The sequence below is a fragment of the Streptomyces sp. ATexAB-D23 genome, from assembly GCF_000373645.1.
Taxonomy (GTDB): Bacteria; Actinomycetota; Actinomycetes; order Streptomycetales; family Streptomycetaceae; genus Streptomyces; species Streptomyces castrisilvae.
The window spans coordinates 149,060-205,576 of sequence record NZ_KB892024.1 but is presented as its reverse complement, the minus strand read 5'-3'; the positions used below and the strand labels follow the sequence as shown (position 1 = coordinate 205,576).

53 protein-coding genes and 3 tRNA genes are annotated in these 56,517 nt (G+C 69.5%); 29 read left to right on the top strand and 27 right to left on the bottom strand.

Annotated elements, in window-relative coordinates:
- Positions 1-58 precede the first annotated feature (58 nt).
- The 9 genes from B082_RS0121530 to rpmH form a co-directional block, all read right to left on the bottom strand.
- The gene (locus tag B082_RS0121530; RefSeq protein ID WP_018553885.1) at positions 59-676 is read right to left on the bottom strand and encodes a GNAT family N-acetyltransferase; all 618 of its coding nucleotides are present in this window, start codon (positions 674-676) and stop codon (positions 59-61) included.
- 165 nt (positions 677-841) lie between these two features.
- On the bottom strand, positions 842-1,924 hold the full coding sequence (locus tag B082_RS0121525; RefSeq protein ID WP_026250038.1) for a ParB/RepB/Spo0J family partition protein: 1,083 nt from the start codon (positions 1,922-1,924) through the stop codon (positions 842-844).
- Complete coding sequence (locus B082_RS0121520; protein ID WP_078622633.1) at positions 1,921-2,997, bottom strand: ParA family protein; 1,077 nt, start codon at positions 2,995-2,997, stop codon at positions 1,921-1,923. Before B082_RS0121520 ends, B082_RS0121525 begins: the two co-directional genes overlap by 4 nt.
- 289 nt (positions 2,998-3,286) lie before the next feature.
- Entirely contained in the window at positions 3,287-4,003 is a 717-nt protein-coding gene (gene rsmG, locus B082_RS0121515) for a 16S rRNA (guanine(527)-N(7))-methyltransferase RsmG (RefSeq protein WP_026250037.1), read from the bottom strand.
- 108 nt (positions 4,004-4,111) lie between these two features.
- The gene (locus B082_RS0121510) at positions 4,112-4,621 is read right to left on the bottom strand and encodes a protein jag (protein WP_018553881.1); all 510 of its coding nucleotides are present in this window, start codon (positions 4,619-4,621) and stop codon (positions 4,112-4,114) included.
- Positions 4,622-4,636: 15 nt separating this feature from the next.
- Complete coding sequence (gene yidC, locus B082_RS0121505) at positions 4,637-5,899, bottom strand: membrane protein insertase YidC (protein WP_018553880.1); 1,263 nt, start codon at positions 5,897-5,899, stop codon at positions 4,637-4,639.
- A gap of 3 nt (positions 5,900-5,902) precedes the next feature.
- On the bottom strand, positions 5,903-6,262 hold the full coding sequence (gene yidD, locus B082_RS38145) for a membrane protein insertion efficiency factor YidD (RefSeq protein WP_078622620.1): 360 nt from the start codon (positions 6,260-6,262) through the stop codon (positions 5,903-5,905).
- A complete protein-coding gene (gene rnpA / locus B082_RS38140) occupies positions 6,259-6,630 on the bottom strand; it encodes a ribonuclease P protein component (protein WP_078622619.1) in 372 nt (123 codons plus the stop codon). Before rnpA ends, yidD begins: the two co-directional genes overlap by 4 nt.
- Before the next feature lie 21 nt (positions 6,631-6,651).
- Positions 6,652-6,789: a 50S ribosomal protein L34 gene (rpmH, locus tag B082_RS38135; protein WP_006348049.1), complete on the bottom strand. Its 138-nt coding sequence runs from the start codon at positions 6,787-6,789 to the stop codon at positions 6,652-6,654.
- Positions 6,790-7,169: 380 nt separating this feature from the next.
- On the opposite strand from rpmH, the gene dnaA reads away from it, so the two are divergent.
- The 9 genes from dnaA (at position 7,170) to B082_RS0121460 (ending at position 19,910) form a co-directional block, all read left to right on the top strand.
- A complete protein-coding gene (gene dnaA, locus B082_RS0121500; protein ID WP_078622618.1) occupies positions 7,170-8,987 on the top strand; it encodes a chromosomal replication initiator protein DnaA in 1,818 nt (605 codons plus the stop codon).
- 958 nt (positions 8,988-9,945) lie between these two features.
- Positions 9,946-11,076 carry a DNA polymerase III subunit beta gene (gene dnaN, locus B082_RS0121495; protein ID WP_018553878.1) on the top strand — a complete coding sequence of 377 codons (1,131 nt, stop codon included), beginning with the start codon at positions 9,946-9,948 and terminating at the stop codon, positions 11,074-11,076.
- Between the two features lie 131 nt (positions 11,077-11,207).
- Positions 11,208-12,086: a phosphogluconate dehydrogenase (NAD(+)-dependent, decarboxylating) gene (gnd, locus tag B082_RS0121490; RefSeq protein ID WP_018553877.1), complete on the top strand. Its 879-nt coding sequence runs from the start codon at positions 11,208-11,210 to the stop codon at positions 12,084-12,086.
- Positions 12,087-12,171: 85 nt separating this feature from the next.
- Positions 12,172-13,302 (top strand): DNA replication/repair protein RecF, encoded by a 1,131-nt coding sequence (gene recF / locus B082_RS0121485; RefSeq protein ID WP_018553876.1) that lies wholly within the window; start codon positions 12,172-12,174, stop codon positions 13,300-13,302.
- Complete coding sequence (locus B082_RS0121480; protein ID WP_018553875.1) at positions 13,299-13,859, top strand: DUF721 domain-containing protein; 561 nt, start codon at positions 13,299-13,301, stop codon at positions 13,857-13,859. The genes recF and B082_RS0121480 overlap by 4 nt, the downstream gene beginning before the upstream one ends.
- Before the next feature lie 400 nt (positions 13,860-14,259).
- Complete coding sequence (gyrB, locus tag B082_RS0121475) at positions 14,260-16,347, top strand: DNA topoisomerase (ATP-hydrolyzing) subunit B (RefSeq protein ID WP_018553874.1); 2,088 nt, start codon at positions 14,260-14,262, stop codon at positions 16,345-16,347.
- Positions 16,348-16,393: 46 nt separating this feature from the next.
- On the top strand, positions 16,394-19,057 hold the full coding sequence (gene gyrA, locus B082_RS0121470) for a DNA gyrase subunit A (protein ID WP_018553873.1): 2,664 nt from the start codon (positions 16,394-16,396) through the stop codon (positions 19,055-19,057).
- A 93-nt stretch (positions 19,058-19,150) separates the two neighbouring features.
- On the top strand, positions 19,151-19,765 hold the full coding sequence (locus tag B082_RS0121465) for a DUF3566 domain-containing protein (protein ID WP_026250036.1): 615 nt from the start codon (positions 19,151-19,153) through the stop codon (positions 19,763-19,765).
- Positions 19,766-19,836: 71 nt separating this feature from the next.
- Positions 19,837-19,910: transfer RNA gene (locus B082_RS0121460), tRNA-Ile, on the top strand.
- Between the two features lie 367 nt (positions 19,911-20,277).
- Here B082_RS0121460 and B082_RS0121455 read toward each other — a convergent pair.
- On the bottom strand, positions 20,278-20,649 hold the full coding sequence (locus B082_RS0121455; protein WP_018553871.1) for a DUF6344 domain-containing protein: 372 nt from the start codon (positions 20,647-20,649) through the stop codon (positions 20,278-20,280).
- 318 nt (positions 20,650-20,967) lie between these two features.
- On the opposite strand from B082_RS0121455, the gene B082_RS39965 reads away from it, so the two are divergent.
- From B082_RS39965 to B082_RS0121440, 3 genes are all read left to right on the top strand, one after another.
- Positions 20,968-21,102 carry a DLW-39 family protein gene (locus B082_RS39965; RefSeq protein WP_003958712.1) on the top strand — a complete coding sequence of 45 codons (135 nt, stop codon included), beginning with the start codon at positions 20,968-20,970 and terminating at the stop codon, positions 21,100-21,102.
- Between the two features lie 151 nt (positions 21,103-21,253).
- Entirely contained in the window at positions 21,254-23,215 is a 1,962-nt protein-coding gene (locus B082_RS0121445) for a VWA domain-containing protein (protein WP_018553870.1), read from the top strand.
- Positions 23,215-24,573, top strand: coding sequence for a hypothetical protein (locus B082_RS0121440; protein WP_202453842.1), 1,359 nt, complete (start codon positions 23,215-23,217; stop codon positions 24,571-24,573). Before B082_RS0121445 ends, B082_RS0121440 begins: the two co-directional genes overlap by 1 nt.
- Positions 24,574-24,595: 22 nt before the next feature.
- Here the strand turns inward: B082_RS0121440 and B082_RS0121435 are convergent, their stop codons facing one another.
- Both B082_RS0121435 and B082_RS0121430 read right to left on the bottom strand, forming a co-directional pair.
- Positions 24,596-26,002: a serine/threonine protein kinase gene (locus B082_RS0121435; RefSeq protein WP_018553868.1), complete on the bottom strand. Its 1,407-nt coding sequence runs from the start codon at positions 26,000-26,002 to the stop codon at positions 24,596-24,598.
- 49 nt (positions 26,003-26,051) lie between these two features.
- Positions 26,052-26,600, bottom strand: a complete 549-nt coding sequence (locus B082_RS0121430; protein WP_026250033.1) for a DNA-binding protein — start codon at positions 26,598-26,600, stop codon at positions 26,052-26,054.
- A gap of 169 nt (positions 26,601-26,769) precedes the next feature.
- On the opposite strand from B082_RS0121430, the gene B082_RS0121425 reads away from it, so the two are divergent.
- Positions 26,770-26,842 (top strand) — tRNA-Ala (locus tag B082_RS0121425).
- A 76-nt stretch (positions 26,843-26,918) separates the two neighbouring features.
- Here the strand turns inward: B082_RS0121425 and B082_RS0121420 are convergent.
- Positions 26,919-27,656, bottom strand: coding sequence for a DUF5324 family protein (locus B082_RS0121420; RefSeq protein WP_018553866.1), 738 nt, complete (start codon positions 27,654-27,656; stop codon positions 26,919-26,921).
- Positions 27,657-28,048: 392 nt separating this feature from the next.
- Between B082_RS0121420 and B082_RS0121415 the strand changes: the two genes are divergently transcribed.
- Together B082_RS0121415 and B082_RS0121410 are read left to right on the top strand one after the other, a co-directional pair.
- The gene (locus B082_RS0121415) at positions 28,049-28,576 is read left to right on the top strand and encodes a peptidylprolyl isomerase (RefSeq protein ID WP_026250032.1); all 528 of its coding nucleotides are present in this window, start codon (positions 28,049-28,051) and stop codon (positions 28,574-28,576) included.
- 167 nt (positions 28,577-28,743) lie between these two features.
- The gene (locus B082_RS0121410; RefSeq protein WP_018553864.1) at positions 28,744-29,643 is read left to right on the top strand and encodes a rhomboid family intramembrane serine protease; all 900 of its coding nucleotides are present in this window, start codon (positions 28,744-28,746) and stop codon (positions 29,641-29,643) included.
- Between the two features lie 319 nt (positions 29,644-29,962).
- On the opposite strand, the gene crgA is transcribed toward B082_RS0121410, so the two are convergent.
- Positions 29,963-30,217 carry a cell division protein CrgA gene (crgA, locus tag B082_RS0121405; protein ID WP_018553863.1) on the bottom strand — a complete coding sequence of 85 codons (255 nt, stop codon included), beginning with the start codon at positions 30,215-30,217 and terminating at the stop codon, positions 29,963-29,965.
- A 141-nt stretch (positions 30,218-30,358) separates the two neighbouring features.
- Here crgA and B082_RS0121400 point away from each other — a divergent pair, with 141 nt between their 5' ends.
- From B082_RS0121400 to B082_RS0121375, 6 genes are all read left to right on the top strand, one after another.
- A complete protein-coding gene (locus B082_RS0121400; protein WP_026250031.1) occupies positions 30,359-31,126 on the top strand; it encodes a DUF881 domain-containing protein in 768 nt (255 codons plus the stop codon).
- 25 nt (positions 31,127-31,151) lie between these two features.
- A complete protein-coding gene (locus tag B082_RS0121395; RefSeq protein ID WP_018553861.1) occupies positions 31,152-31,856 on the top strand; it encodes a class E sortase in 705 nt (234 codons plus the stop codon).
- A 70-nt stretch (positions 31,857-31,926) separates the two neighbouring features.
- Positions 31,927-32,112, top strand: a complete 186-nt coding sequence (locus B082_RS0121390) for a hypothetical protein (protein ID WP_018553860.1) — start codon at positions 31,927-31,929, stop codon at positions 32,110-32,112.
- Complete coding sequence (locus B082_RS0121385) at positions 32,109-32,747, top strand: aminodeoxychorismate/anthranilate synthase component II (protein WP_018553859.1); 639 nt, start codon at positions 32,109-32,111, stop codon at positions 32,745-32,747. Before B082_RS0121390 ends, B082_RS0121385 begins: the two co-directional genes overlap by 4 nt.
- Positions 32,744-34,042: a class E sortase gene (locus tag B082_RS0121380; RefSeq protein WP_018553858.1), complete on the top strand. Its 1,299-nt coding sequence runs from the start codon at positions 32,744-32,746 to the stop codon at positions 34,040-34,042. Before B082_RS0121385 ends, B082_RS0121380 begins: the two co-directional genes overlap by 4 nt.
- Positions 34,043-34,076: 34 nt before the next feature.
- Positions 34,077-34,805 (top strand): class E sortase, encoded by a 729-nt coding sequence (locus B082_RS0121375; protein ID WP_018553857.1) that lies wholly within the window; start codon positions 34,077-34,079, stop codon positions 34,803-34,805.
- Between the two features lie 88 nt (positions 34,806-34,893).
- Here B082_RS0121375 and pknB read toward each other — a convergent pair whose 3' ends face one another.
- The 6 genes from pknB to B082_RS0121345 form a co-directional block, all read right to left on the bottom strand.
- Positions 34,894-36,888 carry a Stk1 family PASTA domain-containing Ser/Thr kinase gene (gene pknB / locus B082_RS0121370; protein WP_018553856.1) on the bottom strand — a complete coding sequence of 665 codons (1,995 nt, stop codon included), beginning with the start codon at positions 36,886-36,888 and terminating at the stop codon, positions 34,894-34,896.
- A gap of 182 nt (positions 36,889-37,070) precedes the next feature.
- Complete coding sequence (locus B082_RS0121365) at positions 37,071-38,531, bottom strand: peptidoglycan D,D-transpeptidase FtsI family protein (protein WP_018553855.1); 1,461 nt, start codon at positions 38,529-38,531, stop codon at positions 37,071-37,073.
- A complete protein-coding gene (locus B082_RS0121360; protein WP_018553854.1) occupies positions 38,528-39,946 on the bottom strand; it encodes an FtsW/RodA/SpoVE family cell cycle protein in 1,419 nt (472 codons plus the stop codon). The genes B082_RS0121365 and B082_RS0121360 overlap by 4 nt, the downstream gene beginning before the upstream one ends.
- A gap of 23 nt (positions 39,947-39,969) precedes the next feature.
- A complete protein-coding gene (locus B082_RS0121355; protein ID WP_026250030.1) occupies positions 39,970-41,478 on the bottom strand; it encodes a Stp1/IreP family PP2C-type Ser/Thr phosphatase in 1,509 nt (502 codons plus the stop codon).
- Between the two features lie 129 nt (positions 41,479-41,607).
- Positions 41,608-42,126 carry an FHA domain-containing protein FhaB/FipA gene (locus B082_RS0121350; protein WP_018553852.1) on the bottom strand — a complete coding sequence of 173 codons (519 nt, stop codon included), beginning with the start codon at positions 42,124-42,126 and terminating at the stop codon, positions 41,608-41,610.
- Between the two features lie 10 nt (positions 42,127-42,136).
- Positions 42,137-43,030, bottom strand: coding sequence for an FhaA domain-containing protein (locus B082_RS0121345; RefSeq protein WP_018553851.1), 894 nt, complete (start codon positions 43,028-43,030; stop codon positions 42,137-42,139).
- Between the two features lie 360 nt (positions 43,031-43,390).
- Between B082_RS0121345 and B082_RS0121340 the strand changes: the two genes are divergently transcribed.
- Positions 43,391-43,473 (top strand) — tRNA-Leu (locus B082_RS0121340).
- Between the two features lie 204 nt (positions 43,474-43,677).
- Here B082_RS0121340 and B082_RS0121335 read toward each other — a convergent pair.
- Positions 43,678-44,127 (bottom strand): MarR family winged helix-turn-helix transcriptional regulator, encoded by a 450-nt coding sequence (locus tag B082_RS0121335; protein ID WP_018553850.1) that lies wholly within the window; start codon positions 44,125-44,127, stop codon positions 43,678-43,680.
- Positions 44,128-44,215: 88 nt separating this feature from the next.
- On the opposite strand from B082_RS0121335, the gene B082_RS0121330 reads away from it, so the two are divergent.
- From B082_RS0121330 to B082_RS0121315, 4 genes are all read left to right on the top strand, one after another.
- Positions 44,216-45,334 carry a membrane protein gene (locus B082_RS0121330; RefSeq protein WP_018553849.1) on the top strand — a complete coding sequence of 373 codons (1,119 nt, stop codon included), beginning with the start codon at positions 44,216-44,218 and terminating at the stop codon, positions 45,332-45,334.
- A gap of 152 nt (positions 45,335-45,486) precedes the next feature.
- Entirely contained in the window at positions 45,487-47,022 is a 1,536-nt protein-coding gene (locus B082_RS0121325; RefSeq protein WP_018553848.1) for a DUF2252 domain-containing protein, read from the top strand.
- A gap of 58 nt (positions 47,023-47,080) precedes the next feature.
- Positions 47,081-48,037, top strand: a complete 957-nt coding sequence (locus B082_RS0121320) for a J domain-containing protein (RefSeq protein ID WP_026250029.1) — start codon at positions 47,081-47,083, stop codon at positions 48,035-48,037.
- Between the two features lie 46 nt (positions 48,038-48,083).
- Positions 48,084-48,428, top strand: a complete 345-nt coding sequence (locus B082_RS0121315; protein WP_018553846.1) for a rhodanese-like domain-containing protein — start codon at positions 48,084-48,086, stop codon at positions 48,426-48,428.
- Between the two features lie 139 nt (positions 48,429-48,567).
- Here the strand turns inward: B082_RS0121315 and B082_RS0121310 are convergent, their stop codons facing one another.
- The 6 genes from B082_RS0121310 to paaA form a co-directional block, all read right to left on the bottom strand.
- Positions 48,568-49,797, bottom strand: a complete 1,230-nt coding sequence (locus B082_RS0121310) for an acyl-CoA dehydrogenase family protein (RefSeq protein ID WP_018553845.1) — start codon at positions 49,795-49,797, stop codon at positions 48,568-48,570.
- A 115-nt stretch (positions 49,798-49,912) separates the two neighbouring features.
- Complete coding sequence (locus B082_RS0121305; protein WP_018553844.1) at positions 49,913-50,971, bottom strand: 2Fe-2S iron-sulfur cluster-binding protein; 1,059 nt, start codon at positions 50,969-50,971, stop codon at positions 49,913-49,915.
- Positions 50,972-51,472 carry a 1,2-phenylacetyl-CoA epoxidase subunit PaaD gene (gene paaD, locus B082_RS0121300; protein ID WP_018553843.1) on the bottom strand — a complete coding sequence of 167 codons (501 nt, stop codon included), beginning with the start codon at positions 51,470-51,472 and terminating at the stop codon, positions 50,972-50,974. It abuts the gene before it with no gap.
- The gene (paaC, locus tag B082_RS0121295) at positions 51,466-52,167 is read right to left on the bottom strand and encodes a 1,2-phenylacetyl-CoA epoxidase subunit PaaC (protein ID WP_018553842.1); all 702 of its coding nucleotides are present in this window, start codon (positions 52,165-52,167) and stop codon (positions 51,466-51,468) included. The genes paaD and paaC overlap by 7 nt, the downstream gene beginning before the upstream one ends.
- The gene (paaB, locus tag B082_RS0121290) at positions 52,164-52,454 is read right to left on the bottom strand and encodes a 1,2-phenylacetyl-CoA epoxidase subunit PaaB (RefSeq protein WP_018101933.1); all 291 of its coding nucleotides are present in this window, start codon (positions 52,452-52,454) and stop codon (positions 52,164-52,166) included. Before paaB ends, paaC begins: the two co-directional genes overlap by 4 nt.
- Positions 52,451-53,455 (bottom strand): 1,2-phenylacetyl-CoA epoxidase subunit PaaA, encoded by a 1,005-nt coding sequence (gene paaA / locus B082_RS0121285; protein WP_026250028.1) that lies wholly within the window; start codon positions 53,453-53,455, stop codon positions 52,451-52,453. The genes paaB and paaA overlap by 4 nt, the downstream gene beginning before the upstream one ends.
- 118 nt (positions 53,456-53,573) lie before the next feature.
- Between paaA and B082_RS0121280 the strand changes: the two genes are divergently transcribed.
- The 3 genes from B082_RS0121280 to B082_RS0121270 all read left to right on the top strand — a co-directional run bounded on the left by B082_RS0121280 (position 53,574) and on the right by B082_RS0121270 (position 56,421).
- Positions 53,574-54,407: a DUF5819 family protein gene (locus tag B082_RS0121280; protein ID WP_018553840.1), complete on the top strand. Its 834-nt coding sequence runs from the start codon at positions 53,574-53,576 to the stop codon at positions 54,405-54,407.
- Between the two features lie 2 nt (positions 54,408-54,409).
- The gene (locus tag B082_RS0121275) at positions 54,410-55,654 is read left to right on the top strand and encodes an HTTM domain-containing protein (RefSeq protein WP_018553839.1); all 1,245 of its coding nucleotides are present in this window, start codon (positions 54,410-54,412) and stop codon (positions 55,652-55,654) included.
- 71 nt (positions 55,655-55,725) lie between these two features.
- Positions 55,726-56,421, top strand: coding sequence for a TrmH family RNA methyltransferase (locus tag B082_RS0121270; RefSeq protein WP_420707692.1), 696 nt, complete (start codon positions 55,726-55,728; stop codon positions 56,419-56,421).
- Positions 56,422-56,517: the final 96 nt, after the last annotated feature.

The following is a 56,517-nucleotide window of genomic DNA, read 5'->3' as shown; positions in this document are numbered from 1 at the left end:
GTGAAACGGGCCCGTCCTTTCGAGGACGGGCCCGTTTCACGCTCGCGGACAAGGACCGCTACAGCGGCCGCAGCGCAGGCTCCTTCTGTACAGCGCCCAGCAGGCGGTCCAGGGCCATCTCGACGTCCTCCTTCCAGGAGAGCGTCGTGCGCAGCTCCAGCCGCAACCGCGGGTGCACCGGGTGCGGCCGCACCGTCTTGAACCCCACTGCCAGCAGGTGGTCGGCCGGCAACAGACAGGCCGGCTCCTTCCACCGGGCATCCCCGAAAGCTTCGATCGCCTTGAAGCCCCGCCGGATCAGGTCCTTGGCAACGGTCTGCACCATGACCCGGCCCAGCCCCTGCCCCTGAAAGCCCGGCATGATCAATGCGGTCATCAGCTGGACCGCGTCGGGGGAGACGGGGCTCGTCGGAAACGCAGTCGCTCGTGGGACGTATGCGGGCGGCGCGTAGAGCACAAAGCCCGCCGGCACGTCATCGACGTAGACCACCCGCCCACAGGAGCCCCACTCCAGCAGCACCGCGGAGATCCAGGCCTCCTTCTCCCGCTCAGCTCTGCCGCTCTTGACCGCGGCTTCCCCGCTGACCGGATCGAGCTCCCAGAACACACAGGAACGGCAGCGCCGGGGCAGGTCGGGAAGGTTGTCCAGCGTGAGCGGTACGAGCCGACGCCCCATGAAGGCTGTTCCTCACTTCTCTCGCCCACTGCGTCATGGGCGGAAATGCCCTGCCAGAACGCATCGTATCCACCCCCGAATCAAGCGGACACCGTGAGCAAGCAAAGGGGCGGGCTGTGTTCCGTGACCCACCGGAAACAGCCCGCCCTCATCGCTCGGCGTATGTCAGCTCTCGTCGTCCTCGGCCGATTCCTCAGCCGTCCGGTCCAACACCCGGCCCTCGCCCGGGGCAAGACTTCCGAGGATCCTGTCCAGGTCCTCCATCGAGGCGAACTCGACGACGATCTTGCCCTTCTTCTGCCCGAGGTCGACCTTCACCCGGGTCTCGAACCGGTCGGACAGCCGGGACGCCAAGTCGGTCAGCGCCGGTGACAGCCGGGCCCCCGCCCGCGGCCCCTTGGTCTTCGAGGCGTTGGTGGGCCTGGAACCCATGAGCGTCACGATCTCCTCCACCGCACGCACCGAGAGCCCCTCGGCAACGATGCGGTGGGCCAGCTTGTCCTGCTCATCGGAGTCGTCCACCGACAACAGTGCACGCGCATGGCCCGCCGACAGCACGCCGGCCGCGACCCTTCGCTGCACCGGCGGCGACAACCGCAGCAGGCGCAGCGTGTTGGAGACCTGGGGGCGCGAACGCCCGATGCGGTCGGCCAGCTGGTCATGCGTGCACTTGAAGTCCTTGAGCAGCTGGTCGTAGGCCGCTGCCTCCTCCAGCGGGTTCAGCTGAGCCCGGTGGAGGTTCTCCAGGAGGGCGTCCAGGAGCAGCTTCTCGTCGTCGGTGGCGCGGACGATGGCCGGGATGCGTTCCAGGCCCGCCTCCCGGCATGCCCTCCAGCGGCGCTCGCCCATGATGAGCTCGAAACGGTCGGTCCCCGTCTTCCGCACCACCACGGGCTGGAGAAGACCGACCTCCTTGATCGAGGTCACCAGCTCCGCCAGCGCGTCCTCGTCGAAGACCTCGCGCGGCTGACGCGGGTTCGGCGTGATGGAGTCGATCGGCACCTCGGCGAAGTACGCACCCGCCACGTCCCCAGCGTCCGCCGGCTCCCGCAGCGACACGGGACCGCTTGGCTCCGGCACCACGGGGGCGGACCCGAGCGTGGTCACCTTCGCGGCGGCCACACCCCGCTCCGAGGTCAGGACGGGGGAGGAAGACCCCTGCCCGCCGGACGGTAGCTGCTTCTCCTGCGGAGCGGCTGGGATCAAGGCACCGAGCCCTCGCCCCAACCCTCGACGACGCTCACTCACTGGATCCCCTCCGGATTGCTCTGCTGACTGATCGAACCGCCCGTGTGGGCGTGCTGGCCCTCGTACTGCACCCCGACCCCGCGTAGCGCGATCTCCCGGGCTGCTTCGAGGTACGACAGCGACCCGCTGGAACCGGGGTCGTAGGTGAGCACGGTCTGCCCGTAACTCGGCGCCTCGGAGATGCGGACCGAACGAGGAATGCTGGTCCGCAGCACCTCCTTGCCGAAGTGGCTGCGCACCTCCTCCGCGACCTGCGACGCCAGCCTTGTCCGGCCGTCGTACATGGTGAGCAGGATCGTGGACACATGGAGGTCGGGATTCAGGTGGCCGCGGACCAGATCGACGTTTCGCAGCAGCTGCCCCAGGCCCTCCAGCGCGTAGTACTCGCACTGGATGGGGATCAGCACCTCCGCACCGGCCACCAGTGCGTTGACCGTCAGCAGGCCCAGCGAGGGCGGGCAGTCGATCAGGATGTAATCCAGCGGCTGCTCATACGCCTGGATGGCCCGCTGGAGTCGACTCTCCCGCGCCACCAGCGACACCAGCTCGATCTCCGCACCGGCGAGATCGATGGTGGCCGGGGCGCAGAAGAGACCTTCGACGTCCGGGACGGGCTGAACCACGTCGGAGAGCGGCTTGCTCTCCACCAGGACGTCATAGATCGAGGGAACTTCGGCGTGGTGATCGATACCCAGAGCCGTGGAGGCGTTGCCCTGCGGGTCGAGGTCAACCACCAGGACCCGCGCACCGTGAAGTGCCAGCGACGCGGCAAGGTTGACCGTCGAGGTGGTCTTTCCCACCCCGCCCTTCTGGTTGGCCACCACCATGACGCGCGTCTGCTCAGGTCGCGGCAGCCCCTCGCCGGCTCGGCCGAGGGCCTCCACCGCCAGCTGGGCCGCGCGCCCGATGGGTGTGTCGTCCATCGGCGGCGGTGTTTCACGTGAAACACCGTCCCCCGCCGATTCGGTTCGGGGACCGGGGACCGGGTCGGTCATCGGTCCCGCGATGTTGGCGTCGGACCGCAAGGATTCACTCTCCTCGGCTTCAGGCTCGCAATGAACAGAGCCTGCCATGGTTTCGGGGTCGTGAACCAGCGAGGCCCGCTCTTCTGTGGAGGAATCCACTTCTGTGGACAACTCCGTAGCCCTAACGGGCCTGCGATGGGAAGGGGCGGCGACCGCACCGCGGCCGATGATTCCATGCAGCAGAGAACGACGTTTCACGTGAAACACGATGCCTTCGCAGCGTAGCTACAGAGGCACGACACTCCGCGCGGGGCACGTACGGCTCCATGACGGACGGAATCCCGGATGCCGGGACCACATCGCACGTAAGAGCCACTGGCTCGGTGTGACCGGGTGATCAGCGGCGGCGGCGCGTCCGGCTGGTCCTGGCGGCCTTGGCCCGCTTCGCGGCGAACCTCACACCTCCGGGGCTCTCGCCGACCATCACGCGCACCACAGTGGACATCGGGTCGACCACACCTTCACCAACGTGCAGCACCTCGGTGTCCACCACCCCGAGCTTGCTGAGCGCCGCCCGAGCGCCGTTGATCTCCTCCTCGGCGGTATCGCCCTTGAGCGCGAGCATCTCGCCGTACGGGCGCAGCAGAGGCACCCCCCAGCCGGCCAGCCGGTCCAGTGGGGCCACTGCCCTGGCCGTCACCACGTGTACGGGCTGCAGGCTGCCCAGGACCTCCTCGGCCCGGCCGCGGACGACCGTCACATGGTCCAGCCCGAGCAGCTCCACAACCTCCTGGAGGAAATTCGTCCGCCGCAGCAACGGCTCCAGCAGGGTGATCTTCAGGTCCGGGCGCACCAGCGCCAGCGGGATGCCCGGAAGCCCCGCCCCCGAGCCCACATCGCAGACCGTGACCCCCTCGGGAACGACCTCGGAGAGCACCGCACAGTTCAGCAGATGTCTTTCCCACAGGCGCGGCACCTCACGCGGACCGATCAGCCCGCGCGTGACCCCCGCGTCCGCCAGCAGTTCCGCGTACCGGACAGCCTCGGGAAAGCTCTCGCCGAACACCGTCCGAGCCTCGTCGGGGGCCTGGGGAAGTGATACTTCCTCCGTCACGGGGGACCGTCCTTCCATACCGCACTACCGCGCATTGGCGGCTGTCTATCAGGCTGACAAAGATCGGCCCCGTCTGCGAACAGACGGGGCCGACAGGAGAAGGGCCGGTCAGGCCGGCAGGACGACGACGAAGCGCTGGGGCTCCTCGCCCTCCGATTCACTGCGCAGGCCTGCGGCGGCGACCGCGTCATGCACGACCTTGCGCTCGAACGGTGTCATCGGGTCCAGCTTCACCGGCTCCCCGGTGCTCTTGACCTCGTCCGCCGCCTTGGCACCCAGCTCGGCGAGCTCCGTGCGCTTCTTGGCCCGGAAGCCGGCGATGTCCAGCATCAGACGGCTCCGGTCACCGGTCTCCCGGTGCACGGCCAGCCGCGTCAGCTCCTGGAGCGCCTCCAGGACCTCGCCGTCGCGCCCCACGAGCTTCTGCAATTCGCGTGCGGACTCGCTGATGATCGAGACCGCGGCCCGGTCCGCCTCGACGTCCATGTCGATGTCGCCGTCGAGGTCGGCGATGTCGAGCAGGCCCTCAAGGTAGTCCGCTGCGATCTCACCTTCCTGCTCAAGGCGGGTCAAGGTGTCGCTGCCCTCAGCGGCCGTGGAGGTGATGCCTTCCGTCACGGGATGGACTCCTTCTTACTTCTTGGACGGGTGCTTGGGCCGCTGCGGGCCCTTGCGCTGCCCGGACTTGGCTTGGCGTGAGGAGCCGGACGCGGACTTGCCCGCCGGCTTGGGCTTTTCGTCCTGCGGGGTCTTCTTGTTCAGAGAGGTCTTGGGCGCCGACTCGGAGGAGTCGCCGTCCTTGCCCCCGCCCTGATGGCCCGTACCGGTCTGGCGCTTCGCCTTGGTCTGCCGCTTGGGCTGCTGGCGCCGCTGTGCGGCTCCGCCCTCGGCGTCGGCCACAGCGGTGTCGCTCTTGACCACCGTGCCGTCCTCCTGCGGAGCGAGGCCGAGCTTGGCCAGTCCCGTGACGAACTTCCGCTCGATGTCGTTGCGGTCCGGTCCCTTGGCCACGATCCGCTTGACGGTGTTGCGCCGGGTTCGGCCACGGACCTCACCGTGCGCGGTGACGCCCTTCAGCAGCCGCCCGAGGTACTGCTCCTGGGCCTTGCTGCCCGGCGTCGGGTTCTGGTTGATCACGTACATCTGCTGACCCATGGTCCAGACGTTGGTGGTCAGCCAGTAGACGAGGACACCGACGGGGAAGTTGATGCCCATGACGGCGAAGATCAGCGGGAAGATGTACATCAGCATCTTCTGCTGCTGCATGTACGGCGTCTTGACCGTGAGGTCGACGTTCTTCGTCATGAGCTGGCGCTGCGTGAAGAACTGCGAGGCCGACATCATCACGATCATGACCGCGGTGACGACCCGGACATCGGTCAGCGAGGCGCCGAGCGCGTCGACCTTGTCCGCGCTGTCCATGAACTTGGCGGCCAGCGGGGCACCGAAGATGTGGGCCTGACGGGCGCTGTCCAGCAGCGACTGGTCGATGACGCCGATCTTCTTGTTCGACGCGATCGCGGACAGCACGTGGTACAGCGCGAAGAAGAACGGCGACTGCGCGATGATCGGCAGGCACGAGGAGAGCGGGTTGGTACCCGTCTCCTTGTACAGCTTCATCATCTCTTCGGACTGACGCTGCTTGTCGCTCTTGTAGCGCTCCTGGATCGCCTTCATCTTCGGCTGGAGCACCTGCATGTTCCGCGTCGACTTGATCTGCTTGACGAACAGCGGGATCAGACAGATGCGGATCAGCACCACGAGGGACACGATGGACAGGCCCCAGGCCCATCCCGTGTCAGGGCCGAAGATCGCCCCGTACAACTTGTGGAACTGGACGATGACCCAGGAAACGGGCCATGTGATGAAGCTGAACAGACTGGCAATCGTGTCCACTAATCAGGCTCCTTGAGCATTGGGCGAAGTCTCTGCGGCCGAACTCGGGAGGTCGGTGGCCGAACTCCCGGCAGGCACGTCAGCGGCGGAGTCCCCGCCCTTGCTGCCGCGTAGGGCACTGCGCAGCATTTCGTGCCAACGCGGACGTTTGCGTGGTGGTACGTAATCCACGCCGCCGGGTGACCACGGATTGCATCGCAGGATGCGCCAGGCTGTCAGCGCTGTTCCCTTGATCGCTCCGTGCCGGTCGATCGCCGTATATCCATAGTGGGAACACGACGGGTAGTAACGGCAGACAGGCCCGAGGAGTGGGCTGATCGTCCACTGATACAGCTTGATAAGAGCCAGCAGCGGGTACTTCATCGCGCGCCCCCTCCCAGCAGCCGCCGCAGCGCGGCGTCCAGGTCTCGGGCCAGCTGTTCATGGTCGGCGTCGCCCGCACCGGGCAACGCTCGTACGACAACCAGGCTACCGGGGGGCAGCAGGGCCAGCCGTTCTCGGACCAAGTGGCGAAGCTTGCGCTTCACCGCTGTGCGGACGACCGCACCACCCACTGCTTTGCTGACAACGAAACCCGCACGCGGCGGGGGAACGGTCTCCCCAGTCACGTGCGGGTCGGTTGCACCGCTGCGTAGATGGACGACGAGGAGCGGGCGACCGGCCCGCCGCCCTCGTCGTACTGCGGTCGCGAAGTCCTCGCGCCGCCTCAGCCGATTCTCGGTAGGCAGCACGTCATGACGACCTGTACGCGATCAGGCGGACAGGCTGGCGCGACCCTTGCTACGGCGGGACGCGAGAATCGCGCGGCCGGCACGGGTACGCATACGCAGCCGGAAGCCGTGGGTCTTCGCGCGACGACGGTTGTTCGGCTGGAAGGTGCGCTTGCTCACTCGGGGGCTCCAGTAATGACTCGTGTGTTGGCGGGACATCGCCTGGCTGTCACCGTGCGCCCACGAGAGACTCGCGTAAACGCCCTAGTGCACCGCTTCACAATCACAGATCGTGATCTTTGCCCATCGGAGGCAGGCGGCAGCAGCCATCGACAACTCGACCTGGTCACGGTACGCGCGGCTACGCCATCCGGTCAAACCGACCCTGTCGGACCCCCCATTGTGCACAGGCTGTGGACAACGACTTGAACCGCGCGGGTCGGGCTGACTACCGTGGCTGAACTCCGGTTCTTTTTCTTCCCGCCTGCCGGTCCTCACCCACCCCGACCCATACGTCCCGAGAACCACACATTCGTGGGACCAGCGAGAGAGCGTGCCTTGTGGCTGACGTACCTGCCGATCTTGCCGCAGTGTGGCCGCGAGTGCTGGAGCAACTGCTCGGGGAGGGGCAGCAGGGCATCGAGCCGAAGGACAAGCAGTGGATCGAGCGCTGCCAGCCCCTCGCCCTGGTCGCCGACACCGCGCTGCTGGCCGTCCCCAATGAGTGGGGCAAGCGGGTCCTCGAAGGCCGTCTCGCTCCTCTCATCAGCGAGACGCTGAGCCGCGAGTGCGGCCGCCCCATCCGGATCGCGATCACGGTCGACGACTCCGCCGGCGAACCGCCGTCCCCGCCGGCGCCCCCGATGCACCAGTCCCCCCAGTCGCAGCAGCACCGCTACCAGGGACCGCAGCACGACGAGGGGCGGCACGACGACGCGTACGACGGCTACGGGCACCGGCCCTCCGACGACGGGATGCCTACGGCCCGCCCCGCCTACCCGGACTACCAGCAGCAGCGCCCCGAGCCCGGGGCCTGGCCGCGCACCCAGGAGGACCTGTCCTGGCAGCAGCCCCGGCTCGGCGGATTCCAGGACCGTGACCACTCCGCGGACCAGTGGCGCGAGCCCTACGGCAGCCGCTCCCCGCAGCAGCCGCAGCACGACTACCGGCAGCAGCCGCCGGAGCGCCAGGGTTACGAGCCGCAGCGCTCGGAGCGGCCACGCCCCGAGCGCCACGAACTGCCGGAGCCGCAGCACCGGCCGGGGGGCGGCGGCACCGGCCGGCCCGGCGGAGGCCCGGGGCCGATGGGCGCCCAGCCCTCGCCGGCCCCCGGACCCGGCGAGCCGCACGCCCGGCTCAATCCGAAATACCTCTTCGACACCTTTGTCATCGGGGCGTCCAACCGCTTCGCGCACGCGGCGGCCGTCGCCGTCGCCGAAGCGCCCGCCAAGGCGTACAACCCCCTTTTCATCTATGGGGAGTCCGGGCTCGGCAAGACCCACCTGCTGCACGCCATCGGGCACTACGCCCGCAGCCTCTACCCGGGGACCCGGGTGCGGTACGTGAGCTCGGAGGAGTTCACCAACGAGTTCATCAACTCGATCCGTGACGGCAAGGGCGACACCTTCCGCAAGCGGTACCGCGACGTCGACATCCTGCTCGTCGACGACATCCAGTTCCTGGCGAGCAAGGAGTCGACGCAGGAGGAGTTCTTCCACACCTTCAATACGCTCCACAACGCCAACAAGCAGATCGTGCTGTCCTCCGACCGGCCGCCCAAGCAGCTGGTCACGCTGGAGGACCGGCTGCGGAATCGTTTCGAGTGGGGGCTGACCACCGATGTGCAGCCCCCCGAGCTGGAGACCCGCATCGCGATCCTGCGCAAGAAGGCGGTGCAGGAGCAGCTCAACGCCCCGCCGGAGGTGCTGGAGTTCATCGCGTCCCGCATCTCGCGCAACATCCGTGAGCTGGAGGGCGCTCTCATCCGGGTGACGGCCTTCGCCAGCCTCAACCGCCAGCCCGTGGACCTGGGGCTCACGGAGATCGTGCTGAAGGACCTGATCCCCGGCGGCGAGGACACGGCCCCGGAGATCACGGCGGCGGCCATCATGGCGGCAACGGCGGACTACTTCGGTCTGACGGTGGAGGACCTCTGCGGATCGTCCCGCAGCCGTGTGCTGGTGACGGCCCGCCAGATCGCCATGTATCTGTGCCGCGAGCTGACCGATCTCTCACTGCCGAAGATCGGTGCGCAGTTCGGCGGCCGGGACCACACAACGGTGATGCACGCCGACCGCAAGATCCGGGCGCTGATGGCGGAGCGGCGCTCCATCTACAACCAGGTCACCGAGCTCACCAACCGCATCAAGAACGGCTGACCGCACCCCACGCCGGAACCGCACGCACCCGAAGGGCGCTGTGCGGACTCGTCAGGAGTCCGCACAGCGCCCTTACGCGTTCCCCGAAAAGCTCCCGGCAACCCCCGTGCACGGCTCCCGGACGCACTCAATCGGCGCCGGCGGGGTCTTCACCCTGCCTGGGGCCCGGGGCCGGGACGCCCGCGGTGTTCGAATCCCGGCCAGGACACGGGTGTTCTCCACAGATCCGGCCACTTTTTTCCCTCCACAGCCTGGGGATCCAAAAGTTGTCCATACTGCTTCCACAGGCACGCCCGCCCATCAGGCATCAGGCCAGCTCAGGGGCCTGGGGATTTGTGGTCAACCATGATCCACAGGCTGTGGACAAGTTTTCCGTCCACAGCCTGTGGACCTCGTTGTCCACCGGCTGCCCACAGGCCAGCGGGTGTTTTCCCCAGTCGGAGCGGGCTTCTCCACACCGCTGTCCACTGTTCGGCAACATGACACCCGCCGTCACCGCCCCGAGTGAAAGGCGTCACACCAAGAGGGGCGGTTGGGCTGTGGGGAACGCGGGTAAAGCTGGGGACAGACCTGGGGAGAAACCCCCCTGTCCTGTGTACGGGATGTGCACAACTTTCGGGTGTCCACAGAATCCCCGGGTTGTCCACCGGGCCACCCACAGGGCCAGTGGATAAAAAACGGGCCCTGACCTGCGCAAACAGCGTTATCCACCGTTTCCACAGGGCCTACTACTACTACCCCTCATAGTTAGCTCGGGATCCGTTTCGAAGTGGGGCCTGTGCACAACTCGGCCTCGGAGCGCTCCGGGCCTCTTGCCGCGATTTGACCCCGAGCCGCACCGAGTGTCGGTGCGGTGCGTCAGACTGGTCCCCGGCGTCCTCCCCCCGGCATCGGTGGAGGGCCCGATCAGACGACGAAGGCCAGCAGGGCGAGCGAGCAACAGCAGGAGGCGGTTCCGGTGAAGATCCGGGTGGAGCGCGATGTACTCGCGGAGGCGGTGGCCTGGGTGGCCCGCAGCCTTCCGGCCCGTCCGCCGGCGCCCGTTCTCGCGGGCCTTCTGCTGAAGGCCGAGGACGGCGCTCTCAGCTTCTCCAGCTTCGACTACGAGGTCTCGGCCCGCGTCTCGGTGGAGGCCGAGGTCGAGGAGGACGGCACCGTCCTCGTCTCCGGCCGGCTGCTCGCCGACATCTGCCGCGCCCTGCCCAACCGACCGGTGGAGATCTCCACAGACGGTGTACGGGCGACCGTGTCCTGCGGTTCCTCGCGATTCACACTCCACACCCTGCCCGTGGAGGAATACCCGGCGCTGCCGCAGATGCCGACCGCGACCGGCACCGTGCCCGGTGAGGTCTTCGCCTCCGCCGCCGCCCAGGTGGCCATCGCCGCGGGCCGCGACGACACCCTGCCCGTCCTGACCGGCGTGCGCATCGAGATCGAGGGCGACACCGTCACCCTCGCCTCCACCGACCGCTACCGCTTCGCGGTCCGCGAGTTCCTCTGGAAGCCGGAGAACGCCGACGCCTCCGCCGTCGCCCTGGTGCCCGCCAAGACGCTGCTCGACACCGCCAAGGCGCTGACCAGCGGTGACACGGTCACCCTGGCGCTGTCCGGCTCGGGCGCGGGCGAAGGCCTCATCGGCTTCGAGGGCGCCGGCCGCCGCACCACCACCCGGCTGCTCGAGGGCGACCTGCCGAAGTACCGGACGCTCTTCCCGACCGAGTTCAACTCCGTCGCCGTGATCGAGACCGCCCCGTTCGTCGAGGCCGTCAAGCGCGTCGCCCTGGTGGCCGAGCGCAACACCCCGGTGCGGCTGAGCTTCGAGCAGGGCGTGCTGATCCTGGAGGCGGGTTCCAGCGACGACGCACAGGCTGTGGAGAGGGTCGACGCCGTGCTGGAGGGCGATGACATCTCGATCGCCTTCAACCCGACCTTCCTGCTGGACGGCCTGAGCGCCATCGACTCCCCGGTGGCCCAGCTCTCCTTCACGACCTCCACCAAGCCGGCGCTGCTCAGCGGCCGCCCGGCCGTGGACGCCGAGGCGGATGCCGCGTACAAGTACCTGATCATGCCGGTCCGCCTCTCCGGCTGACCCGGTCACCGGCCCTGCCGCGGCAGGGCCCGACGGGCATGTTCAGCGCCGAGCATGCCCGGCGTCCTGTCCCCTGCCGGGCGTAGGCTCGGACCTGGGTACGAATCGGCACAACGCTAAAGGAATCTCTGATGGAGCTCGGTCTCGTCGGCCTCGGCAAGATGGGCGGCAACATGCGCGAGCGCATCCGCCGCGCAGGCCACACCGTCATCGGTTACGACCGCAACCCGGATGTCGCCGATGTCCACAGCCTGGAAGAGCTTGTGGGCAAGCTCAAGGGCCCGCGGGTCGTCTGGGTGATGGTTCCGGCCGGAGCCGCGACCCAGTCCACGATCGACGAGCTGGCCGAGCTGCTCTCGCCCGGCGACATCGTCGTGGACGGCGGGAACTCCCGCTGGACCGACGACGAGAAGCACGCGGTGGAGCTGGGCATCAAGGGCATCGGCTTCGTCGACTGCGGTGTCTCCGGCGGCGTCTGGGGCCTGGAGAACGGCTACGCCCTGATGTACGGCGGCGACGCCGAGAACGTCGCGAAGGTCCAGCCGGTCTTCGACGCGCTCAAGCCCGAGGGCGACTTCGGTTCGGTCCACGCGGGCAAGGTCGGCGCCGGCCACTTCGCCAAGATGGTCCACAACGGCATCGAGTACGCCATGATGCAGGCCTACGCCGAGGGCTGGGAGCTGCTGGAGAAGGTCGACTCCGTCACCGACGTGCGTGAGGTCTTCCGCTCCTGGCAGGAAGGCACGGTCATCCGTTCCTGGCTGCTCGACCTGGCGGTCAACGCCCTGGACGACGACGAGCACCTGGACAAGCTCCGCGGTTTCGCCGCCGACTCGGGTGAGGGCCGCTGGACGGTGGAGGCCGCGATCGACAACGCCGTGCCGCTGCCCGCGATCACCGCGTCGCTCTTCGCGCGCTTCGCCTCGCGCCAGGACGACTCCCCGCAGATGAAGATGATCGCCGCGCTGCGCAACCAGTTCGGCGGCCACGCGGTCGAGAACAAGAAGTAGTCCGCAACGAGGAGCGGGAGGGGCCGACCGCCCCTTCCGCCCCACGAAGCACGGAGCAGGAAAGCCGGGAAGGTCGGCGCACACCATGCACGTCACGCATCTGTCGCTGGCCGACTTCCGCTCGTACGCCCGGGTCGAGGTGCCTCTCGATCCGGGCGTCACCGCGTTCGTGGGGGCCAACGGCCAGGGCAAGACGAACCTGGTCGAGGCCGTCGGCTATCTCGCCACGCTCGGCAGCCACCGCGTCTCCTCGGACGCCCCGCTGGTGCGGATGGGCGCCGAGCGGGCGGTGATCAGGGCGGCCGTGACGCAGGGGGAGCGCTCGCAGCTGGTCGAGCTCGAACTGAACCCGGGCAAGGCGAACCGCGCCCGGATCAACCGGTCGTCGCAGGTCAGGCCGCGTGATGTGCTCGGCATTGTACGGACCGTGCTGTTCGCTCCGGAGGACCTCGCCCTGGTGAAGGGCGATCCCGGGGAGCGTCGGCGCTTCCTGGACGAGCTGGTGACCGCGCGGTCGCCGCGGATGGCAGGGGTCCGCTCCGACTACGAGCGGGTGCTGAAGCAGCGGAACACGCTGCTGAAGTCGGCGGCGATGGCGCGCAGGCACGGCGGACGTTCCCTGGACCTGTCGACGCTCGATGTGTGGGACCAGCATCTGGGCTGGGTGGGCGCCGAGCTGCTCGCCCAGCGTCTGGACCTGATCGCGACGCTCCAGCCCCTGACGGACAAGGCGTACGCGGACGTGGCGCCGGGCGGGGGCCCCGTGTCGCTGGAGTACCGCAGCTCGGCCGGCGCCGAGGTGGGCCCGGCGCGGACGCGTGACGAGCTGTACGCGCAGCTCATCGAGGCCCTGGCCGGTGTGCGCAAGCAGGAGATCGAGCGGGGCGTGACGCTGGTCGGCCCGCACCGGGACGATCTGGTGCTGGGTCTGCGTTCCATGCCCGCGAAGGGGTACGCGAGCCACGGTGAGTCCTGGTCGTACGCGCTGGCGCTGCGGCTGGCCTCGTACGAACTGCTGCGCGGCGAGGGCAACGAGCCGGTGCTGGTGCTGGACGACGTCTTCGCCGAGCTGGACGCGCGTCGCCGGGAGCGGCTGGCCGAGCTGGTGGCACCGGGCGAGCAGGTGCTGGTGACGGCGGCGGTGGGCGACGACGTGCCGGGCGTGCTCGCGGGGACGCGGTACGCGGTCTCGGCCGGTGGGGTGGAGCGGGCGTGAACGGCTACGGAGCGGGGAAGGGCTCGGCCGGCGACGGGGCGAAGCCGGCGGAGCCGTCCGGTGTGGACCTGGCACGGGTCGCGCTGCGCGCGGCGAAGGAGCAGGCGCGGGCGCGTGGGGATGCCGCCCAGCAGAAGAAACAGGCCAGGCGAGGCGGAGGACTGCGCTCCGGAGCACGGGCCGACGGGCGCGACCCGTTGCCGCTGGGAGCGGCCATCAGCCGGCTGATCACCGAGCGCGGCTGGGAGACCCCGGCGGCGGTGGGCGGGGTGATGGGCCGGTGGCCGCAGATCGTCGGTGACGATCTCGCCCTGCACTGCGTGCCGGTGCGGTACGACGAGGAACCGGATCAGCGCGTACTGACGGTGCAGTGCGATTCGACGGTGTGGGCGACGCAGCTGCGGCTGCTGGCGCCCCAGCTGGTGGCCCGGCTGAACGCGGATCTGGGCAACGGAACCGTGCGGATGATCAAGGTGCTGGGGCCCGGCGGTCCGCAGCGCAGGTTCGGTCCGCTGCGGGCCCCTGGGAGCAGAGGACCGGGCGACACCTACGGCTGACCAGGCCTGACCTGCGGTTTTCGTGCCACCACCGAGCCTTCTGCGCGTGCGGGCCGATGGCTGTGGGCGGGGGCGGGCGAGGGGCGTACGGGTGCCTGGAAGGGCTTGGTTCGCCGCTGCTCGGTGGCGGAGGCCGGATGGTGGTGACCGGAGGTCCCTCACCGTAGCGGGAAGCTGACAGGCCGAAGCGCTCAATGCCCTTGTGAGCCTCTTGAGGCCCCTTCCCCAATATGGGGAGTCGTCAGGCGCTCATTCAGGGCGGCACATGCGTACTCAGGTACCCGCAAACCCCCATTCGGGTCGGCGCTACCGGTAGACTGGTGAACAATCCCGCGTCTTGCGGGATTCGTCGATACAAGCCGAACGACGCAGCCGCTCCCGCCTGCCCGGAGAACGGCCTGTGCTGTGCCAGAAAGGGCGCTTCGTGGCCGATTCCGGCAACCCCAACGAGAACATTCCGTCCACTCCCGGCGAGAGCGGCGCTGCTCCCGTCCAGGGCGAGGTGAAGGCGTCGTACGACGCCAGTGCGATCACCGTGCTGGAGGGCCTGGACGCGGTCCGCAAGCGACCTGGTATGTACATCGGCTCGACCGGTGAGCGCGGTCTCCACCACCTCGTGCAGGAGGTCGTCGACAACTCGGTCGACGAGGCCATGGCCGGGCACGCGGACACCATCGACGTCACGATCCTCGCCGATGGCGGGGTGCGCGTGGTCGACAACGGCCGTGGCATCCCGGTCGGCATCGTGCCGTCCGAAGGCAAGCCGGCCGTCGAGGTCGTCCTCACCGTCCTGCACGCGGGCGGAAAGTTCGGCGGTGGCGGCTACGCCGTCTCCGGTGGTCTGCACGGCGTCGGCGTGTCCGTCGTCAACGCCCTGTCCACCCGGGTCGCCGTCGAGGTCAAGACGGACGGCTACCGCTGGACCCAGGATTACAAGTTCGGTGTCCCGACGGCCCCGCTGGCCCGCAACGAGGCGACCGAGGAGACGGGCACCACCGTCACCTTCTGGGCCGACGGCGACATCTTCGAGACGACCGAGTACTCCTTCGAGACGCTCTCGCGCCGCTTCCAGGAGATGGCCTTCCTCAACAAGGGCCTCACCCTCAAGCTGACCGACGAGCGCGAGTCGGCGAAGGCGACGGCGGGCGCGGACAGCGCCGAGGCGGGCGAGGTCCCCGAGGAGGAGAGCGCCCGCTCGGTCACGTACCACTACGAGAACGGCATCGTCGACTTCGTCCGGTACCTCAACTCCCGCAAGGGAGATGTCATCCACCAGTCGGTGATCGACATCGAGGCCGAGGACAAGGACCGTCTGCTGTCGGTCGAGATCGCCATGCAGTGGAACACGCAGTACAGCGAGGGGGTCTACTCCTTCGCCAACGCGATCCACACGCATGAGGGCGGTACGCACGAGGAAGGCTTCCGCGCCGCGCTGACCTCCCTGGTCAACCGGTACGCGCGCGACAAGAAGCTGCTGCGCGAGAAGGACGACAACCTCACCGGCGAGGACGTCCGCGAGGGTTTGACGGCGATCATTTCGGTGAAGCTGGGCGAGCCGCAGTTCGAGGGCCAGACGAAGACCAAGCTGGGCAACACGGAGGCCAAGACCTTCGTGCAGAAGGTCGTCCACGAGCAGCTGACGGACTGGTTCGACCGCAACCCCAACGAGGCGGCCGACATCATCCGCAAGGGCATCGCCGCCTCGACCGCCCGTGTGGCGGCCCGCAAGGCGCGCGACCTGACGCGGCGCAAGGGCCTGCTGGAGAGCGCCTCACTGCCCGGCAAGCTCAGCGACTGCCAGTCGAACGATCCCACCAAGTGCGAGATCTTCATCGTCGAGGGTGACTCCGCCGGCGGCTCGGCCAAGTCCGGCCGCAACCCGATGTACCAGGCGATCCTGCCGATCCGAGGCAAGATCCTGAACGTCGAGAAGGCCCGGGTCGACAAGATCCTGCAGAACACCGAGGTCCAGGCGCTGATCTCGGCCTTCGGCACCGGGGTCCACGAGGACTTCGACATCGAGAAGCTCCGCTATCACAAGATCATTCTGATGGCGGACGCCGATGTCGACGGCCAGCACATCAACACCCTGCTGCTGACGTTCCTGTTCCGCTTCATGCGCCCGCTGGTCGAGGCCGGACACGTCTACCTCTCGCGTCCCCCGCTCTACAAGATCAAGTGGGGCCGGGACGACTTCGAGTACGCGTACTCGGACCGTGAGCGCGACGCCCTGGTGGAGCTGGGCAAGCAGAACGGCAAGCGGATCAAGGAAGACTCGATCCAGCGCTTCAAGGGTCTCGGCGAGATGAACGCCGAGGAGCTGCGCGTCACCACGATGGACGTCGACCACCGGGTGCTCGGCCAGGTCACGCTCGATGACGCGGCGCAGGCCGACGATCTGTTCTCGGTGCTGATGGGTGAGGACGTCGAGGCGCGGCGCTCGTTCATCCAGCGCAACGCCAAGGACGTCCGCTTCCTCGACATCTGAGTCGGCCGTACAAGCAAGCCGCAGCGCGAAAGGACTTTGACCAGCAATGGCCGACGAGAACACCCCTGTCCCCGTGACGCCCGAAGAGGTTCCGCCCGTCGAGGGCGTGGGTATGCGTGTCGAGCCCGTCGGGCTCGAGACGGAGATGCAGCGCTCCTACCTCGACTACGCGATGTCCGTCATCGTCTCGCGTGCCCTGCCCGACGTGCGGGACGGTCTCAAGCCTGTCCACCGACGGGTGCTGTACGCGATGTACGACGGCGGCTACCGGCCCGAGAAGGGCTTCTACAAGTGCGCCCGCGTCGTCGGCGACGTCATGGGTACGTACCACCCGCACGGCGACTCCTCGATCTATGACGCCCTGGTCCGCCTGGCGCAGCACTGGTCGATGCGCATGCCGCTGGTGGACTCCAACGGCAACTTCGGTTCCCCGGGCAACGACCCGGCCGCCGCCATGCGGTACACCGAGTGCAAGATGATGCCGCTGTCCATGGAGATGGTCCGGGACATCGACGAGGAGACCGTCGACTTCCAGGACAACTACGACGGCCGCAACCAGGAGCCGACGGTCCTGCCGGCGCGCTTCCCGAACCTGCTGGTCAACGGCTCCGCGGGCATCGCGGTCGGTATGGCGACCAACATCCCGCCGCACAACCTCCGCGAGGTCGCGGCCGGTGCGCAGTGGTATCTGGAGCACCCGGAGGCCTCGCAGGAGGAGCTCCTGGAAGCCCTGATCGAGCGGATCAAGGGCCCGGACTTCCCGACCGGTGCGCTGGTCGTGGGCCGCAAGGGCATCGAGGAGGCGTACCGCACGGGCCGCGGCTCGATCACGATGCGCGCGGTCGTGGCGGTCGAGGAGATCCAGAACCGCCAGTGCCTGGTCGTGACGGAGCTTCCGTACCAGACCAACCCCGACAACCTGGCGCAGAAGATCGCCGACCTGGTGAAGGACGGCAAGGTCGGCGGCATCGCCGACGTGCGCGACGAGACCTCCTCGCGTACGGGCCAGCGCCTGGTCGTCGTCCTGAAGCGGGACGCGGTCGCCAAGGTAGTCCTGAACAACCTGTACAAGCACACCGATCTCCAGTCGAACTTCGGCGCCAACATGCTGGCGCTGGTGGACGGGGTGCCGCGCACACTGTCGATCGACGCGTTCATCCGGCACTGGGTGACGCACCAGATCGAGGTCATCGTCCGGCGTACGCGGTTCCGGCTGCGCAAGGCCGAGGAGCGCGCGCACATCCTGCGCGGCCTGCTCAAGGCCCTGGACGCGATCGACGAGGTCATCGCCCTCATCCGGCGCAGCCAGACCGTCGAGGTGGCGCGTGAGGGCCTGATGGGCCTGCTGGAGATCGACGAGATCCAGGCGAACGCGATCCTGGAGATGCAGCTGCGCCGGCTGGCCGCGCTGGAGCACCAGAAGATCACCGCCGAGCACGACGAGCTCCAGGCGAAGATCAACGAGTACAACGCGATCCTGGCCTCGCCCGAGCGGCAGCGGCAGATCGTCAGCGAGGAGCTGGCGGCGATCGTCGACAAGTTCGGCGACGACCGTCGTTCCAAGCTGGTGCCCTTCGACGGTGACATGTCCATCGAGGACCTCATCGCCGAGGAGGACATCGTCGTCACGATCTCCCGCGGCGGCTATGTGAAGCGCACCAAGACGGACGACTACCGCTCGCAGAAGCGCGGCGGCAAGGGCGTCCGCGGCACGAAGCTGAAGGAAGACGACATCGTCGACCACTTCTTCGTGTCGACGACCCACCACTGGCTGCTGTTCTTCACCAACAAGGGCCGGGTCTACCGGGCGAAGGCGTACGAGCTTCCGGACGCCGGCCGGGACGCGCGCGGCCAGCACGTGGCCAACCTGCTGGCCTTCCAGCCGGACGAGCAGATCGCGCAGATCCTGGCGATCCGCGACTACGACGCCGCGCCGTACCTGATCCTGGCCACCAAGGGCGGCCTGGTGAAGAAGACCGCGCTGAAGGACTACGACTCCCCGCGCTCCGGCGGTGTCATCGCCATCAATCTGCGTGAGACGGCGGACGGCGCGGACGACGAGCTGATCGGTGCGGAGCTGGTCTCGTCCGAGGACGATCTGCTGCTCATCAGCAAGAAGGCCCAGTCGATCAGGTTCACCGCGACGGACGACGCGCTGCGCCCGATGGGCCGCGCCACCTCGGGCGTCAAGGGGATGAGTTTCCGCGAGGGAGACGAACTGCTCTCGATGAATGTCGTCAGGCCCGGTACTTTCGTGTTCACTGCCACTGACGGCGGGTACGCGAAGCGGACCGCGGTCGACGAGTACCGCGTTCAGGGTCGCGGTGGCCTGGGCATCAAGGCCGCCAAGATCGTGGAGGACCGGGGCTCGCTGGTCGGCGCGCTGGTGGTCGAGGAAACCGATGAGATCCTTGCCATCACGCTCGGCGGTGGTGTGATTCGTACGCGAGTCAACGAAGTCAGGGAGACGGGCCGTGACACCATGGGCGTCCAACTGATCAATCTGGGCAAGCGAGACGCCGTTGTCGGTATCGCTCGCAACGCCGAGGCGGGACGCGAGGCCGAAGAGGTCGACGCGGCCGAGGACGCCGAAGGCGAGACGACCGCGGCAGTGACGGCGGAGGCCACCACGGCCGACGCGGCTGCCGGCAGCACGGTCGACAGCAATGTCGAGGACACGACGTCCTCGACCGGGGAGCACGAGGAGTAGAGCGTGAGTGGAGCCACGGGCGCCGGTTCGGCCGCTTCCGGAGCGGGAGGTAACGGTGCCCGTGGCCCTGCCACGGACTCCCAAGGGGGCACTGTGACGGATACCCGGGGCCCTCAGCCCCAGTACGAGGGTTACGCGACCGGGCCGCTGCCCGGCGAGCGGGAACCCGCACCTGGCCAGGCGGGCCCGTACCACCCGCCGCAGGCCTACCCCTCGCCTCCGGGCGGGACACACGGCGGCGGGCGCACGATGGGCGGCCAGCAGCCGGGCACCATGCCGGGCATGGGTGCGGCCCAGACGGCCCGTAAGCCGCGGACGGGGGCGCGGACCACTCCGCGTACCCGCAAGGCGCGTCTGCGCGTCGCCAAGGCCGATCCGTGGTCGGTGATGAAGGTCAGCTTCCTGCTGTCCATCGCGCTCGGCATCTGCACGGTGGTGGCGTCGGCGGTCCTGTGGATGGTGATGGACGCGATGGGCGTCTTCTCCACCGTGGGCGGCACGATCAGCGAGGCGACCGGGTCCAACGACAGCAACGGCTTCGATCTGCAGGCGTTCCTCTCGCTGCCGAGGGTCCTCATCTTCACCTCGGTCATCGCGGTGATCGACGTGGTCCTCGCCACCGCGCTGGCCACGCTGGGCGCCTTCATCTACAACCTGTCGGCGGGCTTCGTGGGCGGTGTCGAGCTCACGCTGGCCGAGGACGAGTAGGCCTGCGGGTATCGATTTTGGGACTGGCCCCGACGTGCGCTAATCTTCAGAAGTCAGCGCAGCAGCGCGGCGGGGCTATAGCTCAGTTGGTTAGAGCGCATCCCTGATAAGGATGAGGCCACAGGTTCAAATCCTGTTAGCCCCACAGTGACAGCAGAAGGCCCGGCTCCTCTTCGGAGGAACCGGGCCTTCTGCGTGTGCGGGTGTGTATGCACTGGTGCGTGGCCGGGGTGGTGGCGTGCGGTGCGGTGTGCCTGGGTGCCTGGGTGCCTGGGTGGCTTCGGTGGCCTGGGGGGTCGCGGCCTGTGGGTGGTTGCGTGCGGCAGTCCCCTGTACGCGGGAACGAGCCCGGCCGGCCTTCCCCCTTCCTGCTGTGCGTACGCCTCTGACGCGTTCCGTGCTGTCCCGTTCGGGTGCATGGGGGCGCGGGGCGCATGGGGTGCAGGGGACACGGGAAAGCCCCCGTCCGGTGGGTACCGGGCCGGGGGCTCAGGGGATCAGGTGGGGCGCTCTCAGGGTGGGAGGAGGGACGCGTCTCCGGCCGGGGCGCCGTGGGAGGTGCGGGCGGTACTGGTGGTGTTCGCGGTGTCCTTGGTGTCACTGGACAGGTGCCGCGTCGCGGGTGAGGAGCCGTGGGCCTCGGCGCGGATGCGCTGCTTCATCGTGGGCGGGAGTGCCCGGTCACGCGGAAGGGTCCATCGCACCGAGGGAGCGGGTGCGGTTGCGCGGGCGGCACCCGTGTGTTCGTGGGTCGTGGCCGCCGGCTCCGTGGCCGTGGCTTCCGTGGCGGCGGCGGTGGAGCCTGCGAGGCCCAGCGACGCGAGGAGGGCGAAGAACGCGGTGATGAAGGCGGTCCAGATGCTCTTGGCCTTGAAGGTGCTCATGGCCCCTCACTTTCAGGTGGTCCGGTTTGCTTACCTTTCCGATGATGTGGATCCGGCCCGCGATTTCGTGGACCGACGCCGCCCATGCGCCGATCTTCAGATGAACACCACTCGTATGGTTCAACCGGCTTCGATCGGGTCCCGGCGGGCGGGGTGCGCAGGGTGTCCAGTGGTCGTTCGCCGGGTACGCACAGCCGCGCGCCGACCGCACTTCCACAGGCGCCAATTGGGTTGCGGGGAGGTCACCGGTCGATATCGGCCGGTGTGTATAGTCGGGCGGCAGAAGTCCCCTACGCCAACGAAAGACGAGGTCGCGCGGTGAAGAAGCTTCTCCTGGTCGCACTGGCCGCCATCGGCGGGCTCCTCGTGTACCGCCAGATCCAGGCGGATCGCGCCGAGCAGGATCTGTGGACGGAGGCGACCGACTCCGTGCCCGCAGGTTCGGGTGTCTGAGACGGAACAGCCTGCTACGAGCCCCGGTCGCCGACGCGGCCGGGGCTTCGTGCTGTTGCGGGACCGTGACACCTGTGCTCTTGAGTTCACTCAAGCAAATCAATAGCTTGCTTGAGCAAAGAGAGCGGGATCTCGGTCGAGGGGGGCACGAGTGAGGGCAGGCCATCGCCGCCGCGGTGCGCGGGCGGGGACACTGATCGGCGGGGCGCTGTTCGCCCTGGTCGCGGGGGCGCTGCCGGCCCTGGCCGGCCCGGGGGGCGCCCCTGCCGCACCGGCTGCCGCGGAGTCCGGTGGCAACAGCAGCCTGGTGATGGTGCTCGACTCCTCCGGCTCCATGGGGGACGACGACGGCACCGGCCACACCCGGATGGAGAGCGCCCGCGCGGCCGTCTCCACAGTGGTGGACGGGCTCCCGGACGGGTATCCGACCGGTCTGCGCGTGTACGGCGCCGACCGGCCGCGCGGCTGCACGGACACCCGGCTCGTGCGGCCGGTGCAGAAGCTCGACCGTGATGCCGTGAAACGGGCGGTCGAGGCGGTGACGCCCCGGGGCGACACCCCCATCGGTCTCTCGCTGCGCAAGGCGGCGCAGGACCTGCCGAAGCAGGCGGACGGAGCCATCGGTACGCGCACGATCCTGCTGATCTCGGACGGCGAGGACAACTGCGGTGCCCCGCAGCCCTGCGAGGTCGCCGAACAGCTCGGCAAGGAGGGCGTCGGGCTGCGGATCGACACCGTCGGCTTCCAGGTGGAGGGCGCGGCCCGCGAGCAGCTGGAGTGCATCGCGCACGCGGGCAACGGCCGCTACTACGACGCTCCGGACGCCGACGCCCTGGCCCGGCAGCTTCAGCGCGCCGCCCAGCTCTCCGCGGACGGCTACCGGCTGAAGGGACGTCGGGTGGAGGGCGCGGCCACGGCCGACCGGGCACCCGTACTGGTGCCGGGGCAGTACCTGGACACCATCGGGCCCGGCGAGAAGCGGTACTACGCGGTCGACCTGGACGACGCGTCCACGGCGGACTTCGCCGCGACGGCCGTACCGCAGCCGGGGGCGGCCGTCGACACGTTCGACGCGCTGACCGCCAGGATCGAGCACGCCGGCCACGGGTACTGCGAGTCGAACACCGAGCGCTTCTCCCAGAAGGAGGGCGCGACGCCGCTGACGGCCGCCGTCGCCCGCATCCGCTCGGACGGCGGCAGCCGCACCTGCGACCGTGCGGGCCGGTACTGGCTCGTGGTGGAGCGCGCGAGCAAGAAGGGCTCAGACGCGGCCCGCTGGCCCCTGGAGCTGGTGTACGGGGCCGAGGAGCCGCTGGCGCAGGGGGTGACGCCCGCCCAGTCACAGACCGAGTACGGCGAGGGCGGCAAGGACGCCACGCTGCCCACGGGCGATCCGCGCGACGTGCGGGGAGGGACCGGCTTCAACGACGCCCGGAAGCTCGGCCGGGGGGTGTGGCGCGACCGCATCCTGCCGTCCCAGACGCTCTGGTACAAGGTCCCGGCGGGCTGGGGCCAGCAGGTGGTGTACGACGTGGAGTTCGCGAACGAGCCCACGGTGGACCGTACCGGCAGCACGTACTCCTACGGCGCGAGCCGGCTCTACACACCGGCCCGCTTCCCGCTCGGCGGGGGCGGTGAGTTCAGCGGGCGCACGCTGTACAACGGCAGGCCCGCCGCGGTGCGCATGAGCGGCGTCCCGGTCGCCTGGACCAATCGCTACGAGAACCGGGCGGAGGTCCAGCCGGTGCACAGCAGGGGCGACTTCTACATCTCGGTGACGCTGGGCGCGCACGCCGCCGAGATCGCGGAGAACCCGGAGATCGGGGTGGTGCTGCGGGTGGCGGTCCTGGGCGAGGAACGCACCGGGCCCGGCCACGACGCCCCCGCGGTGGCGGGGAAGCCCGGCAGCGGCGACGGCAAGAAGGACGCCGGTGCGGACAAGGCGGGCGATTCGGCCGCCTCCGCAGACAGTGAAGGTGCGGGAGAGGCAGGATGGGCCGTCGTTGCGGCCGCGGGCGCGGGGGCCGCCGCCATGGCCGCGGTGCTGGCCGTGTTCGTATATGTACGCGGTCGCCGCAGGGCAGCCGCCGGGATGACGAGGGGAAGCGCGTGATGAGGCAGCGCAGCAGAGTGCGGGGGGCGCTGGCGGTGGTGGCCGCGGTGTTCGCGGTGGCGGCGCTTCCGGGGCAGGCGTACGCGGCGGACGGCCCCGGTACGTACACCTTCGATCCGGACGCCAAGGCGGTCAGCGGCGTGGAGGTCAACGCCGACGCGACGGAACTGACGAGCGGCTCGGTCTACAAGAGCTCGATCAAGGCCGGCCAGAAGCTCTACTACCGGCTGAACCTGGACGCGAAGACGAACGCCTACGTCTCGGCCGTCGTCGTGCCCAGGGACGCGGGCAAGGTGGCCTACGGGGACGGCATCACGGTCAGCGTCCGGGACAGCTCGGACGACCAGTGCAGCTCGGGTGACGCGCTCTTCGGATCCGCGCAGTACCCGCGCCCGATCGCCGCCTACGCCTCCCGGCGGGTGGACAAGGAGAACACCAGCTGCCAGGAGGCCGGTACGTACTACGTCCTTGTCGAGCGGGAGACCAAGGCGACCTCCGGCCAGGGGGACTGGGACCTGGAGCTGCGTTACGCCTCCGAGCCGAAGCTCGCCCAGGCGTCGTCGGCGCCGACCGAGGCACCGTCGGCCTGGCCGTCCACCTCACCGCTGCCGCCCACCGCTGCGGACGACAACACCAGGCACGGGGGCGCCGGTTACTACGACGCGACGAGCCTGCAGACCGGGGAGTGGAAGGACCGGATCGAGCCCGGCCAGACCCTCTTCTACCGGATTCCGGTGGACTGGGGGCAGCAGTTGTTCGCCACGGCCGGCCTGAGCAACAGCACGACCGGCAAGGGCCAGTACGTCAGCAGCGCGCTCGCGATGTCCCTCGACAATCCGGCGATCGGGCACGTCGACAATGTGTCGCCCATGTCGTACGCGGGAAAGCCGACGTCCGTCTCCCTCGATCCGCTGCCCCCGGTCGCGTACCGGAACAGGTTCGACTCCAGCGACAACGTGAGTTCCATGCGGTTCGCCGGCTGGTACTACCTCTCCGTCTCGCTGAGCCCGGAGGTCGCGAAGGCGTACGGCGACAAGCCGATCGCGCTGACGCTTCAGATCAACGTGACGGGGAAGGCCGTTGATTCGCCGTACACGGGTGACGCCGGGATCTTCGGCGTCACGCAGGGCGACAAGGACATGGCGCGGAAGGGCCAGAACGGCGCGCAGGCCGCGCGGAGCGAGAGCCGGAGCAGCACGATGAAGCTGGTCGCGGCGGCCGGGATCGGCGCCGGTGCCGTGCTGGTGCTCTGGATCGGTGCCTGGACGCTGATCGCGCGGCGCCGCGCGGCCGTCGTGCCGGCCGCGCCCACGGGCAGCGGGCAGTACCCGTACGGGGGCCCGCCCCAGGCCTGGTAACCGGGCCCGGGGGCGGCCGTCCTCAGGCCTGGGTCAGCGCCCAGATGCCCACCGCGAAACAGATCAGCGCCACCAGCAGGACCGGGACCGCCACCTTCGGGGACGGTCCCGGACGCGTGTGTGGGGCGGGCGTGGACCCCAAGGGCTGCTGGGCTGCGGCCCCCGGCTGGGGAGCGGTGTACGGGCGGGTGTACGCCTGATTGTGCGGCCCGGGAGCAGCAGGGGCGGGCGCCGGGTCGGGTGCGGCGGCGTACGGGTAGGGGGCCGCCTGGGCGTTGGGGTGCGGTGCCTGGGGCGCGGGGGCGGCGAACTCGGGGGGCGGGAGGTGGAAGCTGCCCGTCTCGGACATGGAAGCGGGAGCGGACGGGTAAGGCTGCTGCGGCCCGACGGGCTGTGGCCCCGGGGCCGGGTGGGCCGGTACTGGGTGGGCCGGGGCCGGGTGGGAAGGCTGCCCGCCCGAGGGCTGGGAGTCCGGGGCCGGCCGGTGCGCGGTCTGCCCGCCGGTTGTCGGATGACCTGTCGTCTGCTGGGCGGCCGTACCGCCGGGCGGCAGGGGTCCGTCGGGCCCGAAGCCCTCCGGCAGCGGGCCGATCTGGTCGAAGACCTCCACCGGCTCCTCGTGGGGCGAGGGCTCGGGCAGCATCTCGACGGCGGCGGTCAGGGCCTTGCGCGCGCCCGTGGCCGTACGGAAACGGTCCTGCGGGTCGGGTTGCAGCAGGCCCGCGATGACCTGCCACAGCGGCTCCGGGACGCCGTCGGGGGCGCTGGGGACGCCGTGCGCCGCGAAGTGCTCGATCAGCGCCTGGGAGTCGGGCTTCTTGCCCTGGAGCAGATAGAGGGCGACCAGGCCGACCGCGAAGAGGTCCGCGGGGAAGTCCGGCTCCGCCCCCATCATCTGCTCGGGCGCGAAATAACCCAGCGTCCCCACCACGTAGTTCGTCTCGGTGAGACGGGGCTCGCCCTTGCGCATGGAGATGCCGAAGTCGGACACCCGAAGATGGGGCCGGCCCGTACCGGTGGCCTCCATCAGGATGTTCGCCGGCTTGATGTCCCGGTGCACGACCCCCTCGGCGTGCACCGTCGAAAGACCGGACAACAGCTGGTCGAGCAGGGTGCAGACGAACCGAGGGGGCAACGGCCCGTAGTCGCCGATGACATGGGCCAGCGAGCCGCCGCTGACGAGGTCCATGGTGAACAGGACCTTGTCGTCGTCGGCGGCCCAGCTCGCGGGCGCGAGGACGTGCGGATGCTCGATACGCAGCGCCTGCTCGCGGACGAAGCGGAGCAGCGTGTGCGCGTCGCTCTGCTGGAGGACCTTGGCCGCCACATAGCGGCGGCGCCGGTGGTCCCAGGCGCGCCAGACGGCACCGACCCCACCGCGTCCGATCGGATCGACCAGTTCGTACCGTCCGGCGAAGACCTCACCCATGGCGCTGCGCTCGCTCCCCGTTCCTGTTTCGGCCTGACCGAAAAGGTTCTTAGTTCTGGTGGCTCTCGTAGTGCGCCACCGCTTCCGCGGTACGCCCCGCGCCGTACACCCGGAGGAACTCTGCCAGTTCCGGGTGCGTCGGGGCGAGGGAGTCCGCAGCATCGATGATGTCACCGGCGGCCGAGACGGAGCGCAGCAGTGACTGGATCTCCCGGACCACCCGGCGCACGGTGGGTGCTCCGCCGCTCGTGGTCGTCTGTCCGGTGCCCGAGAGGACCGAGCCGCCCTGGGACTTCTTGATCTCCTCCATGCGGGCCGTCGCCTCGCCGGCGCTGACGCTGCCGTCGGCCACCTGGCCGGCCAGCTCCTGGAGTGCCTGGACGCGCTGTACGACAGCCGGGTTGCCGATCTTCGCGCGCTGACCGCTCATGAGCTGGGAGAGCATGGGGGCGGACAGTCCGAGTGACGCCGCGAGCCGCGCCTGGTTCAGGCCGAGATCGTCGATCAGCCGGCGGAAGAGCGCCCCCAACGGCTCCCCGTACCAACTGCGCTGAAGGTCTCTGGCTCTGGCCGTGGCCTCTTGCTGCGCTGCATCCATTGCGTCTCCCCTTCGCATCGGCTTCGCTGCTGCGAACCTGGACCAGCATCTTACGGAGCGTGGTCGCGGACGGGGAGTCCCTGTTTTTTTGCAGGATTCCGGGGGTGAGCCGGTACTCTGTTCTGCGGCGGTGGCCAGGACGTCGAGGCGTCGTGGTCTGTCTGCTGTCGGGGCCTTAGCTCAGTTGGTAGAGCGCTGCCTTTGCAAGGCAGATGTCAGGAGTTCGAATCTCCTAGGCTCCACATCGAAGGAGGCCCCCCGACCTGCGCATACGCGGGTCGGGGGGCCTCTTTGCGTGGGCCGTGCCGTCGGCGGGGGTCAGGGGCGGCCGTCCGGGTCCGTGCCGCCCGTGGTGTCCGGGCCGTCCTCGCCCGCCTCGGCGTCGGCCTGCTTGGCCTCCACCTCGGGGTCCAGCAGCGCCGAGGCGTTCGGGCTGCCGTCGACGGAGGACAGCGGGGCGCGGTCATCGACCTCGGTGGGGGCCGGCGGCTCCACCAGCCACTCGGGGTTGGCCTGCTTGTCCCACCAGCGCCACACGGCGTACGCGGCGCCGGCGAGGAGGCCCGTCACGGCCACTCCCTTGAACGCCTTGCCGCACTTGGCCCGCCGCTCGTGCTTGCGGGCCAGCTTCTGGATCTGCTTCGCCGTGACCTGGCTGCGCAGGGCGGCCAGGGCGGCGGCGCTGCGGGCCGTGGCCTCCTCGGCGACCGGCTGGGCGGCGGACCTGGCGCTCTCGATGCGCGGGACGGTGTAGTCCGCGGCGGTCTTGGCGGCCTGGCGGGTGCGCAGCGCGGTGCGCTGGGCGACTTCGTCGACCTTCGGGGGGACGTGTGCGCGGGCGAGCTCGATGCGGGGGGCGACGTGCGCGCCGTACTGGACACGGGCCTGCTTGGCTGCCTTCGACACCTTCGGCGCGAGCAGCGTGCGAGCCTCGTGCGCATAGTGAACGGCCTGCTCCTTGGCCGAGTCGGCGTAGGGCGCCACCACTACCGCGGCGTGCTGCACGCTGTCCTTCGCCGAGTCGGTTGCGGCGCGCACGCTGTCGATGCGGGTCACGGGATCCTCCTCCTTGGTGGCGGGTAGGTACTCCGCCTTTCCACCCAATTCGAGATCATGCCTGCATGGGGCCGGTGCGGCACGTGGGGCGGGCATCCGGGTCATTCGGTTGATCGAGGATGCTCTCGGGCAATGCGGTGCAAGGGGAGCCTTCCGATGACAATGCCACGGTTCGGTCCGGCCCGCGCCGGTTCGTCACGCACTTGGCGGCACGTTTCGCGCCGGGGCGGCACGGGAAGTCCCCGGCGCCCGGATCGGACACGGTGCCGGTGGCCCGTGCAAGGATCGGTACGTCGGAGCCGCCCGGCCGCAGGGGGGTGGCATTCGCCAGGGGGCCGATGCTCCCCGTACCGACGCGCACAGCGGACGCACAGACTTACGGAAGGCAGATCGTGGCCGAGGAGCTTTACGCCACTTTGAAGACCAACCAAGGCGACATCGTGATCCGGCTCCTGCCGAACCACACGCCCAAGACGGTCAGGAACTTCGTCGAGCTCGCCACCGGGGAGCGTGAGTGGACCCACCCCGCGACCGGGGCCAAGTCCATGGACCGGCTGTACGACGGCACCGTCTTCCACCGCGTGATCAGCGGCTTCATGATTCAGGGCGGCGACCCGCTGGGAAACGGGACCGGCGGGCCGGGCTACGAGTTCGCCGACGAGTTCCACCCCGACCTCGCGTTCACCAAGCCCTATCTGCTGGCCATGGCCAACGCCGGTCCCGGTACCAACGGATCGCAGTTCTTCGTCACGGTCTCGCCGACGTCGTGGCTGACCGGCAAGCACACCATCTTCGGCGAGGTGGACGGGCCGGGGAGCCGGCAGGTCGTCGACGCCATCGCGGCCGCCCCGACCAACCCGCGCACCGACCGTCCGGTGCACGACGTGGTCATCGAATCGGTCATCGTCGAGAAGCGCTGATCGCTTTTCGTAACGATCCGATCACTCTCCGATTTCACGTTCGGGAACCAACCGCCCCGCCCGTCCGTATCTCATGGCAGAACGGATGCGCGGGGCGGTGTCGTGCGCGTCACCGGGACGACGAGGACGACGACGAGGACCGAGGGGACCGGGAAGTCATGGGACCGATGGACCAGCAGCCGCCGGGCGCGCCCGGACCACCCCCGCCCGACGGGGGCCCGGTCTGCTGCTACCGCCACCCGGACCGGGAGACGGCGATCCGGTGCACCCGCTGCAACCGCCCCATCTGCCCGGACTGCATGGTCAGCGCCTCGGTCGGCTTCCAGTGCCCGGACTGCGTCCGCCAGGGCTCCGGTACGGGGCACGGGGCGTCCGCCGCCCGGCCGCGCACGCTCGCCGGCGGCCCGGTCGCGGCCGACCCCCGGCTGGTGACCAAGATCCTGCTGGGCCTCAACCTCGCGGTGTTCGTGGCGGTGCTGGCGGACGGCTCGCTGCTCGATGAGCTGGTGCTGCTCGGCCGGGCCAACTTCTACTACGGCGGGCCGCCGGAGGGTATCGCCGAGGGCCAGTGGTACCGGCTGGTGACGTCGATGTTCCTGCACCAGGAGGTGTGGCACATCGGCTTCAACATGCTGGGTCTGTGGTGGCTGGGCGGACCGCTCGAAGCGGTGCTCGGCCGTGTCCGCTATCTCGCGCTCTATCTGCTCTCGGGGCTGGCGGGCGGCGCCCTGACGTACTGGCTCGCGGCGCCGAACCAGCCCTCGCTGGGGGCCTCGGGCGCCATCTTCGGCCTGCTGGGCGCGACGGTCGTCCTGATGCGCCGGCTGAACTACGACATGCGCCCGGTCTTCATGATCCTGGCGCTCAACCTGGTCATCACCTTCAACCCGTGGGGCGGGATCGCCTGGCAGGCGCATGTCGGCGGGCTGGTCGCGGGGGTGCTGATCGGGATCGGCATGGTGCACGCCCCGCGTGAGCGGCGCAATCTCGTGCAGTTCGGGACCTGCGCCGTGACCCTTGTGGTGGTGATCCTGATCGTGGCGGTCAGAACAGCAGCTCTGACGTAGAGGGCATCTCCACACCGCCCGCAGACCAGGTGTGGACCGTTTGTGACCGAAGTTGTCCACAGGGTTCCACAGATGATCCGGATCTTGTGCATAGTGCGGGTACAACTGTGCCCCTTGTCGCTGAGCTGGGTTTTTCCAGCAGGGACAAGGGGCGTTGCGCCCCGGGGCAGGGGCGGTGCGGTCACACCGGCGTCAACGGTCTGGGAGTTATCCACAGATCGTCTGACCTTTTCCCCCGCCTGTGGATAACGCTGTGGGTAACTCAGGGCAGGGGTTGTGGGAGCCGGTGCCGACGTGCGTTGCTACGCGGTCGCGCGGGCTACTTCCACTGGGTGGAGACGCCGAAGCCGCCGGCGATGAAGCCGAAGCCGACGACGATGTTCCAGTTCCCCAGCGACTTGATCGGCAGGTCGCCGTCGGTCACATAGAAAACAACGATCCAGGCCAGACCGATGAGGAAGAGCGCCAGCATCACGGGCGCCACCCAGCTGCGGTTGGTCAGCTTTATGTTGGTCGTCTGCTTCGCCGGGGGCGGCGTGAAGTCGGCCTTCTTGCGGATACGTGACTTCGGCACGAGGGACTCTCCTGTCGATGCGCTGCGTGACCGCGCAGGGAACTGTGGCTGGCGCCGGGGCGGGGCGCGAGGGGGAATGCTGCCTCCCCCGGGCGTCCGTTAGCGTAGTGCTTCCGTGGCACCGAAGGAGATAAGGGTACGTTGAGCAATTCTGCCGACTCTCCCCCAGGGCCGGTCCGGCGCACGTTCCGGCACCCGGTCAGAGTGCTCACGGCTGCCGTTTTCGCTCTTGCCGGCCTTATCTTCGTGACCAGCGCGAATACGGCCAAGGGCACCAATATCCGTACCGACGCCTCCCTGCTGAAGCTCTCCGACCTCATCCAGCAGCGCAGCGAGAAGAACGCGGCCCTGGAGGAGTCCACCTCCTCGGTGCGCGGGGACATCGACAGCCTCGCCCAGCGCGACAACGGCAGCACCAAGGCGGAGGCCGCCCGGCTCAAGGAGCTGGAGCGGGCCGCCGGCACCACCAAGCTCTCCGGCCGGGCCCTGGCCGTCACGCTCAACGACGCACCGCCGAACGCCACCGCGAGCCCCGGTTACCCCGACCCGCAGCCCAACGACCTGGTCATCCACCAGCAGGACCTGCAAGCGGTCGTCAACGCGCTGTGGGAAGGGGGTGCCCAAGGCATCAAGGTCATGGACCAGCGGCTGATCTCCACCAGCGCCGTGCGCTGCGTCGGCAACACCCTGATCCTCCAGGGCAGGGTCTACTCACCCCCGTACAAGATCACCGCCGTGGGCGATCCCGGTGCGCTCAGGAAGGCGCTCGACGCCTCGCCGGCGATTCAGAACTACCTGCTGTACGTGAAGGCTTACGGGCTCGGCTGGAAAGTCGACGAGCACCGGGCGGTGACTCTTCCCGGCTATTCGGGCACAGTGGATCTGCACTATGCGGAGCCGGTGGAGTAACGAGCAGCCGCGGGGAGGCCGGCCGGTGTCGGTGCGAATCGTCGTCAGGACGTTCAGCGAGCTGTGCGTCACCGCGGGCGCCCTGATCATCCTCTTCGTCGTCTACCTCCTGTTCTGGACCGGAGTGAAGGCCGCCGGTGCGACCGAGGGCCAGATCGACGCCCTGGAGAACCAGTGGGCACGGGGCACGGTCACCGCACCCGCGACCGGGACGCCCGCGGACCAGGCGCCCGCTTCGGCCCCGGCCCCCGAGGCGTACCGCGACGGCAAGCCGTTCGCGATGCTCTACATCCCCCGCTTCGGCAAGGACTGGGAGTGGCCCGTCCTGGAGAACACCGAGGTCAAGACGTTGCAGAAAGGCCTCGGGCACTACCGGGGTACCGCCCGCGCCGGCGCGACGGGCAACTTCGCGGTGGCCGGGCACCGCCGCACGTACGGCGACCCCTTCAAGGACTTCCCCGAGCTGCGCCCCGGTGACGCGGTGCTGGTGACGGACGGGACGACGTGGTTCACGTACCGCGTCGACCGCAAGCCGTACCGGACCGTGCCGAGCGACACCGGGGTCATCGACCCCGTCCCGCGCAAGTCCGGTTTCGACGGGCCCGGCCGCTATCTGACGCTGACGACCTGCGACCCCGAGTGGGGCAGCAGCCACCGGCTGATCGCCTGGGCGCACCTGGACGCCACCCAGCCCGTGACCGACGGCAGGCCGGCGGCACTGCGCGGCTGACCCATGGCTTTCCACGGCTGAGCCGCCGGGCAGGCTCTACTCTGGTCCCGTACCGAATGGAGGGGTCAGGATGTACGGCTGGATCTGGCGGCATCTGCCGGGCAACGCGTGGGTGCGTGGACTGATTTCGCTCGTGCTCGCCCTGGCGGTCGTCTACGTGCTGTTCCAGTACGTCTTCCCGTGGGCGGAGCCGCTGCTTCCGTTCGGTGACGTGACGGTCGACGGCGCGAGCGCGGCCACGGGGGCCGGCCGATGAGCGCCCGCATCCTGGTCGTCGACAACTACGACAGCTTCGTCTTCAACCTCGTCCAGTACCTCTACCAGCTCGGTGCCGAGTGCGAGGTGCTGCGCAACGACGAGGTGACCACGGCGCACGCCCAGGACGGCTTCGACGGCGTCCTGCTCTCACCCGGACCCGGCACCCCGGAGCACGCGGGCGTCTGCGTCGACATGGTGCGGCACTGCGCGGCGACAGGCGTCCCGGTGTTCGGCGTCTGCCTGGGGATGCAGTCGATGGCGGTGGCGTACGGAGGTGTCGTCGGCCGGGCCCCCGAGCTGCTGCACGGCAAGACGTCACCGGTGATCCACGAGGGCGCGGGCGTGTTCGCCGGTCTGCCCTCGCCGTTCACCGCGACCCGCTACCACTCGCTCGCCGCCGAACCGGACACGGTCCCCGACGAGCTGGAGGTCACCGCGCGGACGGCCGACGGCATCATCATGGGCCTGCGCCACCGGGAACTGGCCGTCGAAGGTGTGCAGTTCCATCCGGAGTCGGTGCTGACCGAACACGGCCATCTGATGCTGGCCAACTGGCTGGTGCGCTGCGGTGACACCGGAGCCGTCGAGAGGTCGGCGGGGCTCGCTCCGGTGGTGGGCAAGGCCGTCGCGTGACCCCACCCCGCCACGCGGCCGGGGCCGGGCGGCAGGACGACCCGCACGATCCGCAGGCGTACGAGGGCGCGGGCACCTTCGAGGCGGCGGTCGACGGGCTGGCGGACCCGCTGAACGATCCGCTGCCGGGGCACCACGGGCCGACGGCCGTACCGCACCGGCAGCAGGCGCCACACGGGCCCCAGAGCCCGCAGCAGGCCCCGTCCGAGTGGTATGACCCCGAGGGGTACGAACGGGACTGGTACGGCCACCAGGAGCCCGTGCCGCGGGTCCCGGCCGAGCCGGCGCTCCCGGCCGACGAGAACGTCGAGCCGCGCACGGAGGTCCTCTGGCGAATAGACCCGGCCGATGAGGCCGCGCGGGAGCCGGAGCCGCTCTCCGGGGACGACGAGCACGAGGGCGCGGAGGAGCCCGGCGAGCACGAGGGCGTACCGCCCGTGTCCGCCGTAGCTCCCGTACCGGCGACCGGTGGCCGGGCCGAGCGCAGGCGCGCGGCCAAGGGGCGCGGACGGCGGCGCTCCGCACCGCCTCCGGGGCCCGCCTCCGGGGCCGCCGGTACGGACGGTGCCCCGGCGAAGCCCATGACCCGCATGGAGGCGCGCCGGGCGGCCAAGGCGGCCAAGGACAGCCCCGCGGTCGTCATCAGTCGGGGCGTCGGCGAGCTGTTCATCACACTGGGCGTCCTGATGCTGCTCTTCGTCACCTATCAGCTGTGGTGGACGAACGTGCGCGCCGACCAGATCGCCGGCAAGGAGACCCACAAGATCCAGGACGGCTGGGCCAAGGGTGCCACCAAACCGGAGGCGTTCGAACCGGGCCAGGGCTTCGCCATCATCCACATCCCGAAGCTCGACGTCGTCACCCCGATCGCCGAGGGCACCAGCAAGGACAAGGTCCTCGACCGGGGCATGGTCGGGCACTACAGCGAGGAACCGCTGCGCACGGCGATGCCCGAGGACAAGCAGGGCAACTTCGCCCTGGCCGGCCACCGCAACACGCACGGCGAGCCCTTCCGCTACATCAACCGGCTGAGCCCCGGAGACCCGATCGTGGTCGAGACACAGGACGCGTACTACACGTATGAGATGACGAGCGTGCTGTCGCAGACCTCGCCGTCCAACGTGTCCGTGATCGGGCCGGTGCCGCCGCAGTCCGGCTTCACCGAGCCCGGCCGGTACATCACGTTGACGACGTGTACGCCCGAATTCACGAGTACGTACCGTTTGATCGTCTGGGGCAAGATGGTCGACGAACGGCCGCGCAGCAAGGGGAAGCCCGACGTGCTCGTGGGCTGAACGGGCTGGACATCATGACGACAGGGGCGGTGCGGTGACAGCGAGGACCGAGGACCAGGAGCAGACCGAGGAGTCCGCACCACCGGCGCGGACCCGGGGCCGTCATCCCTTCGCGACCGCCGTCAGTGTCTTCGGCGAACTCCTCATCACCGCAGGTCTGGTGCTCGGCCTCTTCGTCGTCTACTCCCTGTGGTGGACGAACGTCCTCGCCGACCGCGAGGCCACCAAGCAGGGCGACACGGTCCGCGGCCACTGGGCCGACGGTCCCGGCGCGCTGGACACGAAGGACGGCATCGGCTTCCTCCACGTCCCGTCGATGAAGAACGGCGAGGTGCTCGTCAAGAAGGGCACCGACACCGAGACCCTCAACGACGGTGTCGCCGGCTATTACACCGATCCGGTGAAATCGGCGCTCCCTTCCGACAAGGAGGGCAACTTCACGCTTGCCGCCCACCGGGACGGGCACGGGGCGAAGTTCCACAACATCGACAAGGTGCGGACCGGGGATGCGATCGTCTTCGAGACGAAGGACACCTGGTACGTCTACAAGGTCTTCAACGAACTGCCGGAGACGTCGAAGTACAACGTCGACGTGCTGGGGCCCGTCCCGAAGGGCTCGGGCGCGAAGAAGGTCGGCCGCTACATCACGCTCACGACCTGTACCCCGGTCTTCACGTCGAAGTACCGCTACATCGTGTGGGGTGAACTGGTGCGTACGGAGAAGGTCGACGGGGAACGCACGAAGCCGGCCGAGCTGCGCTGAGACGGGCACAGGGGCGTACGGCAGAGGGCCCCGGTCACCGCGCGACGCGGTGACCGGGGCCCTCTGCTTGTGCCGGGAGCGGGGCGGGTCAGTGGCCCCGCCCGCCGTTCGGTCCGCCGAAGATGTTGCCTCCGGGGTCGATGGTGTTCAGGGTGACCGTGCTGCCCTTGTCCACCTGGCTGTTGGGGGTCGGATTGCTCATGACCACCTTGGCGTCCGGCTTGTCGACCGATCCGGGGCCGAGCACGACGACCAGTCCCATGCCTACCAGCTGGTCCTTCGCCTCCTGGTAGGTCTTGTTGACGAGGTCACCCGGGATGGTCACCTGCTCCGGCTGGGTCGGGCCCTTGGAGACCTTGAGGATGATCGCGGTGTCCTTGCCGACCTTCTGGCCGGCCTCGGGTGTCTGGCCGACGACGATGCCTGCCTCGTGTCCCTCGTCGTCGACCTCGGACTTGCCGATGTTGGTGAAGCCGAGCGCCTTCAGCTGGTCCACCGCCGCGTCGTACTGGCGGGTGTCCACCGGCGGCAGGGTGATCAGCTTCTCCGTGGCGACGGTCAGCTTGACCTCGGAGTTCTCCTCGGCCTTGGTGTCACCCTTCGGGGACTGCTCCAGGACCGTGTTGGGCTCGGCCTGGTCGGACTCGACCGAGGTGACGGTGACCGTGAAGCCCTTCTTCTCCAGCATCTCGCGGGCGCTGGACTCGGACTTCTCCGTGACGTCAGGGACGTCGACCTTCGGCGGACCGCTGGAGACGAAGACCGTGATGGTCTCCTTCTCCTGCATCTGCTTGTCAGCGGTCGGCGTCTGGCGGCAGATCTTGTCCTTCGGCTGGTCCTTGCACTCTTCCTCCGGACCGACCTCCAACACGACGTTGGCGTTGGCCGCGAGCTTCTTCGCGTCCTGGACGCTGATGCCGACCATGTTGGGCACGTCGAAAGCGCCCTTGTCGCCGCCGTCGCCGCCGAAGACCGCCTTGCCGATGAGGATCGCGCCGATCAGCACCAGGATGCCCGCGATGACCAGCAGGATGGTCGAGGTGTTGCTCTTCTTCTGCCGGCGACGGTCGGGGCGGTCGTCGTAGCCGTAGCCGCCGTCGTCCGGGTTGACCGGCGGCAGCATCGACGTGCGGTCGCCGCTCTGGTCCGCGGGCCGCAGGGCGGCGGTGGGCTGGTCGTTGTCGTAGCCGCCGCCGTAACCGCCGTAACCGGCCGCGCCCATAGCCGCGGTGGCGGCGACCGGCTGGCCGTCGAGGCAGGCCTCGATGTCGGCGCGCATCTCGTCGGCCGACTGGTAGCGGTAGTCGGGGTCCTTGGTGAGGGCCTTCAGCACGATCGCGTCCATCTCGGGCGTGATCTCGGGGTCGAAGCTGCTGGGAGGCTGAGGCTCTTCCCGCACATGCTGGTAGGCAACAGCGACCGGAGAGTCCCCGATGAACGGCGGCCGGACCGTCAGCAGCTCGTACAGCAGACAGCCGGTCGAGTACAGGTCGGACCGCGCGTCGACCTGCTCGCCCTTGGCCTGCTCGGGCGAGAGGTACTGGGCGGTGCCGATGACGGCCGCGGTCTGGGTCATCGTCATACCGGAGTCGCCCATGGCACGGGCGATGCCGAAGTCCATGACCTTGACCTGTCCGGTCCGGGTCAGCATGACGTTGGCCGGCTTGATGTCCCGGTGGACGATGCCCGCGCGGTGCGAGTACTCCAGCGCCTGGAGGATGCCGACGGTCATTTCGAGCGTGCGCTCGGGCAGCAGCCGACGGCCCGAGTGCAGCAGCTCTCTGAGCGTCGACCCGTCGACGTACTCCATGACGATGTACGGGATGGATACCCCGTCGACGTAGTCCTCGCCGGTGTCGTACACCGCGACGATCGCGGGATGGTTGAGCGAGGCGGCGGACTGGGCCTCACGGCGGAACCGGGCCTGGAAGGACGGGTCGCGGGCGAGGTCCGCCCGGAGCGTCTTCACAGCGACGGTGCGGCCGAGCCGGGTGTCGTGGGCGAGGTAGACCTCGGCCATGCCACCACGGCCGAGCACCGAGCCCAGCTCGTACCGGCCGCCGAGGCGACGCGGCTCTTCCATAACTGTTCCAGCCCTCTCCGTCAGTCCTGACCGCACCGGTGTGCGGTCCGGCGGTGTGCTGTTCGCGCATACGCTACCGGCCCCGCATCAGCTGATCGGCCCACAGGGGATACCTGATATCCGACCGGTATCCACAGGTGCGTATTCGCGGCCATGTGTGAGCGGTGTCACTTCCGGCGGTGTCACTTCTTGCTGTCGATGACTGCCTTCATGACCGCTTTCGCGATGGGAGCGGCGAGACCGCCGCCGGAGATGGCTTCGCGGTCGGCGTGGCTGTCCTCGACCACCACGGCGACGGCCACCGGGGAACCGCTGTCGGTCTTGGCGTACGAGATGAACCAGGCGTACGGCTTCTCGGCGTTGTTCAGGCCGTGCTGAGCGGTACCCGTCTTACCGCCGACCGTGACACCCGGGATCTGCGCGGTCGTGCCGGTGCCGGTCTTGACGACCGTCTCCATCATCTCCTGGAGCTTCTGGGCGTTCTCGGCCGAGAGGGGGCGGCTGAGCTCCTCCTTTTCGTGGTTGTAGATGACGTCCAGGTCGGGCGTCTGCCGCTGGGCGACCATGTAGGGCTGCATCAGCTTGCCGTCGTTGGCGACGGCGGAGGCGACCATGGCCATCTGGAGCGGGGTGGCGCGGTTGGACGCCTGGCCGATACCCGCCATGGCGTTCTGCGGCCGGTTGTCCTCGGGGTACACGCTGGCGTTGGAGCGGACCGGCGTGAAGATCTCCTTGTTGAAGCCGAACTTGTCGGCCTCGTCGATCATCTTCTGGTTGCCCAGGTCATCGCTGATCTTGCCGAAGACGGTGTTGCAGGAGTAGCGCAACGCCTCGCGTAGGGAAGCGTTCTTGCAGGGGATGGGGCCCTCGTTGTCCAGGTCCTTGCTCGACTGCGGGAGGCGCCACGGCAGCGGCGAATCCGTGTCCGCGTCGATGTCCGTGTAGAGCCCGTTCTCCAGGGCGGCGGCCGCGGTGACGACCTTGAACGTCGAACCGGGCGGGTAGGTTTCGCGCAGCGCCCGGTTGAGCATGGGCTTGTCCTTGTCCTTCAGCAACGCCTGCCAGGCCTCTGTGTCGGCCTTTTCGTTGCCCGCGAAGGTCGAGGGGTCGTACGAGGGTGTGCTGGCGAGGGCCAGGATGGCGCCGGTCTGCGGGTCGATCGCGGCGACGGCGCCCTTCTTGTTGCCGAGGCCCTTGAAGGCAGCTGTCTGCGCGGCACTGTTGAGCGTGGTGACGATGTTGCCGCCCTGCTCCTCGTCGCCGGTGAACATCGACATGGTGCGGTTGAAGAAGAGCTGGTCGTCGTTGCCGGTGAGGATGCCGTCCTCGATGCTCTCCAGCTGAGTGGCGCCGAAGGCCTGCGAGGAGTAGCCGGTGACGGGGGCCCACATGGGGCCGTCCTTCCAGACCCGCTTGTACTTGAAGTCGCTGTCCTCGGTCTCCTTGGACCCGGTGATGGACTTGCCGCCGTCCACGATGATGTTGCCGCGCTCGTGGGCGTACCGCTCGATACGGACGCGGCGGTTCTCGTCGCGGGTGTTCAGTTCGTCGGCCTTCACGTACTGCAAGTAGTTGGTGCGCGCGAGCAGGGCGAAGATGAGCACGCCGCAGAAGATCGCGATCCGGCGCAGGGGCTTGTTCACGGTCGGACCACCTGGGTCATCTCGGCGTCGGTGGAGGGTGCGGGGGCGGGTGCGGGGCGCCGGGCGGTGTCGCTGATGCGGATGAGGATGGCGATCAGGGCCCAGTTGGCCAGGACGGAGGAGCCGCCGTAGGCGAGGAACGGCATGGTCATACCGCTCAGGGGGATCAGGCCCATGACGCCGCCGGCCACCACGAAGACCTGGATGGCGAAGGCGCCGGAGAGGCCTGCGGCCAGGAGCTTGCCGAACGGGTCGCGGGCGGCGAGTGCCGTGCGGATTCCGCGCTCGATGATCAGGCCGTAGATCAGCAGGACGGCCATCATCCCGGCGAGGCCGAGCTCTTCACCGACGGTGGAGAGGATGAAGTCGGCGTTTGCGGCGAAGCCGATCAGGTCGGAGTGACCCTGGCCCCAGCCGGAGCCCAGCGTGCCACCGGAACCGAAGGACATGATCGCGTTGGAGATCTGTTCGCAGGCGCCGCTCACGTCGGTCGTGTAGCAGGCGAAGGGGTCCCTCCAGGCGTTCACTCGCGACTGTACGTGGCGCTCGAACGAAGCCACGCCGACCGCACCGGCAGCTGACATCAGCAGGCCGAAGACGATCCAGCTGGTCCGCTCGGTGGCGACGTACAGCATGATCACGAAGAGGCCGAAGAACAGCAGCGACGTACCGAGGTCGGTCTCGAAGACCAGGATCAGGATCGACAGGGCCCAGATGGTGATGATCGGCCCGAGGTCGCGGCCTCGCGGCAGGTACAGGCCCATGAAACGGCGGCTGGCGAGCGCCAGCGCGTCTCTTTTGACCATGAGGTAGCCGGAGAAGAAGATCGCAATGAGGATCTTGGCGAACTCACCCGGCTGGATGGAGAACGGGCCGAGGCTGATCCAGATCTTCGCGCCGTTCACCGCAGGGAAGAAGATCGGCAGGATCAGCAGGACCAGGGCCGCGGCCATGGAGATGTACGTGTAACGCTGCAGGATGCGGTGGTCCTTGAGGACCATCAGCACCGCGACGAAGAGAGCGACACCGATCGCCGAGTACAACAACTGCTTGGGGGCATCGGGGCTGAACGCCCCGTAGCCGGTCTCCGCCCGCCGGATCAGCCTCTCCGACTGGTCCAGCCGCCAGATCAGCACCAGCCCGAGGCCGTTGAGCAGGGTGGCCAGCGGAAGCAGCAGCGGGTCCGCGTAGGGGGCGAACTTGCGCACCACGAGGTGGGCCACGCCGCCGAGCAGGATGAGCCCCGCCCCGTAACCGAACATGCCGGAGGGGAGCTTGCCGTTCATGGCGAGACCCACGTTGGCGTAGGCGAAGACCGAGATGGCGATGGCGAAGACCATCATCATCAGTTCGGTGTTACGCCTGCTCGGTGCGTTGATCGCGCCGATCGTGGTCGTGTTGGTGACAACGCTCATGGTGCTGAAGGCCCCCTACGGCTCTACTTCTCACCGCACTGCGGGACCAGCTTCTTCTCTTCCTCCGAGAGGCTGGGCCCGGGAGTGGGAGTCGTGGAAGTCTGCTCGGTCTTGGTGTCGCCACCGGGTGTCTTGGACGTCTTCGACGTCTTCGTGGTGTCGCTGTCCGTGCCCGTCGCCTGGCCCTCGTCGCCCTTGGCGTTCTCCTCCGCCGCGCGGCGCTGTGCGGCCTTCTTGCAGGCGGACGCCTGGTTGGAGAGCTCGTTGATCTTCTCGCGGGCGTCGGCGAGGCTGCCCTCGGCGATCGTCGCCTCGACCTTCTTGCGCTGGTAGGGCGGGAGGTACTTGAGTTCGATCTCGGGGTGGTCCTTCTCGACCTTCGAGAGCGAGACCCAGCCCAGGTCCTGGCTGATGCCCCGGTACAGGGCGACGTTGTCGTTCTTCGCGCCGACGTAGAACTGGGTCTGCGTCCAGCGGTAACCGCCGTACAGGCCACCGCCGATGACGGCCAGCGCGAGCACGATGTACAGGGACCGCTTCAGCCACTTGCGGCCGCCGGGCTTGTCGAAGTCGTCGTCGGAGTAGGACCCGAAGGACCCCTCCGGCATCCCGTCGTAGCCGACGTCGTCACCGCTGCCGGGAGGGCCGAAGCCGCCCGAGGGCGGCGGTACGGGACGGCCGAGACCGGCCGCGCGGCCGGCGGGCGTCTGCATCGCGCCGCCGTCGTTCAGCTGGGCCGCCTGGTTCTCGGCGACGGCGCCGACGATGACCGGGGTGTCGTTGAGCTGCCCGGCCAGGGTGTCGTTGCTGTCCACGTCGAAGACGTCGGCGACGATGCAGGTGATGTTGTCGGGTCCGCCGCCGCGCAGGGCGAGCTGGATCAGGTCCTGGATGGTCTCCTGGGGACCCTGATAGCTCGCGAGCGTCTCCTCCATCGTCTGGTGGGAGACGACGCCGGAGAGCCCGTCGGAGCAGATCAGGTACCGGTCGCCGGCCCGGACCTCACGGATGGAGAGGTCGGGTTCGACGTGGTCGCCACTGCCCAGCGCGCGCATCAGCAGGGAGCGCTGCGGGTGGGTGGTGGCCTCCTCCTCGGTGATCCGGCCCTCGTCGACCAGGCGCTGGACCCAGGTGTGGTCCTGCGTGATCTGGGTCAGGACACCGTCGCGCAGCAGGTACGCCCGCGAGTCGCCGACGTGGACGAGGCCGAGGCGCTGACCGGTCCACAGCAGGGCGGTGAGCGTGGTGCCCATGCCCTCCAGCTGGGGGTCCTCCTCGACCATCATCCGCAGCTGGTCGTTGGCCCGCTGGACCGCCGTACCGAGCGAGGTGAGGATGTCGGAGCCCGGCACGTCGTCGTCCAGCTGGACGAGCGTGGAGATCACCTCGGAGCTGGCGACCTCACCGGCCGCCTGGCCGCCCATGCCGTCGGCGATCGCGAGAAGGCGGGGGCCGGCGTAGCCGGAGTCCTCGTTCCCTTCCCGGATCATGCCCTTGTGCGATCCGGCGGCGAAGCGCAGGGAAAGACTCATGCGCACCTCACCCGTCGGTTCGGGGTACAGCCGGTCTCGCGCCACACTGCCCACCCTCCGGTCGGGAGCCCGGTCGGGTCCGATGCCCGGACCCCAGCGGCTCGCTCGCTCCGCTCGCTCATTGTCGTACTACTTCCGCAGCTCGATGACGGTCTTGCCGATTCGGATCGGCGCGCCCAGCGGAACAGGCGTTGGGGTGGTGAGGCGGGTCCGGTCCAGGTACGTGCCGTTGGTGGACCCGAGATCCTCGACGATCCACTGGCCGTCACGGTCGGGGTAGATCCTGGCATGCCTGCTGGACGCGTAGTCGTCGTCCAGCACGATCGTTGAATCATGGGCCCGGCCCAGCGTGATGGTCTGCCCCTGGAGCGCCACCGTGGTGCCGGTGAGCGTTCCCTCGGACACGACCAGCTTGGTCGGTGCACCCCGGCGCTGGCGGCCGGGCTGCTGGCGCTGCGGTGGCGGCGCCGCCGCGGCGTTCTGGCGCGCCTGTGGCGGACGTGCGTCGGTCGCGGTGCGGCGTGAGCCGCGCTGCGTGACGCGCGTTCCGAACAGGTCACTTCGAATGACCTGGACGGCCACAATCACGAACAGCCACAGAACAGCCAGGAAACCTAGCCGCATGACCGTAAGGGTCAGCTCTGACATTGCCCCCGCTTCACCCTTCGGCTTGCCGGTAAACGATGGTGGTGCTGCCCACGACGATCCGCGAGCCGTCGCGGAGCGTAGCGCGGGTGGTGTGCTGCCCGTCTACCACGATGCCGTTGGTAGACCCGAGATCCTGGATCGTCGAGGGCGTTCCGGTCCTGATCTCACAGTGCCGGCGGGAGACGCCGGGGTCGTCGATCCGCACGTCGGCATCGGTGCTGCGGCCCATCACCAGCGTCGGGCGCGAGATCTGATGGCGGGTGCCGTTGATCTCGATCCAACGCCGCACCTGCACGCTCGGCGGTGGGGTGGGAGTGGCCGGCGGGCGCCGGTCGGAGCCCTGGTGACGCCCGGCGCCCGGCGGCGGGGCCGCGGGCATGGGCGGAGCGGAGACCGGCGGGTAGCCGTAGCCGCCGGGAGCCTGTGGGGCGGGGCGCCCGGGAGCGGGACGGCCGTGCTGGGCGTCTCCCGGAGTGTTCGGGTAGCCCTGCTGGGGAGACGGTCCGCCGTGACCCTGACCCTGTGACGAACTCGACGCCAGGGTGCGGCTGCGGACCCGGTAGAGACCGGTGTCCAGGTCGTCGGCCTTCTCCAGGTGCACCTTGATGGGACCCATGAAGGTGTACCGCTGCTGCTTGGCGTAGTCCCGGACGAGACCGGAGAGTTCGTCGCCCAGCTGGCCGGAGTAGGGGCTCAGGCGCTCGTAGTCGGGGGCGCTGAGCTCGACGATGAAGTCGTTGGGGACGACGGTGCGCTCACGGTTCCAGATGGTGGCGTTGTTGTCGCACTCCCGCTGGAGGGCACCCGCGATCTCGACCGGCTGGACCTCGGACTTGAAGACCTTGGCGAAAGTGCCGTTGACCAGACCTTCGAGACGCTGCTCGAAACGCTTCATCACTCCCATGGGGCACCTCCTCCGGTGTCATCGTCCCTGTACTGCTTACTGATCGTATCCACGCGTCGGGAAATCGGCTGGTTCCCCTTGTCTGCACTGTGGATGAGTGTCCCCTCTCACACGGATCGTAGAGGTGGCCTCCTCATAGTGTCCCGCACCTCGGGCCCGCTCTGGAGGAGTGGGGGGCGACCGCTGTGGGTTCCAGATTCCTTTCGGACGTTCGCCGGGAGTTCGCGGAGCGTGCGGCGAGTGCCCGGGGGACGGGCGGCCAAACAACGGATGTGAATCCACCCTGTCCAGCGTGCTAATCTTCCGGATGTCGCCAGGCGCTCGCACCAACAAGTGAGAGAGTCTGGAAACACCACTCTTGCGCGAGTGGCGGAACGGCAGACGCGCTGGCTTCAGGTGCCAGTGTCCTTAGGGACGTGGGGGTTCAAATCCCCCCTCGCGCACAAGAAGGAAGCCCCTCAGGCCTTGGCCTGGGGGGCTTCTTCAGTTGGCTCGGGGGCGTTGGCGGGCCGTGGGGGTGCGGTGAGTCCGGTGTCGCGGCGGCCTGGCGCCACGGCGCTTGGTTTCACGTGAAACGCCCGATTTACGTCTGTAGGGGCGCCGCCTACGTCTGCCGGGCGCCCGCCTTGCGTCTGCCGGGCGTCGTCCTACGTCTGCGGGGCGTCGCCCGTCGAGTTGTAGCGCAGGAGGTAGGCGGCGAAGCGGGTGAGGTCGTCGGCCGTCCAGTCCGCGAGGCGTTCCTGATAGGCGGCGCGGCGGCTGGCCTGGGTGGCGGCGAGGGCCTGCGTTCCGGCCCCGGTGGGGTGGAGGACCTGGATGCGGTGATCGTCCGGATCCGGGTGGCGCTCGACCAGGCCGAGCTTTTCCAGGGTGCCGATCTGCCGGCTGACCGTGGACTTGTCGAGCATGTAGTGCGCCGCCAGGTCGGTCGCGCGGCAGCCTTGCTGGTCGTCGATGTGCGCCAGCAGCGTGTAGGAGACCAGGGGTAGCTCCGGGTGGAGCCGGGCCGCCGCTGCTCGCGCACGGCGTGCGAAGGCGGTCAGTTCGCGCTGGATGACATCCAGCGATTCCTCGCGTTCTTCGGGGGTGCCTGGCACGGGCTCGCCTTCCTCGAAAGTTCAGTTGTATAGTACAACGGAATTGGAGTTGTAAAAGCCAACCATCTATTGATCGTTTGGAGTACCCATGTCCGCAGGCCCGAGCGCCGCCGCCGGCTCCCCGGCGGGGGCGCTGCGTCACGTACTGAGCCACCTCGTCACACCGCTGCTGATGTGCGTCGGCATGGGACTGGCCTACCTCGGCGCCTTCCACACCCCGCAGCCGCACGAGCTGCGGGTGGACGTGGTCGGCTCGGGCCCAAGCGCCCAGGTGCTCGCGCAGACGTTGCAGGACAAGGGGGACGGGGCCCTGAACGTGCGTACCGTCGCTGACCGGGCGACAGCGGCCGGCCATCTGCGGACGCAGGCCAGCTACGGCGCCTACCTGCCGGGCGAGAACCCCGAACTGCTCGTCGCCACCGCCTCCTCCGACACCAGCGCGACGGTGGTCGAGAAGGTCTTCACGCAGGTGGCCGCCGAGCAGGGCTCCCCGCTGAAGGTGACGGACATCGCTCCCACGGCCGACGGGGACCCGACCGGCCAGGGGATCTTCTTCCTGCTGGTCGCCGTGAGCATCGGCTCGTACGCCTCCGTGGCCGTGATCGGCGGAGCCGGGGCGGTCCTGCGGCTGCGGGTACGGGCGGCGCTGGCGCTGGGGGCCTCGCTGGTGGTGAGCGTCATCGGGGCGGTGTTCGCCGGGCCGCTGTTCGGCCTGGTCGACCAGGGGCTCGCGGGCCTGTGGGCCATGGCGTGGCTCTATTCGGCGGGCATCCTGCTGATCGGAGTGGGGCTGCACACCTTCCTGAAGCGGTGGACCACGCTCGGGGTGATGGTGTTGTTCGTCATGCTCAACTTCACCAGTTCCGGCGGCATCTTCCGCCCCGAGCTGGAGCCCGGATTCTTCGGCGCGCTGCACTCCTTCTGGAACGGGGCCGGCTTCGTCGAAGGCGTCCGCAGCCACGTGTACTTCGGCGGCCACGCGCTGGGCGGGAAGGTGCTGGTGCTGGCCCTCTGGTTCGTCGCGGGGCTGGTGATGACGGGCCTCGCGGGCCTGGCCGAGCGGAAGCGCCGGGCGGCGGACGCACGGACGGCCCGGTCCGCGCCGACTGGGAAGCACTCGACGGCGCGGGAGCCGGCGGCTGTCGAGGAGGCGGTGGCGGCCGAAGCGGAGAAGGAAGAGGAGATGGAGGAAGCGGTGGGCGTCTGAGCCTCTGACCAGCGGGGGGACGGTCGGGTAGACGTTATCCACAGCCTTTGTCCACAGGGGCGGACGCCGATTGGTGTACGGCGGTACCGTCGTCGGCAGTTGATGTTGGGCGGGGGTCCGGCGACTGCGCCGGGCGGGGGAGGCAGCACGTCATGAACGGATTCGAAGTCACTTCGCCGCCGGTGGAACGGGTCGGTTCCAGTGGGGCGGAAGCCGCCGGCCCGCTCCGCGCCGGCGGGGGCGGACCGCGCATTCCGGCCGTGCCGGGCTTCGCGCGTCGCGCGGGTGCCGGTGTGGACGCGGAGGCGGGCGCGGACCCACGTGGCGGTGCGCTTCTCGCGAAGGTCGTGGGGGCGTCGAAGGAGAAGGGCAAGGCGCTGCGGGCGCGAGTTCCCAGGTCCTCCCACGCGACGTCGGCGATTCCTGCCGGGCGGCCCGACGCGGCGCGCGCGGTCGAGGAGTCCAACCGGGGCCGTGTCCCCGGACTCACGCCGATACGGGTGGGCCGGATGGCCGCCACCCCCTTCGCCTTCCTGCGCGGTTCGGCCGGGCTGATGGCCCATGACCTGGTGGGCACCCCCGCCACCGGGGTCACCGCCCAACTCTGCGGCGACGCGCACGCGGCCAACTTCGGGCTGTACGGCGACGCGCGGGGCAGCCTCGTCATCGACCTGAACGACTTCGACGAGACCGTGCCGGGGCCGTGGGAGTGGGACCTCAAGCGCCTCGCCACCTCGCTGGTGCTCGCGGGCCGCGAGACCGGTGCCGACGAGGACACCTGCCGCAGGGCCGCCCACGACACGGTGGGCGCCTACCGGCGGACGATGCGGCTGCTGGCCAGGATGCCCACGCTCGACGCGTGGAACGCCATCGCCGACGAGAAGCTCGTCTCCCACGCCGACGCACGGGACCTGGCCGGCACCCTGGAGCGGGTCTCCGCGAAGGCCCGCAACAACACCAGCGCACGCTTCGCGGCCAAGTCCACGGAGGAGTGCGAGGACGGCGGCCGCCGCTTCGTGGACGCGCCGCCGGTGCTGCGCCGGGTGCCGGATGCCGAGGCCGCGGCCGTGGCGGCCGGGCTCGGCGACTACCTGGGGACCGTCCCGGAGGACAGGGCGCCGCTGCTCGCCCGGTACGCGATCCACGATGTGGCGTTCCGGGTGGTCGGCACGGGCAGCGTGGGCACCCGTTCGTACGTGGTGCTGCTGCTGGACCACCGGGGAGAGCCGCTGGTGCTCCAGGTGAAGGAGGCCCGGCCCTCGGTCCTGGTGCCGCATCTGGCCGCCGCGGGGTTCGAGGTGCCGGAGGTCGCGCACGAGGGCCGGCGCGTGGTGCTCGGGCAGAAGCGGATGCAGGTCGTCAGCGACCATCTGCTGGGCTGGACGACCGTGGAGGGGAGGCCGTTCCAGGTGCGGCAGTTCAGGAACCGCAAGGGCAGCGTCGACCCGGCCGCGCTGGCCGCCGACCAGGTCGACGACTACGGCCGGATGACCGGTGCGCTGCTGGCGCGTGCCCATGCGCATACCGCGGACCCGAGGCTGGTCGCCGGTTACTGCGGCAAGAACGAGGAGCTGGACGAGGCGGTGGCGGCGTTCGCGGTGGCGTACGCGGACCGTACCGAGGCGGATCACGCGGAGCTGGTGCAGGCGATCGGGGCCGGGCGAATAGCCGCTGAGCTGGGGGTGTGACGCCTGCCGCGCCCACCGTGTGTCTCCGATGGGCGGGCCGGGGCCATACGCTGGACGGGTGACCCACGAAGCCGCCGGGGTGCCGACCACCCGGAACGACGATGAACCGCAGGCCGACGCACGTGCGGAAGGGGACGCCCCGGGCGCGCCGGATGCTGCGGGTACTCCGGACAGCCCCGGTGTTCCGGGTGCTTCCGGCGAGGGCGCCGGGGGCGCGGCTGCGGGGCCGGAGGCCGGTCAGGCGCGACCCGAGGCGCGGCTCGCGCACGCTGTCCGGGTGGCCGAGCAGGCGCTGATCGAGTTCGAGATCGCGGTGGAGACGTTCCGGGTCGAGGTGGAGAACTTCTCCCGGCTGCACCACCAGCGGCTCGGCCCGATGTACGCGCGGCTCGACGAGCTCGATGCGCAGATCGCCGAGGCACGTGCGGCCAGGACGGGCGACCCGGAGGACCTGCGCAAGGCGGAGGAGGCGCGGTCGATCGTGATGCCCATGCCCGGCGTGGACGAGCTGTTCCACGACTGGATGGACTCCGACGGACTGTCCCCCGAGGCGTCGGCGATGCTGACCGAACAGCCGGTGCGGCCCCCCAAGCGGGTCCGGCCCACCGAGGAGGTGCGCAAGCTGTACCGCGAGCTGGCCCGCAAGGCCCACCCGGACCTGGCCCAGGACGAGACGGAGCGGGCCAGGCGGGACGAGTTCATCGCGCGGGTCAACGCCGCCTACGGGCGCGGTGACGAGGCTCTGCTGAAGGAGCTGGCCCAGGAGTGGGCGGCCGGGCCGGTCGCCCCGCAGACGGAGCTGAGCGAGGCCGAGGAGCTCTACGCCCGGCTGAACTGGCTGACGCAGCGCAAGGAACTGCTGACGGAGCTGGCTCAGCAGTTGGAGGAGAGCGCGATCGGCGCCATGCTGCGGATGGCCCCGGACGACCCGGACCACCTGCTGGAGGAGATCGCCGAACAGCTGCTTGGCGAGGTTTCGCAGCGCGAGGCGGAACTCGCGGCTCTGGTGCAGTAGCGTTTTCGGTGACTTCGGAGCGCATCGACGAGAGAAGGCATGACCCATGAATTTCGGCCCGCTTCCCACGGTCGATGTCGCTGCCGTACCGGCGGACGGCCTGGTGCTGGACGTCCGGGAGAACGACGAGTGGGCGGCCGGACACGTCGACGGCGCCCTGCACATTCCGATGAGCGACTTCGTGGGCCGCTTCGGTGAGGTGACCGAGGCGGTGGAGGACGGCCGACGCGTGCACGTGATGTGCCGGGTCGGCGGCCGCTCCGCCCAGGTCACCCAGTACCTCGTGCAGCAGGGCATCGACGCCGTGAACATCGAGGGCGGCATGCTCGCCTGGGACGGCGCGGGCCGCCCGATGGTCACCGACAACGGGGCCCCGGCCTTCGTCGCCTGACGCGCCGCCTGCGGGGGCTGTGGGGCCGGCCGACAGGGCCTGCGTCGCGAGGGGCGGGGCCTGCGTCGCGAGGGGCGGGGCCTGCGTCGCGAGGGGCGGGGCTCAGTGTGCGGGCCCGGCGGGCAGGCGGGGGTCCGGCTCACACCGGCGGGTGGGCTGCCAGGAGGTCTGCCAGGGCCTCTTCGTGGGCCGCTGCGGATCCGAGCGACAGCTCGATCTGTTTCGCCCAGGCATGGAAGCGGTGCAGGGCGTACTCGGTGTCCGCGCCGAAGCCGCCGTGCAGGTGCTGAGCCGTCTGCACGACGCGTCGGACTCCGTCCGACGCCCAGATCTTCGCCACTGCCACATCGCCCGCCGCGGGCAGCTCGCCCGCTCCTCCCGTGGTGATCCGCCAGGCCGCCTGCCAGAGGGTCACTTCCATGGCGCGGAGATCGATGTAGCGGTCGGCTGCCTGTACGGCGACGGCCTGGAAGGTCGCCACCGGGAAGCCGAACTGCTCCCGCTTGCTCGTGTACTGGCTCGTCATGCTCAGCACCGCCTCGCCGAGCCCCAGCGCGAGGGCACAGGTCCCCACGGTGAGCAGGTCGCGGAGCCACTCCCAGGCGCCGGGCGCCTCGATCAGCTCGCCGGGCCCGACCCGCACCCCGTCCAGCCGGACCTCGCCGAAGAGCTCCCCGCTGGTGGAGACCTGCTCGGCGACGGTGACGCCCTCCTGGTCGCGCCGGACGAGCGCCAGGACGGCCCGGCCCTCCCCGCTCCCACCGCCCTCGGCGCCGGCCTCCCCCTGGGGGGCGGGGACGGCGCGGGCGGGGGCAGTGTGGGCGGGGATCGCGATCCAGTCCGCGGCCTGTGCCCACGGCACCGCCGACTGCACCCCGTCCAGCACCCATGCGGCGTTGCCCCGGCGGCCGTCCCCGGGAGCGTCCGGCCCGTCGTCCCTGCGCGCGGTGACGGCCCGCTCGGCCGGCTCGTGGCCGGTGCGCCCGTTGGCCCCGGCGGTGAGCACCAACTCGCCCCGGCCGACGCGGGGCAGCAGCTCCGTGACCGGACCCCCGCCCGCGTACCGCTGGAGGGTCATGGTCACCGCGCACGTCTCCAGCAGAGGCACGCGTGCGAGGACCTTCGCGGACTCGCGGAGCACCAGGCAGATCGCGATGAGGTCGAGCCCCGCCCCGCCGTGCCCCGGGGCCAGCGTGAGGCTCAGCAGGTCGGCGGCGGCGAGCCGGGACCACAGCGGCCGGTCGATGTCCTCGGCCACCGCACCCGGTACGAGCGCGGGGCTGGGCACCGCATCGGGTGCGACGCCGGACAGGACCGCGCGCGCCGCCTCGACGGCCGCCTGCTGCTCCTCGGTGAAAGTGAAGTCCACTGTTCCGGCCTCCCGTGAACGTGGGCTCTTGGCCCGACTGACCCGATGTGACGGGGCGTCAAGATAGAACACGTTCTATGAGAAGGGAACAGGAGGACGCCGGTATGGCTCGTGGTCAGCGGTCGAAGTCGAGCTCCACCTCCTCGGTCACCGGGTGCGACTGGCAGGCCAGCACGTAGCCCACGTCCGTCTCCTCCGGCTCCAGGGCGAAGTTGCGGTCCATCCGTACCTTCCCCGCCACCAGGAAGGCCCGGCACGTCCCGCAGACCCCGCCCTTGCACGCGTACGGCGCGTCCGAGCGGCTGCGCAGCACCGTCTCCAGCAGCGACTCGCCCTCCGCGACCGGCCACTTGCCCGACCGCCCGTCGAGGGTCGCCGTCAGCGTGCTGCCGACTGGGGCCTCGACCCGGGGGCCGGCGGGGGCTGCCGGTGCCTCGTCGACGTGGAAGATCTCCTGGTGGATGCGGGAACGGTCCACGCCCAGCCCGTGCAGCGCGTCCTCGGCCGACCGGACCAGGCCGAGCGGGCCGCACAGATACCAGCCGTCGATCTCTCCCACCGGCAGCAGGGCGGGCAGCAGTCCGGAGAGCCGTTCGCCGTCCAGCCGGCCCGAGGGCAGGCCGGCCTGCTGCTCCTCCCTGGACAGGGCGGTGACCAGCTGGAACCGGTCCGGGTAGCGGTCCTTCAGGTCGGCGACCTCGTCCAGGAACATGGTCGAGGCGGCCGTCCGGTCGCTGCGGATCAGGCAGAACCTGGCATCCGGCTCGCGGGCGAGCAGGGTGGCCGCTATGGACAGCACGGGAGTGATGCCGCTGCCGCCTACGATTGCCGCGAACTGACCGGCGCGGGGCTCCAGTACGAAGCGGCCCATCGGGGGCATCGCCTCGATCGTGTCGCCGACCAGCAGCTCCTTGAGCGCGTACGTCGAGAACGCGCCGCCGTCCACGAGCCGGATGCCCACGCGCAGCGCCGGAGCGGCCGGTTGCTCGGTGGCCGGGGCGCAGATCGAGTAGGAGCGGCGGATCTCCTTGCCGTCGACGGTGTAGCGCACGTTGAGATGCTGGCCGGGCTTGTGCCGAAAGGTCTTGTGCAGGTCCGGCGGCACGGCGAAGGTGACGGCCACCGAATCGTCCGTCAGGCGCTCGATCCCGCTGACCCGGAGCGGATGGAACATCTACAACTCCTTGAAGTGGTCGAACGGCTCGCGGCACGCCACGCAGCGGCGGAGCGCCTTGCAGGCGGTGGAGGAGAACCGGCTCAGCAACTCCGTGTCGGTGGAGCCGCAGTGCGGGCAGCGCACGGACAGGGTGACCGGCACCGGGCCGCCGGAGGCGGCGTCGTGAGGCCGAGGCGGCGCTATGCCGAACTCGGCCAGTTTGCGGCGCCCTTCGGCGGTGATGTCGTCCGTCGACCAGGCCGGGGACAGGACCGTCTCCACGGATACCTCGGGCACGCCGTAGTCGTGGAGCACGCGCTCGATGTCCGTGGACATGGCCTCTATCGCCGGGCAACCGGTGTAGGTCGGCGTGAGCTTGACCGTGACCCGGCCCGGCTCGGTCACCTCCACGCTCCGGACCACGCCCAGGTCCTCCAGCGTCAGCACGGGCAACTCCGGGTCGGGGACCGAGCCCGCCAGCCCGAGCAGCTCCTCCTCAAGGGGCGTCCAGGTCACCATGACGCCCCCGGGTGGCTGCGGTGCAGGTGCTGCATTTCGGCGATCATCCGCCCGAAGGACTCGGTGTGGATGCCCTGCCGGCCCGCACCCGCTGTCCAGGCGCCGGACCGCGGCCCCGAAGGCACCGTCAAGGTCGCCCGCTCCAGGACGGTGGTGACGGTCTCCAGCCAGCGGTCGTGCAGTGCCTGCCAGTCCACGTCCACGCCTTCGACCGGCTGGAACAGCTCGCCGGTGAAGCGCCACAGCGCGTCCACCGCGCGCTGCATCCGCTCGTGGCTCTCGTCCGTCCCGTCGCCGAGGCGCAGCGTCCACTGCTCGGCGTGGTCCCGGTGGTAGGCGACCTCCTTGACCGCCTTGGCCGCTATCCCGGCGAACGCGCCGTCGCCTGCGGCCAGCTGCTCGTACAGCCCTTCCTGATGGACCGAGAAGTAGAGCTGTCGGGCGATGGTGTGGGCGAAGTCGCCGTTCGGCTGTTCGACCAGCTGGACGTTGCGGAAGGCGCGCTCCTCCCGCAGATAGGCCAGTTCGTCCTCGTCACCCACGAGCGAGAGCAGCAGCCGGGCCTGGCCCAGCAGATCCAGGGCGATGTTGGCGAGGGCCACTTCCTCCTCCAGCACCGGGGCGTGGCCCGCCCACTCCCCCAGCCGGTGGGACAGCACCAGCGCGTCGTCGCCGAGGGCGAGGGCCGCGGTCACAGGTGCTTCACCCCGTCCGGGATCTCGTAGAACGTCGGGTGCCGGTAGGGCTTGTCACCGGCCGGTTCGAAGAAGGAGTCCTTCTCGTCCGGCGAGGACGCCGTGATCTGGGCGGAGGGCACCACCCACAACGAGACCCCCTCGGACCGGCGGGTGTAGAGGTCGCGCGCGTTGCGCAGGGCCATCTCGGCGTCCGGCGCGTGCAGGCTGCCGGCGTGGGTGTGGGAGAGGCCGCGCCGCGAGCGGACGAACACCTCCCACAGCGGCCAGTCCGTCGAGCTGCTCATGCTGTCGCCTTTCCATTCGGTACGACCGTGTGTTTGGCCGCGTACGCGGCGGCGGCTTCGCGGACCCAGGCGCCTTCCTCATGGGCCCGGCGGCGCTGGCCGAGGCGCTGCTCGTTGCACGGGCCGTTGCCCTTCAGGACCTCCTGGAACTCCGTCCAGTCGATCGCGCCGAAGTCGTGCTGTCCGCGCTCCTCGTTCCACCGGATGTCGGGGTCGGGGAGGGTGAGGCCGAGGGCCTCGGCCTGGGGGACGCAGATGTCCACGAAGCGCTGCCGCAGCTCGTCGTTGGAATGCCGCTTGATCTTCCAGGTCATCGATTGCGCCGAATGCGCGGAGGCGTCGTCGGGCGGGCCGAACATCATCAGGGACGGCCACCACCAGCGGTTCACCGCGTCCTGGGCCATCTCGTGCTGTGCGGGGGTGCCGTTGCTGAGAGCGAGGAGCAGTTCGTAGCCCTGGCGCTGGTGGAACGACTCCTCCTTGCAGACGCGGACCATCGCGCGGGCGTAGGGGCCGTAGGAGCAGCGGCACAGGGGGACCTGGTTGGTGATTGCGGCGCCGTCCACCAGCCAGCCGATGGCGCCGACGTCCGCCCAGGTCAGCGTCGGGTAGTTGAAGATCGAGGAATACCGCTGACGGCCCGCGTGGAGCTTGTCGAGCAGTTCGTCACGTCCCGTGCCCAGCGTCTCGGCGGCGCTGTACAGATACAGGCCGTGGCCCGCCTCGTCCTGCACCTTGGCCATGAGGATGGCCTTGCGGCGCAGCGAAGGGGCGCGGGTGATCCAGTTGGCCTCGGGCTGCATGCCGATGATTTCGGAGTGGGCGTGCTGGGCCATTTGCCTGACCAGCGAGGCGCGGTAGGCGTCGGGCATCCAGTCGCGCGGCTCGATGCGCTCGTCGGCCGCCACCGCGGCGTCGAAAGCCGCCTGCAAGGCCGCGTCGGCCCCCTCCGCCCCGCCCTCTGTCGCCTGCGCTGTCTGGCCCGCAGTCACCGCTGCCATCCCGGACTCCCTACCGACCGATCGTTCGGTTCAATGACTTCAATGGTGAGTCTGCGGCCCGTAGGGTGTCAACCCTGTGGATAACTGACTGACCAAGATCGGTGTGGATCGGGGCGGGATGGATTCGGACGACGACCGGGGCGCCGATGGGATCAGCGGGGCGGCCCCCGCTGTCGCGGCGTCCACCGGGGAGACCTCCGCCGCCGGGGTCTTCGCCGCGGAGGTTCCCGTTGCCGAGGTTCCGGTTGCCGGAGCCCTCGGTGCCGGGGCCGGGGACTGCGAGGCGCCCGTGGTGGTCGGTGGAATGGCCGGGCTCTCGTTTCCGTACCAGGTCGCAGCCGCCGTCGCGCTCGCGGTGTGCGGGGTGATCGCCTGTGTCCAGCTGGCCATGGTCTTTCTGCACGTCGCGCCCTCCAACACACTGACCAAGCAGCACGGCGCGGCCGTCGACGAGTGGATCTACCCCGAGTTCGAACAGAACTGGAAGCTCTTCGCCCCCAACCCGTTGCAGCAGAACGTCGCCGTGCAGGTGCGTACGGAACTGGCAGGTCCTGACGGCCCCCGCACCACTGCATGGACGGATCTCTCCGCCGAGGACGGACGGGCGATACGCGGCAATCTGCTGCCCAGCCACGTCCAGCAGAACGAACTCCGCCGGGCCTGGGACTTCTACGTCGGATCGCACGACGACCAGAACCGGGCCAACGGCCTGCGCGGCAGCCTCTCCGAGCGGTACGTCCGCCGCCTCGTGATGCTGCGTCTCACCGGGCACCACGACGGCGAGACCATCCTGCGCATCCAGGTCAGGTCGGAGGTGCGGGCCGTCGCGGCGCCCGAGTGGAGCGACGAGAAGATCAGCACCGGCCCGTCCTACCGCGTACTGCCCTGGTGGAAGGTCGAGGCGGCCGATGTGCCCAAGGGCACGGCCGGCTACGAGGGGGCGGACCAGTGAGCATGCCCCGCCCCGACCGCGGGCTCGCCCGTGGTATCCAGCGCGTCACCGCCTCGGCCCTGGGGCCGTACCAGAGTGCCGTCATCCGAGTCGGCTTCTCCGCCACCTACCTCCTGTTCCTGCTGAGGGAGCTGCCCCACCGGCACGAGATGTACGGGCCCGACGCGCCCTGGAGCTGGGACCTGGCGCAGCAGCTGATATCGGGGAACCAGGCCTTCACCGCGCTCATGTGGACGGACAGCGCCCTCTGGTTCGAGATCGTCTACGCGCTGGCGCTGGTCTCGGCCGCGCTGCTGACGGTCGGCTGGCACACCCGCGCCACCTCCGTCGTCTTCATGGCCGGAGTCCTCTCGCTGCAGAACCGCAGCATCTTCATGGGCGACGGCGGCGACAACGTCATCCATCTGATGGCCATCTACCTGGTGCTGACCCGGTGCGGGCAGGTCTGGTCACTGGACGCCCGCCGCGCGCGGCGGGCCGAGGCCGCCGTGGCGGACGGGGAGGGGACCGGGCGACGGCGGGTGCCGGGAGAGGCGGCGGGGGTACTGCTGTGGGCGGTGCTCGGAGCCGTTCTGCTCGGGGCCACGGTGGCGGACGGTCTGGGCGGAACCCTATGGCTGCCATTCCTTCTGTGGGCCCTGTGGATCGGCCAGGGGGCCTGGTGGGCCGTGAACCGGAAGGCGCCGCGCAGCGAGCTGCGTACCCTGCTCGACGTCATCGCCAACCTCGCCCACAACGCCACGCTCTTCGTGATCATGGCCGAGGTCTGCCTGATCTACGCGACCGCCGGCTGGTACAAGATCCAGGGCTCGCGTTGGCAGGACGGCACGGCGCTGTACTACCCGCTCAAGCTCGACTACTTCACCCCGTGGCCCTCCCTCTCGGGCCTCCTCGCCTCCAGCGGTGTCATGGTGATGGTGCTGTCGTACGCGACCGTCATCGTGCAGGTGGCCTTTCCCTTCACACTGTTCAACCGGCGCGTCAAGAACGTTCTGCTCGGCGCGATGATCTGTGAGCACCTCGGGATCGCGCTCCTGCTGGGCCTGCCGTTCTTCTCGATGGCGATGATCGCCGCGGATGCCGTCTTTCTGCCGACCGTCTTCCTGGTGTGGCTGGGTGGCAGGGTCACCCTCGGGCGGCAGCTGCTGTTCCGGCGGCGCGGAAAGGTCCCCGCCCAGCGGGGCGCCGCCGAGGACCTGGAGGCACCGGCGGTCGATGGCGGCGGGAGCCATACCCTCGTCGGGTGAGCAGCGAGACCGGCAGCACCGGTGAGACCAGTGGTACCAGCAGGAGCGGTGGGCCTGTGGCGGATACGCCTGTGGTGAGTGGGCCGGGTGATGTGGACCGTGAGTCGGGCGGTGGGTCGGGCGGAGCCGAGCCCGCGCAGTACGACGAGGGGTTCGGGACGCAGGTCGGCGTCGGGCCGCATCCGCTGCCCTGGCCCGAGGACGAGCGGTACGACCCCGAGCTGCTGGCCCAGGGCGACCGGCGCAACGTCGGCGACCAATACCGCTACTGGACGCGGGAAGCGATCGTCGCCGACCTCGATCTGCGCCGGCACGACTTTCACGTCGCCGTGGAGAACTGGGGCCACGACTTCAATATCGGGTCCGTTGTGCGTACGGCCAACGCCTTTCTCGCCAAAGAGGTGCACATCGTGGGGCGGCGGCGTTGGAACCGGCGCGGGGCGATGGTCACCGACCGGTACCAGCACGTCCGCCACCACCCCGACACCGTGAGCCTGACCGCCTGGGCCGAGGCCGAGGGGCTGCCGATCATCGGGATCGACAATCTGCCAGGAGCGGTGCCGCTGGAGCGGACGGAGCTGCCTCGGCGGTGTGTGCTCCTGTTCGGGCAGGAGGGGCCGGGGCTGACGGAGGAAGCGCGTCGGCATGCGGCGATGGTGTGCTCGATCGCGCAGTTCGGGTCGACGCGGTCGATCAACGCGGGGGCGGCTGCGGCGATTGCGATGCATGCGTGGGTGGGGCGGTATGCGGTGATTTCTGGGGGGTGAGGGTGGGGGTTCCTGCCCTTGGGGGGCCGTGTTGTGCGTGGTGTCTGGTGGGGGTGGGGGATGGGGTGGGGGTGCTGTGTGGGTGGGGCGCCTGCG

What these genes read in the sequence shown, in the direction of transcription:
- B082_RS0121390 (WP_018553860.1), top strand. Translation starts at nt 31,927, where the DNA reads ATGTACGGCTGGATCTGGCGGCATCTGCCGGGCAACGCGTGGGTGCGT.
- B082_RS0121440 (WP_202453842.1), top strand. Translation starts at nt 23,215, where the DNA reads ATGAGGCAGCGCAGCAGAGTGCGGGGGGCGCTGGCGGTGGTGGCCGCG.
- recF (WP_018553876.1), top strand. Translation starts at nt 12,172, where the DNA reads ATGCACGTCACGCATCTGTCGCTGGCCGACTTCCGCTCGTACGCCCGG.
- B082_RS0121520 (WP_078622633.1), bottom strand. Translation starts at nt 2,997, where the DNA reads ATGGCAGGCTCTGTTCATTGCGAGCCTGAAGCCGAGGAGAGTGAATCC.
- paaA (WP_026250028.1), bottom strand. Translation starts at nt 53,455, where the DNA reads ATGGCAGCGGTGACTGCGGGCCAGACAGCGCAGGCGACAGAGGGCGGG.
- paaB (WP_018101933.1), bottom strand. Translation starts at nt 52,454, where the DNA reads ATGAGCAGCTCGACGGACTGGCCGCTGTGGGAGGTGTTCGTCCGCTCG.
- B082_RS0121435 (WP_018553868.1), bottom strand. Translation starts at nt 26,002, where the DNA reads ATGGGTGAGGTCTTCGCCGGACGGTACGAACTGGTCGATCCGATCGGA.
- B082_RS0121430 (WP_026250033.1), bottom strand. Translation starts at nt 26,600, where the DNA reads ATGGATGCAGCGCAGCAAGAGGCCACGGCCAGAGCCAGAGACCTTCAG.
- gnd (WP_018553877.1), top strand. Translation starts at nt 11,208, where the DNA reads ATGGAGCTCGGTCTCGTCGGCCTCGGCAAGATGGGCGGCAACATGCGC.
- B082_RS0121410 (WP_018553864.1), top strand. Translation starts at nt 28,744, where the DNA reads ATGGACCAGCAGCCGCCGGGCGCGCCCGGACCACCCCCGCCCGACGGG.
- gyrA (WP_018553873.1), top strand. Translation starts at nt 16,394, where the DNA reads ATGGCCGACGAGAACACCCCTGTCCCCGTGACGCCCGAAGAGGTTCCG.
- B082_RS0121315 (WP_018553846.1), top strand. Translation starts at nt 48,084, where the DNA reads ATGAATTTCGGCCCGCTTCCCACGGTCGATGTCGCTGCCGTACCGGCG.
- B082_RS0121305 (WP_018553844.1), bottom strand. Translation starts at nt 50,971, where the DNA reads ATGTTCCATCCGCTCCGGGTCAGCGGGATCGAGCGCCTGACGGACGAT.
- B082_RS0121355 (WP_026250030.1), bottom strand. Translation starts at nt 41,478, where the DNA reads ATGAGTCTTTCCCTGCGCTTCGCCGCCGGATCGCACAAGGGCATGATC.
- B082_RS0121280 (WP_018553840.1), top strand. Translation starts at nt 53,574, where the DNA reads ATGGATTCGGACGACGACCGGGGCGCCGATGGGATCAGCGGGGCGGCC.
- pknB (WP_018553856.1), bottom strand. Translation starts at nt 36,888, where the DNA reads ATGGAAGAGCCGCGTCGCCTCGGCGGCCGGTACGAGCTGGGCTCGGTG.
- B082_RS0121455 (WP_018553871.1), bottom strand. Translation starts at nt 20,649, where the DNA reads ATGAGCACCTTCAAGGCCAAGAGCATCTGGACCGCCTTCATCACCGCG.
- B082_RS0121275 (WP_018553839.1), top strand. Translation starts at nt 54,410, where the DNA reads ATGCCCCGCCCCGACCGCGGGCTCGCCCGTGGTATCCAGCGCGTCACC.
- B082_RS0121330 (WP_018553849.1), top strand. Translation starts at nt 44,216, where the DNA reads ATGTCCGCAGGCCCGAGCGCCGCCGCCGGCTCCCCGGCGGGGGCGCTG.
- B082_RS0121350 (WP_018553852.1), bottom strand. Translation starts at nt 42,126, where the DNA reads ATGTCAGAGCTGACCCTTACGGTCATGCGGCTAGGTTTCCTGGCTGTT.
- paaD (WP_018553843.1), bottom strand. Translation starts at nt 51,472, where the DNA reads ATGGTGACCTGGACGCCCCTTGAGGAGGAGCTGCTCGGGCTGGCGGGC.
- B082_RS0121530 (WP_018553885.1), bottom strand. Translation starts at nt 676, where the DNA reads ATGGGGCGTCGGCTCGTACCGCTCACGCTGGACAACCTTCCCGACCTG.
- yidD (WP_078622620.1), bottom strand. Translation starts at nt 6,262, where the DNA reads ATGAAGTACCCGCTGCTGGCTCTTATCAAGCTGTATCAGTGGACGATC.
- B082_RS0121385 (WP_018553859.1), top strand. Translation starts at nt 32,109, where the DNA reads ATGAGCGCCCGCATCCTGGTCGTCGACAACTACGACAGCTTCGTCTTC.
- B082_RS0121325 (WP_018553848.1), top strand. Translation starts at nt 45,487, where the DNA reads ATGAACGGATTCGAAGTCACTTCGCCGCCGGTGGAACGGGTCGGTTCC.
- B082_RS0121345 (WP_018553851.1), bottom strand. Translation starts at nt 43,030, where the DNA reads ATGGGAGTGATGAAGCGTTTCGAGCAGCGTCTCGAAGGTCTGGTCAAC.
- B082_RS0121360 (WP_018553854.1), bottom strand. Translation starts at nt 39,946, where the DNA reads ATGAGCGTTGTCACCAACACGACCACGATCGGCGCGATCAACGCACCG.